This is a genomic window from Pseudomonas sp. NFX98 (assembly GCF_047784845.1).
Taxonomy (GTDB): domain Bacteria; phylum Pseudomonadota; class Gammaproteobacteria; order Pseudomonadales; family Pseudomonadaceae; genus Aquipseudomonas.
Window position 1 is genome coordinate 1 of record NZ_JBLNNF010000029.1, and the last position, 54597, is coordinate 54597.

A 54597-nucleotide genomic window follows, 5' to 3' on the forward strand; every position below is an offset into this window, starting at 1 on the left:
GTCACAGGCAAAAAGCCTAAGGAGCTGCACGGCTTCCAGATCCCTCCCTCGATGATCAGTCGAGAACTATCGCTCCTGATGGAGCGATAGTCGAGATACAAGGAGCTGCCGCAGGCTGCGATCTTTTGATCTTGTTTTTTTAGATCAAGATCAAGAGATCGCAGCCTGCGGCAGCTCCTACAGGGGATCAGTGGTTACAGGCCAAGATCCGACAAGCCCGGATGATCATCAGGACGACGGCCCAGCGGCCAGTGGAATTTGCGGTCGCTTTCCTTGATCGGCATGTCGTTAATGCAGGCAAACCGATTGGCCATCAAACCGTTCTCGTCGAACTCCCAATTCTCGTTGCCGTAGGAGCGGAACCAGTTGCCCGAATCGTCGTGCCATTCATAGGCGTATCGCACGGCTATGCGGTTGCCGGTAAATGCCCAGATCTCCTTGATCAGGCGATAGTCCAGTTCCTTGGCCCACTTGCGCGTCAGGAAGCCCTTGGCTTCTTCGCGGTTGTAGGCGAACTCGGCGCGGTTACGCCACTTGGTGTCCAGGGTGTAGGCCAGCGACACACGTTCCGGGTCGCGGGAGTTCCAGCCATCTTCGGCCAGGCGAATTTTTTCGATGGCCGATTCACGGGTGAACGGCGGCAATGGCGGACGAACTTCAGCGTTGGACATTTCAGATCTCCGAATCAATTTAAAGTTGTAGACACGTTGTCGAGCTTGATTAAGTTGCTACAGGTCCAATAATTTCCGTGCCATGCATTGCGCATTATCGGCGGCACTGTGATCACCCATTACAAGCGCCACGGTAATGGCACCATCGATCAGGATCAGCAGCTGTTTGGCCAACAGCTGTGGGTCCTCGGCACCATGTTCGGTACACAGCTCGCACACGTAGTCGAGCAGCTTCTGTTTGTGGTCCTTGGCGACCAGGCGAACCGGGTCTTGCGGGTCGCCGGTTTCGCCGCTGGTATTGATGAACGCGCAGCCGCGAAAGCCTTCTGAAGCGAACCATGACTTGAGCACGGTAAACAGGTTGAGCAAGCGCTCGGCCGGGGTTTCGGCCTGTCCGACTTCGCTTCTGTACCAGTGCATCCAGCGTTGGTCGCGGCGTTGCAGGGCCGCGATGGTCAGCTCCTCCTTGTTGGCGAAGTAGCGGTAGATGCTTTTTCTGGAGACGCCGGCGGTCTTCACCAGAAGATCCATGCCAGTGGCGGCGATGCCACTTTTGTAGATCAACTTTTCGGTGACATCCAGAATGATGTCGCGTGTGTCGTAGTTAGTGATTTCGTTCATGTGGCAAACAGTAGAACGATCGTTCTCCATGGTCAAGTGTATATTTTTGTTATCTGTGGAAATGCCATCGCGAGCTGGCTCGCTCCTGCAAGGGAATGCATTCCAGATGGGGGAACCAGCCTGCTGGCGATGGGGCCATTACAGACAGTAACAAGACCCGAACCGATCCATGGTGTAAGCTCTCAAGCTCTCTGGATTCGACCCATTGCGAGCCCTATGCCGTCGCTTTTCAAACGCTCCCTGCTGCCCAAACTGCGCAGTTTTCCACTGACCGCCGATGCCGTCACCATCCTCTCCGGCGCTGCCGAGTTCCGTCGTTGCCTGCTGGAAAAAATCGCCAGCGCCACCCAGCGCATCTATATCGTCGCGCTGTACCTGCAACAGGACGAGGCCGGCCAGGAAATTCTCGATGCCTTGCACGCGGCCAAACTGGCGCGTCCACAACTGGACGTGGCGGTGGTCGTTGACTGGCTGCGCGCCCAGCGCGGTTTGATCGGTGCCGGCAAGCAGCCGGGCAACTCGGCCTGGTATCAGGAGATGACCCGCACCCACGAAAGTGAAGTGCCGGTGTATGGCGTGCCGGTGCAAACCCGCGAACTGTTTGGCGTATTGCATTTGAAGGGTTTTGTCATCGATGACTGCGTGATCTACAGCGGCGCGAGCCTGAACAACGTTTACCTGCACAAGTTCGACAGGTACCGCTACGACCGTTATCACCTGCTGAACAACCGTGCGCTGGCCGATTCCATGCATCACTTGGTTCAGCACGGTCTGGTGGCTTCCAAAGCGGTGCATCGCCTCGATTTGCCGAACCTGCCGACCACTCGCAGCCTGCGCAACGACATCGGCGATCTGCGCAGCCGTCTCAAGCATGCCGCGTATGACACCACCCAGGGTTCAACGGACAAGAGCGGTCTATCGGTCAGCCCATTGCTGGGCGTCGGCAAGAACAACCCGTTGAGCCGGGTGATTGGCGAACTGATTGGCAGCGCCCAGCATCAACTGATCATCTGCACGCCGTACTTCAACCTGCCGTTGGCCGTGACCCGGGAAATCAACCGTGCGCTGGCGCGGGGCGTGAAGATCGATATCGTCGTCGGCGACAAGACCGCCAATGACTTCTACATCCCGCCGAGCGAACCGTTCAAGGTGATTTCGGCGCTGCCGTACCTCTACGAAATCAGCCTGCGCCGTTTCGCCAAGCGCCATCAGCGCAACATCGACAGCGGCCAGTTGAACCTGCACCTGTGGAAGGACGGCGACCACACCTATCACCTCAAGGGCATGTGGGTCGATCAGCGCTACACCTTGCTGACCGGCAACAACCTCAACCCGCGCGCGTTTCGCCTCGACCTGGAAAACGCCTTGTTGATCGATGACCCGAAAGGCGAATTGCTGGGGCCACGCCGCACGGAACTGGCGGAGATTTTCCAGCACACGCGGCGTATCGAGCGTTATCAGGATCTGGACACCTTGCCGGAGTATCCGGCGGGTGTGGCCAAGTTTCTCAAGCGTGTCAGTCGTGTGCGCATTGAGCGGTTGCTTTACCGGATTCTTTAATAACGGTAGCGTGGCCGCTGGCGCAATCGCGGGCAAGCCCGCTCCCACAGGGTTTTGGGTCGATCACGAAATTGGGATTCAACTCAAAACTTGTGGGAGCGGGCTTGCCCGCGATAGGGGTCTAGTAGACGCTACAAAACTCAGTTCAAACCCAGCTTCCCACGCAACGTCGACAAATCCTCAGCCAAGGTATTCACCGGGCCGACCAGCGCCTTGCGGTCGTTTTCCTTCACTTTGTCGTAGGTCTCGAAACCGCCGTCCCTGGTTTTGTACTTGGCCAGAATGGTGTTCACCGTGGCGAAGTTCTTGTCGACTTTGGCAACGAATGCCGCGTCCTGTTTCTCGATTTGCGGACGGAACAGGTCGACGATTTTCTTCGCACCGTCGATGTTGCCCTGGAAGTCGTAAAGGTCGGTGTGACTGTAACGATCTTCCTCGCCGGAAATCTTGGTCGCCGCTACTTCTTCCAGCAGTGCAGCAGCGCCGCCAACGACTTTTTCCGGCGGGAAGGTCAGGCCGGCGACGCGGGTTTGCAGGTCTTTGACGTCTTTGTTCAGGCCGTCGGCCAGTTCGCCCAGACCCTTGGTGCTGTTTTCCGAAAACAACGAGTATTCGATGCGATGGAAACCGGTGAAGTCTTCGGCTTTCACGCCTTTTTCGTGGTCATCGACGCGGGAGTCGATGGAGGCATCGAGGTCACTGAACAGCTCGGCAATAGGCTCGATCGACTCGTAGTAAACCCGGGTCGGCGCGTAGAGTTTTTTCGCGGTGGCCAAGTCACCTTTTTTCACCGCGTCGGTGAACTGCTGAGTGTGGCTGGCCAGTTCGTCCAGTTGCTCGGTGACGTAGATTTTGTAGTCGGAAATCGGCTGCACCAACTCCAGCGGTGCCGTCGCCGCGAAAGCGGCAAGCGGGGTGTTGAGCAAGCCTAGGGTCAGCATTAACGCCAGTGGCGACTTTTTCATGGGACGGCTCCGTGTTGGGTATTTATGCGGTTTTTGTGGGTTGTGTGGCAGCAAGCAGCGAACGACCGATGAAATCCTGGTCGCCGGTAACGCCGGGCAGGGTGAAGAAGTAACCGCCGCCAACGGGCTTGAGGTATTCCTCCAGCGGCTCGCCATTGAGGCGGGTTTGCACGGCGATAAAGCCCTTTTCCAGATCCGCTTGGTAGCAGATGAACAGCAGGCCCATGTCGAGCTGACCGTTCTTGTTCACGCCGTTGGAGTAGTTGAACGGCCGGCGCAGGATCAGGTTGGCCTGGGTCGCGGCGGTGCGCGGGTTGGCCAGGCGAATGTGCGCGTCGAGTTTGGTCAGCTTGCCTTCGGGGTCCTTGGCGTAATCCGGCACTTGCGTTTCATGGGATCCGCCCATGGGTGCACCCGTGCTTTTGATCCGGCCGAGGATGCTTTCCTGTTCCTGTAGTGGCGTGCGGTCCCAGCGCTCGACGAAGTTGCGGATGATCCGCACTGCCTGATAGCTGCCACCCGCCGCCCAGACGGGTTCATCGCTGCCGGACCGGACCCAGACGATGCTGTCCATGGCCTTGGCATCGTTGGAATCGGGGTTGGCCGAGCCATCACGAAACCCGAGAAAGTTGCGCGCGCTCTGCGCCGGTACACCGGGTTTCGCCGGGGCCTGGGGCGGCACGCTGCCTTCCTGCTTCCAGCGCACCAATAGCAAATCCGGAAGGTTTTTTACGATGTCGCGCAGGGCGTGGATATTGGTGTCGGTGGTGTTGGCGCAGAACTGCAAGCTCAAGTCGCCGTGGCAGCAATCGGACTCCAAGGCATCATTGGGGAAGCCGACCATACGGATCAAACGTTTGGGCTTGGCGTCGGCCAGTCCGAAACGCTCGTCGAACAGCGATTCGCCGACCGACACAGTGATGGTCAGATTGTCCGGGGTGACGACCGGGCCGAGAATCCCCGAATCCACCGGTGGCAATTTCGGGTCGACCTGAGTGACCGGGCCGCCCTTCATCAGGAACGCGATGCGCTCATTGAGGGTGCGGAACAGACGCTCCAGATCTTCGCGGTTGCTGGCCAGCACATCAAACGACACCAGCATGCCGGACGCCGGGCGCGGGGTGACGATGCCGCTCTGGTGTTTGCCGTGGAAGTCGTGACGATCTTCGGTGCGGTCGCTGCTCGGTGCTTCGGTCACCTGCGCCGGGCTGGCGGCCATCGCCGGGCAGCTCAATGCGGCGCCTGCAAGGGCGACACCGGCAGCGCCCATGCCCATCAATACCCGGCGACGCTGAAGGTTGAATTGCTCTGAATCGTTCATCTGAAAGTGGTCTTCTGCTTACAGGCCGGAAAGGCCAAGGGCGGGATCGATTCCGTCGAGCGCATCGGCCAGGGCCTTGGCCTTGTCGGCGATCTGTTTGCGCTGTTCGGCGCTGACGCTGTCGTAGCTGGCGTAACCGTCGTTGACCTTGAAGCCATTGAGCTCGGTATCGAAAGCATTGATTGCCGTGTCGATTGTCGGCAGTAGCTCGGCGGCGGATTTGGTCAGCAACGGGCGCAGCAAATCGACGACTTTGCGTGCGGGGTCGAGATTGCCGGCAAAACCGTTGAGGTCGCTGTGGCTGTAGCGTTCCTCTTCACCGCTGGCGGCACGCACGTCGGCGAGGGTGTTGAGGTTGCGCACGACGATGCTCACCAGTTGCTCCGGTGGCAGCGTCTGGGCCAACAACTGATGCTTGAGGGTGGTGACATCGGCGAGCAGGCGCTGGGCGACCGGCGCCAGTCCGTCCATGGTGCGCTGTTGGAACAACGCGTATTCGAGGCGATGGAAACCGCTGAAGTCCGGGTCCTGTTCGCGTTTCTCGAAATAGTCGGCGCGGGCGTTGATGGCGTTGTCCAGTTCAGCCAGGCGCTGAGCCGCCGGGGCCAATCGTTGATACGCAGCGCGGGCCGGCAGATACAAGGCTTGAGCCTGGCTCAAGTCGCCAGATGTAATGGCTTGATCAAGCGCGGTAACGGCTTTGATCAGCGCCGTGCTCTGGCTGCTCAGGTAGACGCGGAACTCCGACAACGGCCCGACAAACGCCACCATCGACGGCTTGGCTTTGGCTGCCGCATCAGACGCGGCAGTCGGCGTGACGTGCAGGGTGCCGCGCGGATTGCTCAGCAGTCCGCAGGTGATCGCGTAGTCGCCGGGCAGCAGGTTGGCGTTGATCACCTGGCTCAGGCCCGGTGCGATGTTCTCGCGTTCTTCGACCACCAGTACGCCGTCGAGAATTTCCCACTCAACGGCACGATCGGAGCGGTTGACGATGCGGAAACTGGCGCGGCCGGCCGGTACCGTCAGGGCACCCGGTTCGCAGCTGTGCGAGTGAATCGTCACCAGCACTTCGTTGTGGTTGGCCTGGCGCTTGGCGGCGGCCATTTTCGAGGCGTAGTAGAACAGGCCACCGGCGGCGATCATCACGATCACCGAACCGGCCACCGCCCAGCGCAAGGCGCGGGGAGGGGAAGCCTGGGGAGGGGCTGGATTTGGCATGGTTGCCCTTACTGACTGGAAACGGAGGAAGACTGTTTGACTGGCGCCGGGGCCGGGAGAAAAAACATCACCAGCGCCACCGCGAGATAAATCAGGTAAGCGCCGAGGGTGCTGACGGTTGGTGCGTCCTGATAGCCGAACATGCCGGCCAGCACCGAGCCCAACGGGCCGTCCATCGGTAGCGTCGCGCTGATGTCGAAGAGCACGGTTTGCAGGTGGTTCCACACGCCGGCTTCATGCAGTGCCTGCACGGAATTGGCGAGGATTCCGGCGGCCACCACGAGGATGAACAGGCCGGTCCAGCGAAAGAACGCGCCGAGGTTCAGGCGCATGCTGCCGCTGTAGATCAGGAAGCCGACGATGATCGCCAGGATCAGGCCGAGCAGGGCGCCGATCGGTGCCGCCGGGCCTTCGCTTTGCTGGAATACCGCGAGCAGGAAAAACACTGTTTCCAGGCCCTCCCGAGCCACGGCGAAAAACACCATGGCGATCAATGCGGTCACTTGATGTCTGGAGCCAGTCAGCGCCTGATCGAGGGATACATGCAGAGAATGCTTGATCGAACGCGCCACTTTGCGCATCCAGAACACCATCGAACTCAAGATGCCCACGGCCACCAGGCCGACCACGCCTTCAAACAGTTCCTGTTGTTTCTGCGGGAACTCAGCGCTGACCAGTTCCAGGCCGCCACCCACCAGCAGGGCGAGGGCGGCGGCAAGAAATACGCCGATCCATACGGCGGGCATCCATTGGCCGCGGCCCGTTTGTTTCAGGTAGCTGGCGATGATGCCAACGATCAACGCGGCCTCGATGCCTTCGCGCAGCATGATCAGAAAAGGAACGAGCATTCAGCAGCGTCTCGGATTTAGATAGGGTGCTAATTTGTAACATAATGACACTCATTCCCATATGGGATTCATTGACAATTACCTGAACGTAAGCTGAACAATCTTAAGAACACCGCAAGCCCCTGTAGGAGCGAACCTGCTCGCGATGACGCAATCACAGCCGACATCAATGTTGATTGATCTACCGCAATCGCGAGCAGGCTCACTCCTACAGGGGTGACGGCTGCGCTAATATGCCCACCACTCAAACAAGAACAGGGCTTGCTGCGCTCAATGTCGGAAAAAGACACCATCTCCATTCAACTGGTGCGTGAAGCGCTGTTGCAGAGTTGCGCCCCGGGCGTCGCCACCGACGAGGTGTTGAACAAGGTCGGTATTGATCCGTTGCTGTTGAACAGCTCCAACGCTCGCGTTCCGGCGACGGCATACGCGCGGCTTTGGCGCTTGCTGGCCCGGCGTGGGGATGATGAGTTCTTCGGCATGGACCCACGCAAGCTCAAATCCGGCAGTTTCGAGTTTCTGTGTCGCTGCGCGATGATCCAGCCGAACGTGGTGACGGGACTCACCAGCGGCCTGAATTTCCTGTCGTTGATGTTTGAGCGCATGCCCGCCGAACTGGTGCGTCAGCAAAGCCTGGCGGAAATCGTGCTGCTGGAGGACGACCACGATCCGCGCCGCGCCTTCACGTATTTCACTTACTGGATGATCGTGCACGGTGTGGCGTGCTGGTTGGCGGGGCGGCGGATTCCGATCCTGGCCATCGAATTGCGCTGCCCGCAGCCGGATTTTTGCGACGATTATCAGGTGATGTTTTCCGAAAACCTGCGCTTCGACCGGCCACGCACGCGGATGATTTTCTCCGCCGATTGCCTGGACCTGCCGATCAAGCGCACGGCGGAAGAACTCAAGCGTTTCCTGGCTCATGCGCCGGCGAACATTCTGGTCAAGTACCGCGACCCGCAGAGCCTGGCGAGCCGCATCAAGCATGACCTGCGGCAATTACCCGCCGAGCAATGGCCGGAAACCGAAGCCCTGGCGCAACGCCTGTGCATGTCGGCCTCGACCCTGCGCCGCCGACTGGCCGAAGAAGGCCAGACCTACCAAGGGCTCAAGGACAGCGTGCGCAAGGAACTGGCGATTGTCTGGCTGGCCGAACCCAGCATCAGCTTCGCCGACATCGCCACGCGGCTGGGGTTTGCCGATGCGAGTTCGTTCTACAAGGCGTTTCGCAAGTGGTCGGGGTCCAATCCGGGGCATTATCGGAGTTTGATTCTTAACGAATCCAACTGATCCGAGCTGTGCGTTCAGGCCGCTGACGCCATCGCGGGCAAGCCTTGCTCCTACAGGTCATGCGGCAATCCTGGAAATACATCAATCCTGTAGGAGCAAGGCTTGCCCGCGATGGCGCCCTGACGGGCACAGCATCCTTTGAATCTTGGCCAAACCAGTCAGACAACTTGATAACTTTGACCATTGCCCGACGCCCCGCGCGGGGCGAGTATTTCCCTGTTGTTTACGGTTCCCCCAACCAATAAAAAACACAGAGGGATTCTGGCAATGCGCGATTACTTGTCTGCTGTTTCACAGTTCAATTATCAGCACACCGTCGACGCCGCACTCGCGGGCGATCTGACTGCCCTCAACGCCTGCGTCGAGTGTTGCGACCGGCATGCGTTACCCGGCCGGATCGCTTTGTTCTGGGAAGGTCGCGATGGCTCCAGCGCCACGTACACCTTCACCGACCTGCAAGACAAAGCCGCGCGCTTTGCCAATTTCCTCCTGGCCCAAGGCGTGAGAAAAGGCGACAAGGTCGCCGGCCTGTTGCCACGTAACATCGAATTGCTCATCACCGTGTTCGCCACCTGGCGCATTGGCGCGGTCTATCAACCTCTGTTTACCGCTTTCGGCCCTAAAGCCATCGAGCACCGTCTCGGCTGCTCCGGCGCCAAAGTGGTGGTCACCGACGCGGTCAACCGCTCGAAACTCGCCGAAGTCGCCGATTGCCCGACCACCGTCACCGTCGGTGGCCCGAAAGGGCAAGGCATCGTTCAGGGCGATTTCAGTTTCTGGGCCGAACTGGCCAATTATTCCGACAACTGCGAACCGGTGATGCTGACCGGTGAAGACCCGTTCCTGCTGATGTTCACCTCGGGCACCACTGGCCCGTCGAAAGCGTTGTCGGTGCCACTCAAGGCCATCGTTGCGTTCCAGAGCTACACCCGCGACGCCGTGGACCTGCGCCCGGAAGACGCGTTCTGGAACGTCGCCGATCCGGGTTGGGCCTACGGCATCTATTTCGGTGTGACCGGGCCGATGTCGATGGGGCACCCGGTCACGTTCTACGATGGCCCGTTCACCCTCGAAAGCACCTGCCGGGTGATCAACAAGTACGGCATCACCAATCTCACGGGTTCGCCGACCGCTTATCGTCTGTTGATTGCTGGCGGCGATGAGTTCGCCAAGTCGATCAAGGGCAAGCTGCGCATTGTCAGCAGCGCCGGCGAGCCGCTGAACCCGGAAGTGATCCGCTGGTTTGCCGATCAACTCGGCGTGGTCATTCACGACCATTACGGCCAGACCGAGCTGGGCATGGTGCTGTGCAACCACCATGGTCTGGAGCATCCCATCCACATGGGCGCCGCCGGTTTTACCTCGCCGGGCCACCGCATCGTGGTGCTGGACGACGAATACAAGGAACTGGGCGTCGGTCAGCCTGGCATTCTGGCCATCGACCGCACCCAGTCGCCGATGTGCTGGTTCGCCGGTTACGAAGGCGCACCGACCAAAGCCTTCGTCGGCGACTATTACCTGAGCGGCGACACCGTCGAGTGGAACCCGGACGGCAGCATCAGCTTTGTCGGGCGCAGCGATGATGTGATCACCACCTCCGGCTACCGCGTCGGCCCGTTCGACGTGGAAAGTGCGCTGATCGAGCACCCGGCAGTGGTGGAAGCCGCCGTCGTCGGCAAGCCCGATCCGGAGCGCACCGAACTGGTCAAAGCCTTCGTCGTGCTTAGCGCGCAATACCGCGCATCGCCGGAGTTGGCCGAAGAGTTGCGCCAACACGTGCGCAAGCGTCTGGCGGCGCATTCTTACCCCCGTGAAATCGAATTTGTCAGCGAGTTGCCGAAAACCCCAAGCGGCAAATTGCAGCGCTTTATCTTGCGTAATCAGGAAATCGCCAAAGCCCAAGAGGCGGCGGCAAAGAACGTCTCAGCTTGAATCCAAGGACACAATGATGCAGATCGAAAACAAGGTTTTTCTCGTCACCGGCGGCGCTTCCGGCCTCGGTGCGGCCACCGCTGAAATGCTGGTCGCGGCCGGCGCCAAAGTGATGCTGGTGGACATGAACGCCGAAGCCGTGGCAGCTCAGGCCCAGCGCCTGGGCGCGCAAAGCGTGGTGGCGGACATCAGCAACGAAGCGGCGGCCGAAGCGGCAGTGCAAGCGACGGTCAAAGCCTTTGGCGGCCTCAACGGCCTGGTCAATTGCGCCGGCATCGTGCGTGGCGAGAAGATCCTCGGCAAGAACGGTCCGCATGCGCTGTCCAGCTTCAGCCAGGTGATCAACGTCAACCTGATCGGCAGCTTCAACATGCTGCGCCTGGCCTCGGCGGCGATTGCCGAAACCGAAGCGGACGCCGATGGCGAGCGCGGCGTGATCATCAACACCGCGTCCGCTGCGGCTTATGACGGCCAGATCGGTCAAGCGGCGTACGCGGCATCCAAAGGCGCCATCGTCAGCCTGACCTTGCCCGCCGCCCGTGAACTGGCGCGCTTCGGCATCCGCGTGATGACCATCGCCCCGGGCATTTTCGAAACGCCGATGATGGCTGGCATGACCCAGGAAGTCCGCGACTCCCTGGCGGCTGGCGTACCGTTCCCGCCGCGTCTGGGCAAACCTGCCGAGTACGCGTCGCTGGTACGGCATATCATTGAAAACAGCATGCTCAATGGCGAGGTGATCCGTCTCGACGGTGCCTTGCGCATGGCCGCGAAATAAAGAGGATTTGTCATGAGCCTTTCCAACGATCCAATTGTCATTGTCAGCGCCGTCCGCACCCCGATGGGTGGTTTTCAGGGCGAACTGAAAAGCCTGACCGCACCGCAACTCGGTGCTGCCGCGATCAAAGCCGCAGTCGAGCGCGCCGGTGTCGCTAGCGACGCCGTCGATGAAGTGCTGTTCGGTTGCGTGTTGCCTGCCGGTCTCGGCCAGGCCCCGGCCCGCCAGGCTGCGCTGGGCGCCGGGCTGGATAAATCCACCCGTTGCACCACCCTCAACAAAATGTGCGGCTCGGGCATGGAAGCGACCATCCTGGCCCACGACATGCTGGTCGCCGGTAGCGCTGAAGTGGTCATCGCCGGGGGCATGGAAAGCATGTCCAACGCGCCATACCTGCTGGACCGCGCCCGCAGCGGCTACCGCATGGGCCACGGCAAGATACAGGATTCGATGTTCCTCGACGGCCTGGAAGACGCCTACGACAAGGGCCGCCTGATGGGCACCTTTGCCGAAGACTGCGCCGAAACCAACGGCTTCAGCCGCGAAGCCCAGGACGCATTTGCCATCGCCTCGACCACCCGCGCTCAGCAAGCGATCAAGGACGGCAGCTTCAGGGACGAGATCGTTCCGCTGACCGTAACCGTCGGCAAAGAGCAGGTGACGATCAGCAACGACGAGCAACCGCCGAAGGCCAAGCTGGACAAGATCGCCTCGCTGAAACCGGCGTTTCGCGACGGTGGTACGGTGACGGCGGCGAACTCCAGTTCGATCTCCGATGGCGCGGCGGCATTGGTGCTGATGCGCCGTTCCGAAGCGGAAAAGCGTGGCTTGAAACCACTGGCCGTGATCCATGGCCATGCGGCATTTGCCGATACGCCGGGCCTGTTTCCGGTGGCACCGATTGGCGCCATCAAGAAGTTGATGAAAAAAACCGGCTGGTCGCTCAATGAAGTCGATCTGGTGGAAGTCAACGAAGCCTTCGCCGTGGTCGGCATGGCCGCGATGACGCATCTGGAAATCCCCCACGAGAAACTCAACGTGCACGGCGGCGCTTGCGCCTTGGGCCACCCGATTGGTGCGTCTGGCGCGCGGATTTTGGTGACCTTGCTCTCGGCCCTGCGCCAGAAAGGTTTGAAGCGTGGCGTTGCGGCGATCTGCATCGGTGGCGGCGAAGCGACGGCGATGGCCGTGGAATGCCTCTACTAAAGCCACCGCCAATCCCTGTAGGAGCTGTCGAGTGCAATGAGGCTGCGATCTTTTGATGGTTAAAAAAAGCAAGATCAAAAGATCGCAGCCTGCGGCAGCTCCTACAGGGGACAGTTACATATTAAGGAATTGCCATGATCCCCAATGACGACCAACAACAAATCCGCGACATGGCCCGGCAGTTCGCCGAGGAACGGCTGAAACCGTTCGCCGCCGAGTGGGACCGTGAGCATCGTTTCCCCAAGGAAGCCATCGGCGAGATGGCCGAGCTGGGCTTCTTCGGCATGCTGGTGCCGGAGCAGTGGGGCGGTTGCGACACCGGTTACCTGGCCTACGCCATGGCCCTGGAAGAAATCGCCGCGGGCGATGGCGCCTGCTCGACCATCATGAGCGTGCACAACTCGGTGGGCTGCGTGCCGATCCTGCATTACGGCAACGATGAGCAGAAAGAACGCTTCCTCAAGCCGTTGGCCAGCGGCGCAATGCTTGGCGCTTTTGCGCTGACCGAACCGCAGGCTGGTTCCGACGCCAGCGGCCTGAAAACCCGCGCGAAGCTGAACGGCGATCACTATGTGCTCAACGGCTGCAAACAGTTCATCACCTCCGGGCAGAACGCCGGGATCGTGATCGTGTTTGCGGTGACCGACCCGACGGCAGGCAAGCGCGGCATCAGTGCGTTCATCGTGCCTACCGACTCGCCGGGCTACAAAGTCGCGCGGGTCGAAGACAAGCTAGGCCAGCACGCCTCCGACACCTGCCAGATCCTTTTCGAAGACGTCAAAGTCCCGGTGGCCAACCGCTTGGGTGAAGAGGGCGAAGGCTACAGGATTGCCCTGGCCAACCTCGAAGGCGGACGTGTCGGCATCGCTTCGCAATCAGTGGGCATGGCCCGTGCTGCGTTCGAAGCGGCGCGTGATTACGCCCGTGAGCGCGAGAGCTTCGGCAAGCCGATCATCGAACATCAGGCCGTGGCGTTCCGCCTGGCGGACATGGCGACCCAGATCGCCGTGGCCCGGCAAATGGTGCATTACGCCGCCGCCCTGCGTGACAGTGGTAAACCGGCGCTGGTCGAAGCATCGATGGCCAAGCTGTTCGCCTCGGAAATGGCCGAAAAGGTCTGTTCTTCGGCCTTGCAAACCCTCGGCGGTTACGGTTATTTGAACGACTTCCCGCTGGAGCGGATATACCGCGACGTGCGGGTCTGCCAGATCTACGAAGGCACCAGCGACATTCAGCGCATGGTCATTTCGCGCAATCTTTGAAAGAAGGAACCATTACGTGAACTACGAAACGATTTTGCTGGAAACCCACGGCCGCGTTGGCCTGATCACTCTCAATCGCCCGCAGGCGCTGAACGCCTTGAATGCGCAGATCGTCAGCGAGCTGAACCACGCCCTCGATGGTCTGGAAGCCGATTCGAACATCGGTTGCATCGTGCTGACCGGCTCGAAAAAAGCCTTCGCCGCTGGTGCCGACATCAAGGAAATGGCTGAGCTGACCTATCCGCAAATCTATCTGGACGACCTGTTCAGCGACAGCGACCGCGTGGCCAACCGCCGCAAGCCGATCATCGCGGCGGTCAATGGTTTTGCCTTGGGTGGCGGCTGTGAACTGGCGCTGATGTGCGACTTCATTTTGGCAGGCGACAACGCCAAATTCGGCCAACCGGAAATCAACCTCGGCGTGCTACCGGGCATGGGCGGCACCCAGCGCCTGACCCGCGCCGTGGGCAAGGCCAAGGCTATGGAAATGTGCCTGAGCGGGCGCCTGATCGATGCGGTGGAAGCAGAGCGTTGCGGGATCGTGGCGCGGATCGTGCCGAGCGATGAGCTGTTGGATGAGGCGTTGAAAGTTGCCGCGTTGATCGCCAAGAAGTCCTTGCCGATTGCGATGATGGTCAAGGAAAGCGTCAACCGCGCCTTTGAAGTGAGCCTGTCCGAAGGCGTGCGCTTTGAGCGTCGGGTGTTCCACGCGGCGTTTGCGACGCAGGATCAGAAGGAAGGGATGGCGGCGTTTGTTGCCAAACGTGAAGCGGAGTTCAAAGGCAAGTAATTCGGTTAGATCAAAAGATCGCAGCCTTCGGCAGCTCCTACAGGTACACGCATAACCCTGTAGGAGCTGCCGAAGGCTGCGATCTTTTGCTTTTACACCAGGTAGTTCTTCAGTTCGCGGGCAATCACCATCCGCTGAATCTCGCTCGACCCTTCGTAGATCTGGGTGATCCGCGCATCCCGGTAATACTTTTCTACCGGGTAATCCTCCAGATACCCGTACCCGCCATGAATCTGAATCGCTGACGAGCAAACCTTCTCGGCCATTTCCGAGGCGAACAGCTTGGCTTGCGAAGCCTCCGACAGGCATGGTTTGCCGGCCGTGCGCAGGCGCGCCGCATGCAGGATCATCAACCGCGCCGCATTAAGCTGCATGTGCATATCAGCCAACAGGTTGGCGATGCTTTGGTGCTCGATGATCGGTTTGTCGAACTGCACACGATCACGGGAGTAAGCCAGCGCCGCTTCGAACGCCGCACGGGCGATGCCCAGTGCCTGCGCGGCGATGCCGATGCGGCCGCCTTCGAGGTTGGACAGGGCGATGGCCAGGCCTTTACCGCGTTCACCCAGCAAGTTGGCTTCGGGAATGGTGCAGTTGTTGAGCGTCACGGCACAGGTGTCGGACGCGCGAATGCCCATCTTGTGTTCGGTGCGGTCGACGATGAAACCGGCGGTGTCGGTCGGCACCAGGAACGCCGAAATACCGCGCTTGCCGAGGTCCGGATCGGTCACGGCAAACACGATGGCCAGTTTCGCCCGTTTGCCGTTGCTGACAAATTGTTTGGCGCCGTTGATCACCCACTGACCGTCACGCAGTTCGGCGCGGGTGCGCAGGTTGTGCGCTTCGGAACCGGCCTGGGGTTCGGTCAGGCAGAAGCAGCCGATGGTCTGGCCGCTTGCCAGATCAGCCAGCCAGGTCTGTTTCTGCTCTTCAGTGCCGTAATTGAGCACCGGCCCGCAACCCACCGAGTTGTGGATGCTCATGAACGCGCCGGTAGCGCCGTCGCCGGCCGAGATTTCTTCCACTGCCAACGCATAGGCAACGTAGTCGACGTAGGTACCGCCCCATTCCTCAGGCACCACCATGCCTAACAGGCCCAATTCCCCCATCTTCGCCACCAGACCGTCGTCGATCCAGCCGGCCTTTTCCCAGGCCTGGGCGTGAGGCGCGATTTCACCGCGGGCAAAGTCCCGGGCCATGTCGCGGATCATTACTTGTTCTTCAGTCAATTCGAGATCGTGCATGGCTCAGCTCCCGCTCTCATCAAAACCGTTGAAGAAACTCGCCACGTGTTCGGCGTCCAGCGCCTGCAAGGTGGGCGGGTTCCAGCGCGGATTCTTGTCTTTGTCGATCAGCAGGGCGCGCACGCCTTCGATCAGGTCGCCACGCTCGAACCACTGGCGGTCCAGGTGCAGCTCAAGGGCAAAGCATTGTTCAAGGCTCAGGCGCCGACCGCGACGCAGCATTTCCAGGGTCACGCCCATGGCCAGTGGTGAACGCGTCTCCAACAGGTCGGCGGTGTTTTTCGCCCATTCGTGGCTGTCGGCGACCGTTACTTCGCGCATTTGCTCAACCATACTCGGCACGTCAGGCAACGCGAAGAAGTGGTCGATGGCCGGGCGCAAAGTCGCCAATGGCGCATCCGGCAACTGTTGCACGGCGAGCTTCGCCAGCAGGCTTTGCAGGTCCTTCAGCGGTGTGTCGCGCCACTCCAGTTGATCGAGTTTTTCGTCCAGCGTGGCCAGTTTGCTGCTGTCCAGATACCAGTCGGCCAAGCCGCAATACAGCGCATCGGCGGCGCGGATCTGCACGCCGCTGACGCCCAGATAAATCCCCAGTTCACCGGGAATGCGTGGCAGGAAGTAGCTGCCGCCGACGTCCGGAAAATAACCGATGCCCACTTCCGGCATCGCCAGACGGCTTTTCTCGGTGACCACCCGCAGATCGGCGCCTTGCACCAGACCCATGCCGCCGCCGAGGACGAATCCGTCCATCAGTGCCAGCACGGGTTTGCGGTAGTGGTGAATCGCGATGTCGAGCGCGTATTCCTCGACGAAGAAATCTTCGTGCAGCGTGTCGCCGCTTTTGAAGCTGTCGTAGAGCGAGCGGATATCGCCACCGGCACAAAATGCCTTTTCGCCGGCACCGCGCAAAACCACAGCATGCACCTGCGAATCGTGAGCCCAGGCGTCGAGCTGGCGATGCAGGTTGCGCACCATGTTGAGGGTGATGGCGTTGAGGCCGGCGGGGCGGTTGAGGGTCAGGTGACCGATGTGGTTGCGTACTTCGGCCAGCACTTCGTTTTGTGTGGCATCCATGGACCAGCTCGCCTTCGATGAAACCTGAGCAGTCATCACTAACTCCCTGCTTTTATTGTTCTTTATAGAGAAGCTCGCGCGCGAGCGATGCTGGATCGTACCAGTGCAAATTTGTGATGTACAACCGGGATATGTGCAGCGTCTATTTGCGTTTTTGCCTTATGGCAAAGAAAAAAAATCGCAGCCTTCGGCAGCTCCTACAGGAGAATGCATTCCAATGTAGGAGCTGCCGAAGGCTGCGATCTTTTGATCTTTAATGCGTACGCGACAACACTTCCCCAATACTGCGCCGCTTGGCATGCAGTTCGCTGGTATGGATCAGCTGTTCGAGGTCTTCGGGGGTGACGTCGAAGAAGGCTTCCATTTCAGCCAGGGCCAGTTTCAGGTCTTGCGCGGTGATCGCCTGGGATTCCACCGGAGGATGGTCGGCCGGGACCACGGCGACGGGTTCGCTGGCGCGCTTGGGGTAACGGATGCGAGTCAGGTTGTTATAGGCCAGGGCGCTGAACAGCATGGTCGATGCAGCGAGCATCACCGGGCCAAGCTCTTTCCAGTCCAGGGCAATGGTCGCCGGGTCGGCCAGGACCAGCAACAATGCCAGTGCTCCAGCCGGCGGGTGCAGGCAACGCAGCCAGCACATCAGGATCACCGCCATGCCGGCTGCGAGGCAAGCGCTGCCGAGGGTTCGTCCGAGCACGTGGGCGACCAGCAAAGAGACGACCCCGGCACTCAAATAACCGCCGAGTATCGACCAGGGTTGTGCGAGTGCTCCAGAAGACACCGCGAACAACAACACCGCCGAGGCACCCAGCGGACCGACCAGATGCTGCGCCACTTCCATGCCGAAAACCTGAGCACAGACCCAGACGCTGAGCATCGTTCCCAGTGCCATACCGATGGCAGCGCGGCTCCATTCAGTCGGGCGGGTGTTGATAGCGGCGGGCAACCAGCGAGCGAGCATGATTAAGATCAATCCGTAGACAAAACCTGAGGAAAAAAAAAGGCTTATCTGGGATACCCAGAAAGCCCTTGAAGGTTGTTCCAACTATTGGGGGAGGAACGAGCACAGTGTGCCGTTACTTGCTGATGCTGACAAATTCATATTAATGAGGCTTCAGTTCACTAATTCTGATGTAAGGCCACTCGACGCCCACTCATAAAACACAGGAAACCGCCCATCGCCGTGAGTGCGCTCAACGCGTAGAACATGGTCGGTGCCGGGGTATGCATCAACAGGAACCCGCAGATCACCGGGCTCAGCGCGCCGCCGAGGGCCGCCAGGTTCTGGGCACCGTAGTAACTGCCGCGCAGTTCTTCCGGCGCCAGCGTATCAACGAAGAGGAACTCCGCTGGGTAAATGATCATTTCCCCGAGGGTGAAAATGAACATCGCCACGCACCAGCTGAGCATGCTGTCGGCCAGGCTGAAGCCGATCAACCCCAGAATGAACAGGCTGGTGCCGCCGGCAATCCAGAAGCGCAGCTTTTCCCGATTGAGGAAGCGGCCGATCTGGTACTGCAACAGAATCACGCTGATGGCGTTGCAGGCGAGCAGGGCGGCCATGATTTCCAGCGCGCGTTTGGAATCGTGGGTTACCAGCAGGTATTGCGACAGGTACAGGGTGAAGCGTCCGTGCACGACGGTGCTGAGCAGGCAGCCGCAGGTGAACATGATCAGCGTGCGGTCGTTTTTCAGGGTGATCAAGGTCTTGAGGAAACTCTGCGGTTGGCCAATCGCTGGCGCCTGCGCCGAATCCTTCGGGATGCCGATCATCAGGAAGATGCTGAAAAACGCGATGGCGCCGGCAATCAGGAACGGCGCAATCGGATACACGCCAGCGATCACCACGCCGAGCATCGGGCCGGTGGCATAGCCGATGTTGGTCAGGGTGTAGCGCAGGGAAAACGCCTTGGCGCGTTGTCCCATGGGCAGGTTTTCGCTGAGGATCGCTTTGGAGCCAATCAGGAACAACGCCGACGCGGTCTCGGTGATCACCAGGGTGGCCGTGGTCAGGTAGAGGTTTTCGGCGAAGGTCAGCAGCACGAAGCCGATGGCGCTGGAGAGCATCGCCAGAATCAGCAACCGGCGTTTTTCCAGGCGGTCGATGATGTAGCCGCCGTACAGGGCGAGCAGGGTGGCGATGAACACCGCGATGCCCAGCAGCAAGCCAACGTCCTGTTGGTTGAGCCCGAGCTTGTTGCTCAGGAACAGCGTGAGCAATGGGCTGGTGATGGCGCGGCTGACGACGATGGTCAGCGAAACGATCATCAACCGCCGAATAACGAGCGAGTAAGTGGCCACGGTGAGTGCAAATGTCCTTATTCAGATTTCGTAGTGTCTGGCGCGATACCGAGTTGCTGCCATCGCGGGCAAGCCTTGCTCCTACAAAGCCCACACAATCCTGTAGGAGCAAGGCTTGCCCGCGATGAGGCCGGAACAGCCAACGCCATGTTCAAGCCAGCCACCGTTCCAGCGCGCACACCGATTCCATTTCTTCAATCCGCCACAACTGCCCCAACAATTCTTCAGCCTGCCGCTGTGGAATCACCCGCTCAGCCAAACTGAAAAACTTCTCTTCCAGCGCCGCATCACTCAGCGGATTACCCGGTGCGCCCAGCGGCACTTCAACGCACAGGCTCGCCTGCCGACCGTCCACGGTCCGCACTGTCACCACGGGCTCGCCATCCTCGGACAGTTGCAGGTCTACTTCAAGGCGAATGCGCGACATCCACTGGGCAATGCGCGGATCACGGCGTTGCTCATCGTCATAGGCCTGCAACCGGCAATGACCGTGCACCAGCCGCGACGCCAGCGCATACGGCAAGCTCATCTGCGCGGCCGCGAGGCTGCTGACATCCTGACCACCGCACATGTCATGCAGAAACCCGCACAGCGAAACCTGCACGTCCTCGACCTGATCGACCGGCACCTTCAGTTGATCGAGCAACAGGCCCAACGCATCGATAGCCGAATGGGTTCCCCGGCATGACGCGTACGGCTTGATCGAACAGCGGGCGAGTTTCCACACTTCGCCGAGACCGGCATCCAGCGCCTCGGCAGTCGAAGTGGCCGGAGCGAGGGTTTTCAGAAAACCGCCCCAGACATCGTCAAATAATTGCGTCGGCCCGCTGATGCCCTGCTGGGCAAACCGCGCCGCCAGAAATCCACCCTCGGCGGCACGACCGCTGTGCAGTTTTTTGCTTTGCGAGCCGTCGTGGATAAAGGCCCACAATCCACCGCTGAAACTCCCGGCGATGCCCAGTGCCGACAAGGTTTGCCCGGCGTCCAGCCCGAGAATCCGCGCACTGGCCGCCGCTGCACCGAACACGCCGCAAGTTGCCGTGGAGTGCCAGCCGGCGCCGTTGTGGGCCGAATAGCCGCCGCAGGCTTCCAGTACGCGACGACCGATTTCGTAGCCGATGACCACGGCGGTGATGAACTCGCGGCCATTCACCGGTTTTGCGCTCATCGACACAGCCGCCATCACTGCCGGCAATACCACCGCGCCGGAATGGTCGCAGCCACCGGTGTCGTCCAGTTCCAGGGCGTGGGCGGCGATGCCGTTGAGCATGGCAGCCTGTGCCGCGCCGACCCGTAATTCAGTACCCCAAACCAGGCTGATGCCCGTTTCACCTTCGAACACCTGTCGCGCGGTTTTCGCCACATCGCTGCCAGCCCCGGCCAGTGTCGCGCCGAAGGTGTCGAGGATGTGCCGTTTGGCTCGCTCGACCAGCACCGGTGGCAGGTCTTCAAACCGCGTGTCGACGCAAAACTGCGCCAGCCGTTGCATGCGTTCGGTCATAGCAGGTAATCCCGGTAATGCCGTTCATACACTGAAGCGGGATGATCCTCGGTCACGGGCGCCGCGGATTCGGCCCACCATTGGGCGACTTCGGCGCCAGTGGCGATCCACACGTCCTGGTGCCGCAAAATCCCTTCCAGCAATTCGCGCAACACGCCGATCCGTCCCGGCGTGGCAATGATTTCCGGGTGCAGGCGCAGCACGTAACACAGGCCAAAACGGTGGAACCCGGCGAAATCCATTTGCAGGTTGCCGAGGGTGTGGCTGTAGGAGGCGATGCGCGATTGTGCCGGTGGCACGGCGGGGCTGAGGTTGAAGGCGAAGTAGGGTTCGTCCTCCAGTTCATAGTGCAATGGCAGCTCGACCACCTCGGGCGCGGTCGGGTGAGCGAACGGCAGATCATCGCCGCGCCATGACGACGACCAGCGAATGCCCTGATCGCGCAACGCTTCGATGAAACCCGGCGCACCGTTGCCGGCGGGGATGCGAAAACCGGTTGGGCGCTGGCCCGTCAGCGCAGTCAACGCGTCGCAACCTTTGGCGATGTCGGCGCTCTGGGTGGCGAGGTCGAGGCTGTCGTAGTCCTGATGGCGATACCCGGCGCAGGCGATTTCATGGCCGCCGGCCTGGATCGCGCGGATGTGCTCAGGGTTTTCCTCGGCGACGATGCCGGGGACAAACCAGCTGCTCGCCACCCCGAGCTCCTTGAACAGGCCGAGCAAACGCTCGACGCCGCGCTGGGTGCCGTAGCGCCACACCGACAGGGTCTTGTCGCGCCCGGCGACTTCCGGGGCCTGGGTGAGAATGCCGTGGATGTCGTTGTAGTCAACAGTCACGACCACGGCGCAGCGATAGCCTTTGGGCCAGTGAGCGGAATCAGCCATGGTGATGCTCCTTCAGCCACCAGTGGGCGACATCGCGGCAGGTGGCGAACCACACGTCGTCGCGTTGGCGCATGTGTTCGAAGAGTTTTTCCAGCAACAGGATGCGTCCCGGTTTGCCGGTGATCTTGGGGTGGAACAGGGTGGTCAGGCACAAGCCTTCGTTCATCGCGCCGTCGTATTCGCGGCACCAGTTGTCGAGGGTCAGCTCGTAGCTCGCGGTGCGGTCCAGCCCTGAAGGGAAGTTCGGCGCACGGGTGTAGGCGAGGGAGGCGTAATCGTCCATTTCCCAGCGCCCGGGGATTTCCACCAGTGGCGTGGCGTGGCCGGGTACGTTGACCAGATAGGGGCGATCATCGCCGCGCATGCTGCTGGAGTAGGTCACACCGGCGTCAACCAGCATCGCCGGAGTTTCTGCCCGCCAATCTCCGGACGGTGTGCGAAAGCCTTCGGCGCGGATGTGCAGGTGCTTCCAGAACACCTCGCGGGACAACTTCATCACGTCCTTTTGCTGTTCCAGCGTCAGGGCGTAAAAGGATTCGTGTTTATAGCCGTGATACGCCACCTCATGCCCGCGCTCGACAATCGCCTGGCACTGTTTCGGCCAGTTTTCCACGACCCAGGCCGGGACGAAAAATGTCGTCGGGATCTTGAACTCATCGAGCAGATCGAGAATCCGTGGCAATGCCCGATAAGGACCGTAACCACCGAAACCGAAGTACTCGGGCTTGCGCCAGATCGAGCCGTTGAGCATGGCATCGCCGGTCGGGCCATCGAGGTCGAAGGCCAGGGCCAGACAGGCCTTGTGCTGGTCGGGCCAGGTGGGTTGGGGTGAGGAGGACATCTGTGGTGCTCCAGTTATCTTCAAGTAAACACCCGATCCCTGTGGGAGCGGGCTTGCCCGCGATGAGGCCAGTACATTCAACATCTTCATCGACTGATACGCCGCCATCGCGAGCAAGCTCGCTCCCACAGGGAGTTGGGTCGCCTGCGCGATTACTTCCCGGCGTTAACCGTCACAGTCTTGATCGCGCCCAGTTCCAGGTCCCACTTCTTCAGGATCGCCTGGTAGCTGCCGTCGTCGATCATGCTTTGCAGCGCAACCTTCACCGCTTCGCTCAGCTCAGGCTTTTTCTTGCTCACGCCAAGGCCGGTGAACTGCTCGGAGATCGGCAGGCCCACGGTCTTGTACATGTCTTTTTCCTGGGTCTTGAGGTAGGACAGGGTTTCGCTGCCCTGCATCGCCGCGTCGATGCGGCTCTGGCGCAGTTGCGCCCGGGCGTCGGCCGAGCCTTCGGTGCCGATCACGTTGATCGCAGGCTTGCCGGCGGCTTCGCAGTTGGCCTTGCTCCACTCGGCGATTTCCGCCGGGAACGTGGTGCGACGGCTGGTGCCGACTTTCTTGCCGCACAGGTCGACGATCTCGTTGGTGTCCTTGTTTTTCTGCAAGGTGTAGAACTGCGGGCCGCTGGTGAAGTAGTCGACGAAAGTTACGCTGGCCTGACGCTCGGCGGTGTCGGTCATGCCCGACAGCACCATGTCCACCCGGTCGGTGGTCAGCGCATTGATCATTTGCTCGAAGCCGGTTTCCTGCCATTTGATCTTCACACCCAGACGCTCAGCCAGGGCATTGCCCAGGTCATAGTCGAGGCCGGTGAGGGTGTTTGTGGCCGGGTCCTTGAAATCCATCGGCGGGTAGTTCGGCATGATCGCGACGACGATCTCGCCCTTTTCCTTGATGCTGGCCGGCAATTCGGCGGCGAAACTGAAGCCGGAGGCCATGACGCCTGCGAGTACTGCTGGGATAACGAAGTTCTTCATGGTCGTTCTCTTATGAGTGTTGTGAGCGTCAACGGACGCTTAGGTTCGAACGGCAGAAATGAAGCTTTGGGTGCGTGGGTTTTGCGGACTTATTAGAATTTCTTCGGGGCTTCCAGCCTCCACGATCTGCCCGCCGTCCATGAACACCATGCGGTTGGAAACCTCGCGAGCGAAGCCCAGTTCATGGGTGACGACGATCATGGTCATGCCGGTCTGCGCCAGATCGCGCATCACCGACAGCACCTCACCGACCAGTTCCGGGTCGAGTGCCGAAGTGGGTTCATCGAACAGCATCAGCTTGGGACGCATGGCCAAGGCACGAGCAATGGCCACGCGCTGTTGCTGACCACCCGAAAGCTCGATCGGGTAGCTGTTGCGTTTGTCGGCCAGGCCGACGCGGGCAAGCAGTTCCAGGGCTTCTTCGTGCGCTTCTTTGGGCGAACGCTTGAGCACCTGGCACGGGCCTTCGATGATGTTTTGCAGCACAGTCATGTGCGGGAACAGGTTGAAGCGCTGGAACACCATGCCGGTGGACAGGCGCTGGCGGGCGATCTGCGACTCGTTGAGTTCGTGCAGTTTGTTGCCGACGACGCGGTAACCCACCAGTTCGCCGTCGACCCACAGGCCACCCTTGTCGATCTTTTCCAGCTGGTTGACGCAGCGCAGCAAGGTGCTCTTGCCGGAGCCGGACGGGCCGATGATGCACAGCACTTCGCCTTGCTCGACTTCGATGTTGACGTCCTTGAGCGCGTGGAACTGGTCGTAATACTTGTTCAGGCTCACGGCCTTGACGATGCTTCTCATGTCGGGTTCCTCAAGAACGCTTGCCGGCGCCACGAGCGAAACGACGCTCCAGACGACTTTGACCGAAAGACAGGACGGTGACGGTGGCCAGGTACCAGATACCGGCGACGATCAGCAGCTCCATCACGCGGGCATTGGCGTAGTAGATGTTCTGCGCGTTGTAGAGCAGCTCCGAGTACTGGATGACACTCGCCAGCGAGGTCATTTTCACCATGCCGATGAACTCGTTGCCGACCGGCGGAATGATGACCCGCATGGCCTGCGGCAAGATGACCCGGCGCAACGCTTGCAAGCGTGGCATGCCGATCGACTTGGCGGCTTCGTACTGACCGGTGTCCACCGAGAGCAGGCCGGCGCGCACCACTTCGGCGGTGTAGGCACCCTGGTTGATGCTCAAGCCGAGCAGAGCAGCCACGAACGGCGTCATCAGGCTCACGGTGTCGACTTCGATCAGGCCGGGGATGCCGATGGTGGGGAAGATCAGCGCCAGGTTGAACCACAACAGCAGTTGCAAAATCAGCGGCGTACCGCGGAACAGCCATGTGTAGGTCACCGCCACATAGCGCAGGATCGGGTTGGCCGACATGCGCATGATCGCGGTGATCACCCCGAACACGATGCCCAGGGCCATCGCCAGCACGGCCATGACGATGGTGTTGAGCAAACCCCACATGATCGCCTGGGAGGTGAGGAACTGGCCGATGTACGACCATTCGATCTTGCCTTCGGCGAAGGCGCGCACCAGGCCCAAAATGGCGATGACGATGACCGTGGCGAAGAAAATCCGCCCGTAATAGCGCCGCGGCACGTGTTGGTATTGGGTAATGTCGAACTGGTTTTCCGCCAGTTTGCGCTCCGCCTGGAGTCGTTCTGCCTGTGTCTGGCTCATGTTGGTTCTCCGAACTGTTCTTTCAAATCCACCACGGTTCCTGTAGGAGCAAAGCTTGCTCGCGATAGCGGTGTATGGGACGACATCAATGTTGGATGTGACGCCGCCATCGCGAGCAAGCTTTGCTCCTACAGGAGTTGCATCGCCTATCAGAGGCGGAAGCCCTGGTAGTTTTCGGTCCACGCGTGTTGCGCGGCGAGGGCGGTTTTCAGGCGGCCGATCTGTTCGCGCACCTGTTGCGGCGCGGTGCCGCCCCAGCCGCTGCGGGCAGCGATGGCGGCTTCCAGGGTCAGGCTGTCGCGTACTTCCGGGGTCAGGCGTGGATCGATCTCGGCCAGCAAGGCCGGCGAGGCTTCCCACAATTCGATGTCGTGTTTTTCACAGGCCTTCACCAGTGCGCCGGTGATTTCATGGGCTTCCTTGAACGGCACGCCGCGCAGCGCCAGCCAGTCGGCGACTTCGGTGGCGAGGGTGAAGCCCAGGGGCGCCTGGCGTCGCAGTTCTTCAACGTTGACGGTCATGGTTGCGACCATCCCGGCCATGGCCGGCAGCACCAGCAGCAGGGTGTCGACGCTGTCGAGCACGCCGTTCTTGTCTTCGCTCAAGTCGCGGTTGTACGACAGCGGCAGGGATTTCAAAGTGGACAGCAGGCCGGTCAGGTTGCCGATCAGGCGTCCGGCCTTGCCCCGCGCCAGTTCAGCGATGTCCGGGTTTTTCTTCTGCGGCATGATCGAGCTGCCGGTGGCGTAGGCGTCGTCCAGTGCGACCCAGCGGAACTGCCGCGACGACCACAGGCAAAACTCTTCAGCCAGGCGCGAGATGTTGATGCCGAGCATGCTGGCAATGAACAGGAATTCGGCGACGTGATCGCGGCTGGCCACGGCGTCGATGGAGTTTTCGCACACTCCGCTGTAACCCATTTCTTTCGCCGATTGCTGCGGCAGGCGAGCGATGGCCGAACCGGCCATGGCCGCCGCGCCCAGCGGCGACAGCGAGGTGCGTGCGTCCCAGTCCACCAGGCGCTGCACGTCACGCAGCATCGATTGCGAATGGGCCAGCAAGTGATGGGCGAAGACAATCGGCTGCGCTTGCTGCAAATGGGTGAAGCCGGGGCAAATGCTCTCGATGTGTTGCTCGGCCTGATCCACCAGCGCTTGCTGCAAGGCCAGCACCTCGACGGCCAGGGTGCGGACGTGATCACGCAGGAACAGGCGCAGGTCGTTGGCGGTCTGGTCGTTGCGTGAACGGCCGGCGCGCAGCTTGCCGCCCAGCGCACCGAGGCGTTCGGTCAGCAGGCGTTCGATGAAGGTGTGAACGTCTTCGTCGTCCAGGGTCGGGGCAATGCTGCCGGCGCGGAAGTCAGTGCCGATGCGTTCCAGTGCGTCGAGCATGGTCAGGGTTTCTTGCTCGCTCAAAAGCCCGGCGCGTTGCAGCTCCCGGGCGTGAGCCTTGGAGCCGGCGAGGTCGTACGGGGTCAGGCGGAAATAGCGCTCGGGGCAACGGGAGAGAGCGGCCAGGGCTTCGGACGGACCGCTTTTGAAGCGAGCACCCCAGAGACGGTCGGTAGCTTGAGACATTGTTGTTTTCCTCGTCGGTAACGGCGTCAGATCAAAGTGGCATTTTTCATGTAGGAGCTGCCGAAGGCTGCGATCTTTTGACTTTTCAAAAACAAGATCAAAAGATCGCAGCCTTCGGCAGCTCCTACGTCGAAGTGTCAGCTTTTAATGTTTCGAGATCAGTGAGTTGGCACTGATGTTCGGGATTTTTTGGCGGTTGCCAAGCCTGGTTTTCTGTGTTCATTATTATTAGGCCAGCTATGTTTTTGTTGTTGGGCACAGAGTGTTGAACGCGGCGCCAGAGGTAAATAAGCATTATGGAAACCCCACTTTCCAATTCCGGAAACCCGCCGCCGAAAACGCTGCAACGGGCACCGCTGGCCCTGAGCGGGCTGGATTTCAAATTGCTCAAGGTGTTCAAGGCCGTGGTCGAGGCGGGCGGTTTCAGTGCGGCGCAAAACGAGCTGAATGTGGGGCTGGCCGCCATCAGCAAACAGATCTCCGACCTGGAAATCCGCATCGGCATGCGCTTGTGCACCCGTGGTCGCGAGGGGTTTCACCTGACCGAAGAAGGGCGCCTGGTGTATCAGGCGTCGATTGATCTGTTTGCCTCGGTCGACAACTTTCGTGACCGGCTTAGTTCAGCGCAGAACGAACTTATTGGTGATTTGGGTGTGGGGGTTATCGATAACACGATATCCGACGTTAATTCACCGTTAGTTACAGCGCTTAGAAGGATTAACGAGCAATCACCGAAGGTCAGGTTTCAACTTCAGGCCACACAGTTGGATGAAGTGGAAAGAGGCGTGGTAGAGGGTCGGTTAGTAGCTGGAATCGTGCCGGTTTATCAGAAGCGTGAAGAGTTTGATTACTACGCCTTATATGAGGAGCGCTCGGAGGTCTATTGCGCGGTCGGCCACCCGTTGTTCACCATGGCCGACACGGAAATGGGCAGCAATGTGCTCAAGGATCACGAGTGCATCAATCACCGTTACGCGATTCATCGCGACAAACTCAACTTTGCCCACTACGACAGTTTTTCCGCCTCGGCGACCCAAGTGGAAGCCGTGGCCCTACTGATCAAGACTGGCCGTTTCGTGGGTTTCCTGCCGCAGCATTACGCGGCGCCGATGGTAGAGCGGGGAGAGTTTCGCGCAATACGCCCGGACCTGATCAATATCGTCACGCCGTTCAATCTGATCCTTCGGCACAACACCGTGCGTAGTCCGTTGGTGAAAGCATTTGCGCTGGCGTTGGGGGTTGATTTGAAGGCGTTGGTTTAATCGTTTTCAAATACCTGCGAGCAATTAACAGAAAACCACCACCCCTGTAGGAGCTGCCGCAGGCTGCGATTTTTTGATCTTCAGCAACCCTATGTCTAGTAAAGAACAAGATCAAAAGATCGCAGCCTGCGGCAGCTCCTACAAAAGGCGGGTAGTTGTTATGCCACCACCTGAGCAGCAGGCCATTGCTGATATGGAATCGGCAACTTGCGCGACTCACCCCGGCCCATCGGGAAGTACATGAAACCATTGCGCGCCAGGCGTTCGGCGTCGTACAGGTTGCGGCCGTCGAAGATCACCGGTGCATTGAGCCGTTGGCGAATAAGCTCGAAATCCGGGGCCTTGAATTGTTGCCACTCGGTGCAAATGATCAGCGCGTCGGCGCCGTTCAACACCGATTCGGGTGTGCCCATCAGCATCAGCTTCGCTTCCTCGGGATACAGGTTCTGGGTTTCCTGCATGGCTTCCGGGTCGAATGCGCGCACATTGGCGCCAGCGGCCCACAGCGCTTCGAGCAGCACGCGGCTCGGTGCATCGCGCATGTCGTCAGTGTTCGGTTTGAACGCCAGACCCCACACGGCAAAGGTCTTGCCGCGTAAATCGCCCTTGTAGAACGCCTTGATGCGTTCGAACAGTTTGTGTTTCTGCCGTTGGTTGATGGCTTCCACCGCTTGCAGCAGGTCGCTGGAGCAGTGCGCCTCTTCGGCGCTGTGGATCAGGGCGCGCATGTCCTTGGGAAAACACGAACCGCCATAACCGCAACCGGGGTAGATGAAGTGGTAGCCGATGCGCGAATCGGCGCCGATGCCCAGGCGTACCGATTCGATGTCGGCGCCCAGGTGTTCGGCCAGTTCGGCGATCTGGTTGATGAAGCTGATCTTGGTCGCCAGCATGCAGTTGGCGGCGTACTTGGTCAGCTCGGCGCTGCGCAGGTCCATGAACATGATGCGCTCATGATTGCGGTTGAACGGCGAGTACAGATCGCGCATCACGTCGCGCACTTCTTCGCGTTCGCAGCCGATGACGATGCGGTCCGGGCGCCGGCAATCGGCCACGGCCGAGCCTTCTTTCAGAAATTCGGGATTGGAGACGATATCGAATTGCAGCAAACGGCCGACCTTGATCAGGCACTTGTCGATGTGCGCACGCAAGGTGTCGCCGGTGCCCACCGGCACCGTGGATTTCTCCACCAGGATCACCGGTTGTTCACGATGCCGCGCCACCGCGTCACCCACCGACAGCACGTAACGCAAGTCCGCCGAGCCATCCTCACGGGACGGCGTGCCGACTGCGATGAACAACACCTGGCCGTGTTGCACGGCGAACTTTTCGTCGGTGGTGAACTGCAACCGTTTGGCGTCCAGGCTTTCGCGCACCAGGCTGGCCAGCCCCGGTTCGAAAATGCTCACGTGGCCCTGTTGCAATAACTCGACTTTTTTCTCGTCAATGTCCATGCACACCACGTCATGGCCGACTTCAGCCAGGACGGCGGCTTGCACCAGGCCAACGTAACCGCTACCAAATACACTGATTTTCATGGCTTGCTCCTGCCGCGATCGACTGCGTTCGAGGATTGCATCACCATGTTTCAATTCATCTATCAGCAGAGCGGTGGCCCCTGTCGGCGACATTTGACTTTATCGGCCATGACCGGCAGCGTAACGACCCTCTTTGTCTACACACCGTTTGTTGCTACTTCTTTTTCAAGGCCGTTTCGTTTGATTGACCTACCCGATGTTGATTCAAGTACCCCCAAGACCAACCCGCTGACCGTGTACCTGGCGCGATTGGCATCGTCCAGCCAATTGACCATGCGTTATGTGTTGCAGGACGCCGCCGACCGCCTGGGCTTCGAAGAATTGAACATCGAGGAGATTCCCTGGCACGAGTTGCAGCCCGAGGACGTGATTGCGCTGGTGGCAACGTTGCGCACGGATGGCTATGCGCCGAATACCTCGTCGCTGTACGTCAACGCAGTGCGCGGGGTGATGAATGAAGCGTGGCGCATGAGCCTGATCAGCCAGGAACACTTGCTGAAAATGCGCTCGGTCAAGGGCATCGCCGGCACGCGTTTGTCCCAAGGGCGCAATCTGCGACGTACATTGATTCAGGAGTTGATGGAGGTCTGCGCCGCCGATCCACGGCCGCAGGGCCTGCGCGACGCGGCCATCATCGGGATTCTGTACGGTTCGGGGATGCGCAAGTCGGAATCGGTGAACCTGGACCTGAACCAGGTGGATTTCACCGAACGCAGCCTGCGGGTCACGGCCAAGGGCAACAAGCAGTTGATCAAGTACGCCCCGGCCTGGGCTTTCGCCAAACTCAATGCCTGGCTGGAGTTGCGCCGTTCACAACTCAAGGAAGGCGAAGCGGACGATACGTTCCTGTTCAATCGCATTCGCCGGGGCAGCCACATCACCCGCGAGCGCATCACCAAGCATGCGATCTACTACATCGCCCGGCAGCGCGGGGCGCAGGTGGGGGTGAAAATCATGCCCCATGATTTCCGCCGTTCGTTCATTACCCGGGTGATCGAGGAACACGACCTGTCGATCGCACAGAAACTGGCCCACCACAGCAACATCCAGACCACCGCCAATTACGACGTGCGCGATGACAACGAGCGGCGCCGTGCGGTGGATCGTTTCGATCTTTGATTGGCAAGCTGCATCCTCCTGTAGGAGCTGTCGAGTGCAACGAGGCTGCGATCTTTTGATTTTTAAAGACAAGATCAAAAGATCGCAGCCTGCGGCAGCTCCTACAGGAACCTACGTCAAGGCTCGCTGAGCACATGTGCATGACCAATGGTCGAGACATGCACGGCGCTGCCGGCCGGTGGCGCGTACATGCCCGAACTGCGCACCAGCAGTGAACGTCCGGTGTCTTCGCCGGGGGCCAAGGCCTGCAATTCCACGGTCAGGGTGCAGGTGTTGCCGCTGAAGTCGCGGTCGGTCACCACCGCACGGCAACCGGCGACTTCCGCGCTATTGGGCAGGACGCTGGCGACCTGCAATTGCTCGGGCCGCAGCATGATTTGCGCCGCGCTGTTATTGCGGTGGTTGTTGACGGGTATCCGGCCCAGATCGCAATGGGCCCAACCGGCTTCGATGCGGGCGGGCATCACCACCGCATCACCGAGAAACAGCGCAGTCTGGACATCGTCGGGATAACGGTAAAGGTCCAGCGGATGCCCCGACTGCACCAGTCGACCGTGGCGCATCACCGCCAGTTGATCGGCGAAGGACAGCGCTTCGCTCTGGTCGTGGGTGACCAGGATGGTGGTGACCCCGGCTTCCGCCAGCAAACGCGCGACCAGTTTGCGCATGCTCGCGCGCAGGCCGGTATCGAGCGCGGAGAACGGTTCGTCCAGCAGCATCAGCCGTGGCTGTTGGGCCAGCGCTCGCGCCAGCGCCACCCGTTGCTGCTGGCCGCCGGACAGTTCGTGGGGCCAGCGCTCGGCCATGTTCGAATCCAGGGCCACGCTGTCCATCAGCTCCTCGACGCGGTGCTGCTTTTCGCTGCCCTTGGTCGCCAGGCCGAAACCGATATTGGCAGCCACCGTCATGTGCGGGAACAGCGCGCCGTCCTGCGGCACATAACCAATCAGGCGTTGATGCGCCGGCACTTCATGGGTGCTGTCGACCAGTGTCTGGCCATTGAGTGACAGACGCCCGGAGTCCGGGAATTCGAAGCCGGCGATCATCCGCAGCAAGGTGGTTTTGCCCGACCCGGAAGGGCCGACGATCACCGTGCGGCTGCCGCTGGGCACGGACAGGCTGACATCGTCCAGCGCTCGGTGGGCGCCGTAGGATTTGTTCAGCGAATGCAGTTCTAGAGCGTTCATCGGCCAGCCGTTTTTTTGGATTGGTGATAAAGGATTCCGGTCAACGGAAGCGACAGCACAATCATCAACAGCGCGTAGGGCGCCGCGGCGGCGTAGTCGATTTCGCTGGTCAGCGCCCAGAACCCGGTGGCCAGCGTGCGCGTACCGTTGGGGGCGAGCAGCAGGGTGGCGGTCAGTTCGTTGGTGATCGCCAGGAACACCAGCGCAGCGCCGGCAGCGGCGCCCGGTGCGGCCAGCCGCAGGGTAATCAGCCACAATGCCCGGACCGGCGAACGGCCAAGGCTGCGGGCGATGTTTTCCAGTTCCACCGGCGCCTGGGCGATGCCGGCGCGCAGGCTCACCAGCGCGCGCGGCAGAAACATCAGCAGATACGCCAGCAGCACGGTGATGGTGGTCTGGTAGATCGGCCGGGCAAAATGGATGGTCACGGTGACCAGGGCCAACGCGACGACGATTCCCGGCAACGAACTGGTGATGTAGTTGCAGCTTTCCAGAACCCGTTGCAGTCGGCCCGGATAGCGAATCGACAGCCAGGCAATCGGGATCGCCGCGCAGGTGGTCAGGGCTGCACCGGCCACGCCGAATAACAGCGTCTGTTCCAGGGCCGGCAACAGTTCGCTCAAATCCCAGACCTGCAAGCCTCCGGCGATCAGCCACTGGCCCAGGGTGATCAACGGCACGCCCAGCGCGAGGGCGCAGGTGATGACCTGTAACACAAGCCCGAGTGCGGTCGATGGGGTGCGCAGGATTACGATTCGCTGTTCACGGGCGCTGCCCGAGCCGACGCGGGCATAGCGCGCCGTGCCACGCGCGGCCGATTCAGCGGTCAGCATGGCCAGGCAGCATAGGGCGAGCACGCTGGCCAACATGTGCGCGGCCGCGCCGTTGAAGGTGGATTTGAACTGATCGAAGATCGCCGTGGTGAAGGTGTCGAAGCGAATCATCGCGTACAGGCCGTATTCGGCCAGTAGATGCAGGCCCACCAGCAGTGCGCCGCCGCAGATCGCCAGGCGCAGTTGCGGCAGCACCACCCGGAAAAACACCGCCCAGGGCTTGAGCCCGAGCGATTCGGCAACGTCTTCGATGGCCGGGTCCAGTCGGCGCAACGTGGCGGCAACCGGCAGGTACAAAAACGGAAAATAGGCGATGACCGAGACCAGTACCCCGGCAAACAACCCGTGAATCGGCGGCACCAGGCTGACCCAGGCGTAACTGTGCACGAACGCCGGCACCGCCAGTGGCGCCGTCGCCAGCAACGACCACCAGCGCCGTCCCGGCAGGTCGGTGCGTTCGGTCAGCCAGGCCAGCGTCACCCCGAGGGCGATGCACAGGGGCACGGTGATGAGCACCAGCAACACGGTGTTGACCAGCAACTCGCCGACCCGTGGCCGGAACACCAGCGTGACCACCGTCGACCAGCCCGTCTGCAACGACACGCCGATCACATAGGCAATCGGCAGCAGCGCCAATAACGAAACCAGCACCGACAAACCGACCACCCACGCGCCGCCACGGCTCGCGAACATGCCGCGTGATCGTCGGCGCAGGTTGGCGGGTAGTGCGTCTGTGACACCCGCCGGCAGGATTTCAGGCATCAATTAAAGCAGTCCGGCCTGAGTCATCAGCTCCACGGCTTTTTTGCTGTCGAGTTTCGAAGCATCGACGGTTGGCGCGTCGAGCTGCTGCAAAGGCACCAGTTTGGGATTGGATTGAGCGTTCTTGCCCACGGCGTACTCAAACGATTTGCCGTCCTTGAGGATGGCCTGGCCGTCCTTGCCGGTAATCCATTTCAGGAACGCCTGGGCTTGTTCCTTGTGTTTGCTGGACGCCAGAACGCCGCCACCGGAAATGCTGACGAACGCACCCGGGTCCTTGTGCTTGAAGTAGTGCAGGGCGGTGTTCTTGCTGTTCTCGCCGGTCTTGGACTGATCGACGAAGCTGTAATAGTGATAGATCACGCCGCTGTCGATCTGCCCGGCGTTGACCGCTTTGAGCACCGAGCTGTTGCCGCGATAGGCGGTGAAGTTGGTTTTCATGGCTTTCAACCAGTCAAGCGTCGCGGCCTCGCCTTTCTGTTCGAGGATGGCAGCGACGATGGCCTGGAAGTCGGCACCGCCCGGCGATGCGCCCCAGCGACCTTTCCAGCTCGGGTCGGCCAGGTCCATGATCGATTTCGGCAGCTGCGCTTCCGGCAGTTTGCTCGGGTTGTAGACGAACACCGTGGAGCGTGCGGCGATGCCCACCCACTTGCCGTGGGCCGGACGGTAGGCGGACTCGACTTGCTCCAGGGTGGTTTTATCGACCGACGCAAACAGCCCCGCGTTGTCGACCAGCACCATGGCCGGGGAGTTTTCGGTCAGGAACACATCGGCCGGCGAGGCGGCGCCTTCCTGGACGATCTGGTTGCCCATTTCGGTGTCATCGCCGTTGCGCATGGTGACCGGAATCCCGGTTTCCTGAGTGAAACCTTCAACCCAGGCCTTGGTCAGGCCTTCGTGCTGCGCGTTGTAGACCACTATGCCGACGCCATCGGCTGCGTATACATGGCCGGCGCTCACCAACGCGGTGGCCAGCAGGGCTTTTTTCAGGAAGGACGGGATACGGGAAATCATGCTGTGGCAGCTCCTGGCTTTTTAATCGAGCAAGCAGATTTGACGGGGAAGACGTCGATTATTGTAGATCAATAGGAATCATTTGCATGTTTGCGGCGCGGCAAATGTAAAGGGCCAAATGAGAAAAAAACGTCAAATCATTGGGTCGATGGACAACCTTTTTGCGAGCCACTCGCTGCCTGGCTGATCACCGCGGCCAGACGCTTGACGTTGTTCTGCTGGGCCGCCACCAGTTCATCGATGGACGGCCCTGAAGGTGTCTGCAATGTACTGCGACAGGTCATCAGGGTGTTTTCATCGCCATTGGCGCCGCGCAAGCGCCATTTGACGTCGATCAAGCCGTATTGCCCGGGAATCGAATCGAAGCGCTGCACCTCCAGTCGTACCGAAACCCGACGTTGCGGATTACTGTTGATCATCTGGTCGAGCAGGGCACTGCGCAACTCATCCACAAGACTGGCGCCCCACCATTGGGTTTCGAGAATCGCCATGCCGGTGTTGCCCTCACGCACCACAATCTGCGGCCGGTCGACCTGCGGGGGGACGGTCAGGCCTTCGATCTGGATATCCGTCGTGGGTCTGCCGTTGCTGCTCAATTGGGCCGGTGTCAGGGTGTGGAATTGAATCGGGTCGCTGCGGCAAGCGGCGAGCAGCAACACTGCGGTCATCACGGTCAGCTTGTGCGAAAAAGCCATGGGTGTTGCTCCTGTGGTCAATTGCGCGGTGGCGCTTGCAGGTCCATCGGTGCGGCATTGTTGGGCCGACCGCGAATCAGCGATTCCGGATGCCGCCCGAGGTAGTCCGAAAGGTCACGCAAGGACCGCGACGTGCGTCCCAACTCGTCCAGCGTCTGCCCCAGTTTTTCCCGCTGAGGCGAATCTTCGGCCAGGGTCGAATTGGCCGATTGCAACGTGGTATTGGCCGATTCCAGGGTCTTGCTCACGCTCGACAGGGTGTTTTGTACCCCTGGCAGCGTCTTGCCATTGAACTGGCTCAGGGTTTTCCGCATTTCGACGAGGTTGCCGTCAAGATTGCCGGCAATGCGTTCAACCGGCAGTTTGTTGATCTTGTCGACCATGGCTTCGAGTTTTTCCTGCAATTGCTCCAGGCTACCCGGAACGGTCGGAATCATGACCGGACGCGCCGTGGCATCGAAGGCGACTTTTTCGGCTTTCGGGTAGAAATCCAGCGCGACGTACAACTGGCCGGTCAACAGGTTGCCGGTGCGGGCCTGGGCGCGCAGGCCGTTCTCGATGAAGGTGCCGATCAGGCGTACGCTAGCGGCTTCGTCATTGGGATCATGATTGAGCACAGCGAGCATTTTCGTGTGGGCCTGCCCCAAACGTTGTGGGTAGATCACGATGCCGACGTTGAGCGGGAAGCTGCGTTTCTTCGCATCGAAATCCAGATTGATCGACACCACTCGGCCGATTTCCATGCCGAGGAATTCCACCGGCGCATCGACCTTGAGCCCGCGCAGTGCCTGATCGAAGCGCAAGGCCAGATATTGTGGTTTGCCATTGGGGGGGGCGAGGGCGGTTTGCTGGTCGTCGAACAGTTCGTAGGCGTATTCCTCAGGCGCCGGTTTGTCGTTGGGGCTGTATTCAGGCGCGCGGAACGCGATGCCGCCCACCAGGATCGAGGACAAGGACTCGGTCTTGACCGCGAAACCGTTGGCCCCGACGTTGACGTCAATACCGCTGGCGTTCCAGAACCGGGTGTTTTCAGTGACGTATTGATCGTTGGGCGCGTGGATGAACAATTCGATGTTCACGCCTTTGCCGTCCGGGTCCAGCTCGTAGGCCACGACCTGGCCGACCGGGATCTTGCGGAAGTAAACCGGCGAACCAATATCCAGCGAACCCAGATCCTGGGTATGCAGAGTGAAGCGCTTGCCCGGTTCGCCATAAGTGATTGGTGGCGGGTTTTCCAGGCCCTTGAAATTCTTCGCGCGGCCATTGGCTTGGCCGATGTCGGCGCCGATGTAGTCGCCGGACAGCAGCGTGTCGATGCCGGACACTCCGCCCGCACCGATACGTGGACGCACCACCCAGTACTGCGAGTCTTCGCGGGTAAAGCTTTCCGCCTGCTTGGCCAGTTTGATGGTGGCGTTGACGCTCTTCTGGTCGTTACTCAGTTCCACATCCGTGACATGACCGATCACCACGTTGCGGTACTTGACCTCGGTCTTGTTGGCGGTCAGGCCGTCACCAGTCTTGAACGTGACCGTGATGGTTGGCCCTTCCTTCAAGATACTGTTGACCACCAGCGAAATCCCCACGAGTACCGCGACAATCGGCACGATCCATACCAATGAAACGCCGAAACGGCGGGTCTTGATCGGGGCCTGACCGGGGGCCTGTGGCCCGTCAGTGGCTTGAGACTGCATCCTTGACCTCCTCGTTTGGTTTATCCCGCTCTGCCTCTTTATCCCAGATCAGGCGCGGATCGAAACTCATGGCCGACAGCATGGTGAACACCACCACCAGCCCAAAAAACAGAATGCCCGGACGCGGTTCGATGTCGGCCAGGGCTTGAAACTTCACCAGTGAGGCCACCAGCGCGACCACGATCACATCGAGCATCGACCAGTAGCCGATCACCTCGACGAAGCGGTACAGCTTCGAGCGCTCCTTGCGCGCCCACTCGCTGTCGCGTTGCACAGTGACCAGCAGCAACGTGATCGCCACGAACTTGATGCCCGGCACCGCGATACTGGCGATGAAAATGATCAGGGCGATGTCCCAGGCGCCAGCCTCCCAGAACTCCAGCACGCCGCTGATGATCGTGCTATCGGCACCGTTGCCGACCATTTTGGTGTTCATCACCGGCAGCAGATTGGCCGGAACATAGAACACCAGGGCGGTGATCATGTAGGCCCAGGTCCGCGTCAGCGAATTGGTCTTTCGTCGATGCAGCGGTGCACCGCAGCGCTCACATTCGTGAGGCTGGCTGGTCATGTCACAGGCCAGGCCGCAGCTATGGCACAGGCACAGATTGAGGTCGTCGGCGACCGGTGGCGTATTCATGGGATGTCCCACAGATCACGGATGTCGCGGCCGGCGATACGGATCATCATCAGGCTGAGAACGGCCAGCGCGAACAAGCCGATGCCGGGCAGCACATCGAGCAAACCGGCAAGCTTGATCACCGCGACCATTGCCCCCAGCAGGCAGACTTCCAGCATGCTCCAGGGCCTCAACGTTTCCAGCCAGCGCATGCAGAACTTGAAGCCCGGAGAGCGACGATGGGCGAGGGCGTAGACCAAGACCCAGATCAGCAGCGACAACTGGATAATCGGCGCGATGATCATGGCGATGGCGGCCACCATAGCGATAAAGGTGATCGGCCCGAGGCTCAAGGCCAGCACCGAATCCCAAAGTGTTGCGCTGTTTTTCAGGCCTTTGAGGCTGATGCTCATGACCGGATAGAAATTGGCGAAGATCCACAGCATCAATGCGGTGAAGGTCAGCGCCAGGCGCTGCTCCACCGTCAGGCCGTTATAGCGCTGAAGCACACCGCCGCAGCGCGTACACAGGGTTTTCTGATGTTTGGCGAGCGTCGCTTTTTCGTACACGCAGTCGCAGTGCTCGCAGATGATCAGTTGGGCATTCGTCGCCATGGGCCAGGCTCGACAGGAGGCAGGAATTGATGAGCACCCCCTCAATATAGAAGTGACTCGCAATTGAGCAAATCGAAAGGCTGAACGAGATAGATGGGGCTGCGAATGTACGCGGTCAATGTAGGAGCTGCCGCAGGCTGCGATCTTTTGATCTGAAAAGATCAGGATCAAGAGATCGCAGCCTGCGGCAGCTCCTACAGGGACGGGTGTTTTAGCCGAGAACTTCGCGCATCCGATACCACAACATGCCAAGGGCCAGCAGTGGCGAGCGCAGGACGCGGCCGCCGGGGAAGGTCATGTGCGGCACGGCGCTGAACACGTCGAAACCTTTGCTGTGGCCAGCATGGATCGCCTCGCCCAGCAGCTTGGCGCACCAGTGGGTCACGTTCAGGCCATGACCGGAATAGCCTTGGGCGTAAAACACGTTCGGGTGCTGGCTCAAGCGCCCGACCTGCGGGAAACGATTGGCAGTGATGCCGATTTTGCCGCCCCATTGATAGTCGATGCGCACGTTGGCCAGTTGCGGGAAGACCTTGAGCATCTGCGGGCGCATGTATGCGGTGATGTCCCGAGGATCACGCCCGGAGTAATGGCAGGCGCCACCAAACAACAGGCGGCGGTCCGCCGAGAGCCGGTAGTAATCCAGGCCGACTTTCTGGTCGCACAGCGCCACGTTGTTCGGGATCAACTCTGCTGCAAGCTCAGGCGACAACGGTTCGGTGGCGATGATGTAGCTACCGGCCGGCAGCACCTTGCCGCTGAGTTTTGGTTCGAGTTCTTCCAGATGCGCGTTGCAGCCCAGCACCAGACTGCCGGCGCGTACTGTGCCACCGGCACATCGCACCTGCACTGTGTTGCCATGGATCAACTCCAGTACCGGGCTCTGTTCGAAGATCTTCACGCCAAGGGATTGCGCAAGCTGCGCTTCGCCCAGGACCAGATTCAACGGGTGTAAATGGCCCGAACCCATGTCGATCAGGCCACCGGCATACACGCCGGAATTCACCACTTGCTGACGAATCTGCTCAGGTGCGACCAAGCGGGTTTCGTGGGCGTAACCGGATTCCTTGAGTTCTGCGTATTCAGCCTTCAAACCGGCGAACTGCGCCGGGGTGTTGGCCAATTCGCAAAAGCCCCAGCGCAGGTCGCAATCGATCGCGTTTTCGCGGATGCGATTGCCCACCACTTGCACCGACTCCGTCCCAGCGTGCTCCAGATAGCGCACGCCTTCGGCACCGATGTGTTTGGCAAAACCGCTGACATCGTGGCCGATCCCGCGTATCAGTTGCCCGCCATTGCGCCCGCTGGCGCCCCAGCCAATTCGCCGCGCCTCCAGCAGGATCACTGAGAGCCCGCGCTGGGCCAGTTCAATGGCGGTATTGACCCCGGTAAAACCGCCGCCGATCACGCAGACATCGGCCACCAGGTCTTCGCCCAGCGTCGGCCAGGGCCCGATGCCATTGGCCGACGCCGCGTAGTAGGAGTGGGTATGTTCCTGGGTGTACTGGTTCATTTGTTGGACTTCACTTTGCTCCACGAACGGGTCATCAGTCGCATGATCGACTGTGGCGGCGTGGTCGAGATGTAGAGCTTGTCGAGGACTTCCTGGGACGGGTAAACCTCGGGATTGTTGACCAGTTCAGGGTCCATGTATTGCTTGGCGGCCGGGTTCGGGTTGGCGTAACCGACCGAGGCGCTGACCTTGGCGATCACCTGCGGGTCGAGCAGGTAATTGATGAAGGCGTGGGCTTCTTTCGGGTTGCTGGCGTCGGCGGGAATGGCCAGCAGGTCGAACCACAAGTTCGCGCCTTCCTTGGGAATCGCATAAGCGATGTTCACGCCATTTCCGGCTTCCTTGGCGCGGTTGGCGGCCTGGAACACATCACCCGAATAACCGAAGGCGACGCAGATATCGCCATTGGCCAGGTCGGAGACGTACTTGGAAGAGTGGAAATAGGTGATGTACGGACGAATGCTCAGCAGCTTGGCTTCGGCTTTCTTGAAGTCCTCGGGGTTCTCACTGCGCGGGTCCATGCCCATGTAGTTGAGGACCGCCGGGAACACTTCATCCGCCGAGTCCATCATCGACACGCCGCACGCGCTGAGCTTCTTGATGTTCTCCGGTTCGAACAGCACGGCCCAGGAATCGATGTGGTCGATGCCCAGCACTTGCTTGACCTTGTCGACGTTGTAACCGATGCCGTTGGTGCCCCACAGGTACGGCACCGAGTGCTCGTTGCCCGGATCGTTTTTCTCCAGCAACGTCAGCAATTTCGGATCGAGATTCTTGAAATTCGGTAGTTGTTCGCGATCCAGTTTGAGGAACGCGCCAGCTTTCACCTGACGGGCGAGGAAGTGGTTGGACGGCACCACCACGTCATACCCGGTGCGCCCCGCGAGCAGTTTGCCTTCCAGGGTTTCGTTGGAATCGAAGACGTCGTAGATCACCTTGATCCCGGTCTTGGCCTGGAAGTCGGCGAGGGTGGTTTCGCCGATATAGTCGGTCCAGTTGTAGACGCTGACCTGCGGCTGGGCCTGGGCAACGGCGCTGAACAGAACGGCCAGTGCGACCGGGACCACGGATTTCAATAGACGCATATCGATACCTTCTTGGAATTATTGGGATCTATGGGTAATCACCACACCCTGTGGGAGCTGGCTTGCCAGCGATGGCGGGCTGTCAGTCGACAACGTTGTTGAATGTGCCGCCCTCATCGCGGGCAAGCCCGCTCCCACAGTGAATGCGTGATGTTCAGACGCTGAGCATCAGGAACTCACGCTCCCACGAACTGATCACCCGCTTGAAGTTTTCGTGCTCGGCACGCTTGACCGCGACGTAACCGCGCACGAACTTGTCGCCCAGATAACGGCCAATGGTTTCGCTTTCTTCCATCTGGGTCAGGGCGTCTTCGATGGTGATCGGCAGGCGCAGGTTGCGGCGTTCATAGGCGCGGCCCTGTACAGCGGCGCTCGGTTCAATGCGCTCGACCATGCCGAGGTAGCCGCACAACAGACTGGCGGCGATGGCCAGGTACGGGTTGGCGTCGGCACCCGGCAAGCGGTTTTCCACGCGCATGGCGTCCGGGCTGGAGGTCGGTACGCGCAGGCCGACGGTGCGGTTTTCTTCGCCCCATTCGACGTTCACCGGCGCCGAGGTGTCCGGCAGGAAGCGGCGGAACGAGTTGACGTTCGGCGCGAACATCGGCAGCACCTTCGGGATGTACTTCTGCAAGCCACCGATGTGGTGCAGGAACAGCTCGCTCATGTTGCCATTGGCGTCGGCGAAGATCGGCTGGCCGGTGGCGATATCCACCACGCTCTGGTGAATGTGCATGGCGCTGCCTGGCTCGTCGCCGACCGGTTTGGCCATGAAGGTCGCCGCCACGTTGTGCTTGAGCGCCGCCTCACGCATGGTGCGTTTGAACACGGTGATCTGGTCGGCCAGGTCCAGCGCGTTGCCGTGACGGAAGTTGATTTCCATCTGTGCCGGGCCGTCTTCGTGGATCAGCGTGTCGAGGTCCAGGCCTTGCAATTCGCACCAGTCATAGACGTCTTCGAACAGCGGATCGAATTCGTTCGCCGCGTCGATGGAGAACGACTGACGACCGCTTTCGGCGCGACCGGAACGGCCCATCGGCGCCTTGAGCGGCAGGTCCGGGTCTTCGCAGCGCTGGGTCAGATAGAACTCCATTTCCGGCGCGACAATCGGCCGCCAGCCTTTGTCGGTGTACAGCTGCAGGACTTTCTTCAGCACGTTGCGCGGCGACAATTCAATCGGGTTGCCGAACTTGTCGAAGGTGTCGTGGATCACGATGGCGGTCGGCTCAATGGCCCATGGCACCACGTAGACCGCATCGGCGTCCGGCTTGCAGACCATGTCGATATCGGCGGGGTCGAGCAGGTCGTAGTAGATGTCGTCGTCGACAAAGTCCCCGGTTACCGTTTGCAGAAGGACACTTTCCGGCAGGCGCATGCCTCGCTCATGCAGGAACTTGTTGGTCGGTGCAATTTTGCCGCGTGCAATGCCGGTCAGATCGCTGACGACGCACTCGACTTCGGTAATCTTGTGATCTTTCAGCCAAGTGAACAGCTGATCGAAAGGGACATTCATAAAGACCTCGTTATTGGTTTTATTAACGCCAGGAGAGGCCAGTTTCATCCGCCGGACACTTCCCCTGTAGCGCGTTGACGTCTATCTTGGGCGAGCCTTGCGGTTCCATCTATCCACTTTAAGCAGCACAAAGCGCACCAAAAGAGTGCGCAAGGTCACCCATGACAAACGGCAATTCACTACAGGTTCAAGCGTTCAGTACCGCTGATGTCGCCGAGCAAATCCGCGCCACGCCGGGCTGGACCCAGCATTACCAACAGATGTCGCCGGGGCATTTCGCAGGTCTGGTGCGCTATCTGGATTTACAGGGCGTGGAGATTTATGAGGAACACATGAACACCCGGGTCGAGCAGAATTTCAGCGCGCCCCAGGGTTCGCTGGCGTTCTGTTTCGATCGCAGCGACAACGCGCTGTACGTGTTGAATGGCGAGAGCCGCAACATCTGGATCACCCCGGAGAACTATCAGGAAATCGCCGTGGTGTTCGGGCCGGAATTCGTCCAGCGCAACAGCCTGGACGTGGCTCGGCTGGAAGGGTTGTTCATGGCGCCGCTCAACTCGCAGCAGAACGCTTTGTTCTGTCGCTGGCTCAGCGGCACGCTGACGCGTCTGTCCCAGACTTTCGATCCGCCGACCCGGGAAGCGCTCACTCAGCAATTGCTGGAGGATTGCCTGTTCATCCTCGATAACGCCTGTGTCTGTCTCGATCAAGGCGCGTTGCAGCGCCGGGCCGGGGAACGGGCGATCATGAAGCGGGTAGGGGAATGGGCGGCGGACACCCCGGAAGAACATCTCAACCTGCTGGAGTTGTCCCAGGTTGCCGGGGTTTCACTGCGCCAGTTGCAGCATGCATTCAAGACCTACACCGGCATGGCGCCGACCCAATGGCTGCGCCTGCGCCGACTCAACAGCGCCCGCCGCGAACTGCTTAGCCGCACGCCAACGCAAACCACCGTCGCCGAAGTGGCGATGCATTGGTCGTTCTGGCATCTGGGTCGGTTTTCCAGCAGCTACCGGGCGCTGTTCAAGGAGTTGCCGAGCGACACGTTGAAGCGTGCGGGGAACACTGCGCTGGTGGGTCGGCGGCGTTAAAACGTTGGAGGGGTGATCACCCAGATCACCACCGCATCGACATCGCCGGGATTGCCGTAACGGTGCGGCTCCTGGCTGGAGAAACTGAAGCTGTCGCCTTCGCTGAGCTGAAAATGACGCTCACCCACCCACAACTCGAAACTGCCGGAAAGTAGATATCCGGCTTCTTCGCCTTCGTGGCTGTAGCTTTGCTGGCTGTAGGTGCCGGGCGGAAAACGCGAGTGGAGCATTTCCAGTTGTTGATTGGGTTGCGGGGTCAGCAACTGGTCGACGATGCCGTCTTCGTAATGCACGCTCAAGCGGCTGTTCTTGCGCACCACGACGCCATCATCTTCAGGGGCGGTGTTGGCTTCGCTGGCGAAAAACCACTGAATGGTTACACCGAGACTGCGGGCGATGTTGAACAGTGCCGGAATCGACGGGTAGGCGAGGTTGCGTTCCAGTTGGCTGATGTAGCCGGCGGTCAATTCGCTTTGCTGCGCCAATTCCGCCAGGGTCATGCCCCGGCGTTTGCGCAGGCCGCGAATCCGCGTGCCGAGGAAGTGTGGCTCGGCGGCGCCGGTTGCGGGCTGTGACTTGCTGTTGTTGCTCATGGAAAATTCCGAACCGGGGGCTGAGCTGCGCCCCTGTAGGAGCTGCCGCAGGCTGCGATCTTTTGATTTTGCTTTTCAGAAACAAGATCAAAAGATCGCAGCCTGCGGCAGCTCCTACAGAGAGTGATCAATTGCATTTAAAGCCCCGGAGTATAAACAGCCTCAGAGCTCCCACGCGACTTTCAAGCCTTCGTAAATCGCTTCTTCAGCCGTACGCGGCGCCAGGCAGTCGCCGATGCGGCGGAATTCCACCAGGCCTTGCAGCTCGGCGCCCAGCGTATCCACCGGTTGATGCCCCTGACACAGCACCAGCGTATCGATGTTTTCCATCAACATCGGCTCACCGCTGGCGGTGTGTTGCAGGTACACGGTGTTGTCGTCGCAACCGTACAGGCGTGCGTATGGCGTGATGGGGATCCCGAGTTTGTGCAACTCGCCGGCCAGTTGATCGCGCACGTACAGCGGCAGGTTTTCCCCGCAATGGGTGCCGTTGACTGCCAATTGCACCTGATGCCCGGCGCGGGTCAGGCGCTCGGCGATGCCCGGGCCGATCCAGTCGCAGCGCCAGTCGACCACCACCACGGAACGGCCGATCTGCACCTCCTCACGCAAGACCTGCCAGGCGTCCACCACCTGCAATTCGCCACCGCGTTCGAATGCTGGCCAATAGGGTTCGGCGCCGGTGGCGATGATCACCATCTCCGGTTTTTCCTGTTCCACCAAGGCACGGTCGACGCGGGTATTGCGCACCACGCGCACACCGGCCAATTCCATCTCCCGTTGCAGATTGGTGCTGGCGCCGCCGAACTCGCTGCGCCGTGGCAGCAATTGCGCGAGCAACACCTGGCCACCGAGTTGCGAACTGGCTTCGTACAGCGTCACCTCATGCCCACGCTGAGCGGCGACGGCGGCCGCTTTCATCCCTCCGGGGCCACCGCCGGCAATCATGATGCGTTTGCGATGTTTGGTAGGTTGGCGTTCGCCAAAAATCAGCTCGCGACCGGTTTCCGGGTGCTGGATGCAGGAAATCGGCAGGCCTTTGTGGAAGTGGCCGATGCACGCCTGATTGCAGGCAATGCAGGCGCGCACGTCTTCAGCGCGGCCGGTGTCGGTCTTGTTGGGCATCTGCGGGTCGCAGATCAGCGCGCGGGTCATGCCGCAGACATCGGCTTGCCCACGGGCCAGAATCAACTCGGCTTCCTGGGGTTGGTTGATGCGCCCGGTGACGAACAATGGAATGTCCAGACTCGCCTTGAACGTCCCGGCTTCCTTGGCCAGGTACGCTGCCTCGATCGCCATCGGCGGCACGATGTGCACCGCGCCGCCCAACGAGGCCGAAGTGCCGGCGACGATGTGCACGTAATCGAGTTGTGCTTGCAGCGATTGCACGGCGGCCAGGGATTCGTCTTCGGTCAGGCCTTCGGGGTCGCGTTCATCGGCGGAGATGCGCAGGCCGATGATGAACTGCTCGTCGGTCGCCGCACGCACGGCGGCGATCACTTCGCGCAGGAAACGCAAACGCTGTTCCAGCTCACCGTTGTAGCCATCGGTGCGGCGGTTGACCCGCGGGTTGATGAATTGCGCCGGCAGATAACCATGGCTGGCCACCACTTCGACGCCGTCGATGCCAGCCTGATGCAGGCGCCCGGCGGCAGCGGCATAACCGGCGACGATCTCGTCGATCATCGCCTGATCCAGCGCCCGCGGCATCACCCGAAACCGCTCGTTGGGCACGTTCGATGCCGAATAAGCCACGGCCAGCAGGCCATCGCTGGACTCCATGATTTCCCGTCCCGGATGGAACACCTGCGACAGCACCACGGTGCCATGGGCATGGCAGGTTTGCGCCAGTTTGCGATAACCCTCGATGCATTCATCGTCGGTGGCCATCAGCACATGGGAGGTGTACCGCGCGCTGTCATGCACCCCAGCCACTTGCAGCACGATCAGCCCGACACCGCCTTCGGCACGCGCACGGTGGTAGGCAATCAGTTGCTCGTTGACCAGATTGTCAGTGGGCATCGACGTGTCGTGACCGCTGGACATGATGCGGTTTTTCAGGCGCTTGCCACGGATCTGCAAGGGTTCGAACAGGTGTGCAAAAGTTGGGGTCGTGGTCGGCATGGTGCGGATACTCCAGACAGTCTGACCTGTAGGAGCGAGCCTGCTCGCGATGAACTTGAGGGCGACGCGTTCATCCAGACAACACGCGTCATCGTTAACGTCCATCGCGAGCACGCTCGCGCCTACAGAGGCATCAGGTTTCGGTTGTTATTATTGGTCTATAGAAATTTACCTGTAGTAAAAAATCAACTTGTTTTTTTACTGCGGCTTGCAGTAATTTCGTTTCGAGCCCGCTCCTGGGGCGAACCTCACAACAATAAAAAAGGGCTACACCGGCCTGTGACCGGGTGGCACCTGCAAGAGGAACCACTGATGAAATCGCAAACGCTCAAGCACGGTTTTTATCCTTTGGTGTTGACCCTGGCGATGGGGCTGGGCAGCGCTCAAGCCGCATCGGACATGGTGGTGGTCGGTTACGGCGGCGCGGGACAAAAAGCCCAGGACGTGGCGTTCTTCCAGCCTTTCGCCGCAGTGGATCAAAGCAAAGTGATCCAGAGCGAATACAACGGCGAAATGGCCAGGATCAAAGTGATGGTCGACACCGGCAACGTCGATTGGGACGTGGTGCAGATCGAGGGCCCGGACTTGATGCGTGGGTGCGAGGAGGGCATGTACGAGCGACTCGACTGGACGCGCCTGGGCCACGCTGACCAGTTGATCCCGGACGCGGCGCAGGAATGTGGTTCCGCTGCGCTGGTGTGGAGCGTGGCGATTGCCTACGACACTGACAAACTGGCCCAGGCACCCACGTCGTGGGCAGATTTCTGGGACGTCAAGAAAACCCCCGGCAAACGTGGGCTGCGCAAGCGTGCGGTGTACAACCTGGAATTCGCCTTGCTGGCGGACGGGGTAAAAGTCGAGGACGTGTACAAGGTGCTTGGCACCCCGCAGGGCGTAGACCGCGCGTTCGCCAAGTTGACTGAACTCAAGCCGTATATCCAGTGGTGGGAGGCAGGCGCGCAACCGCCGCAATGGCTGACCGCCGGTGACGTGGTGATGACGTCGACCTACAGCGGTCGTATCGCCGACGCGGCGCAAAAAGGCAGCCACCTCGGTCTGGTCTGGCCGGGCAGCCTGTATGGCATGGACTATTGGGCGATCATCAAGGGTTCCAAACACGTTGATCAGGCCCAGCGCTTCATTGCCTTCGCCAACCAGCCGGATGCGCAGGTCAAATACGTCGAGCAGATTCCCTACGGCCCGACCAACACCCAGGCCGCCGCGCGACTGGATGACAAACTGGCGCAATGGGTGCCGACGGCGCCGCAAAATCTCAAGGGTGCCTTGTCGATGAACGTCGGTTTCTGGGTCGACCATGGTGAAGAACTGGAAGAGCGCTTCAACGCCTGGGCCAGCAAATAAATAGCGATGGTGGCTGGACGTGTTGAAGCGTCCAGTCTTACTGTCTGCCCAGCCGAACAGCCTGGAGAGCCCGAACAATGAACAAAATTGCCATTGCGCTGACCGCCCCCGAGCGCAGCGTCACCGAACAGCGTCTGCGTGAAGAACTGGCGGCCTGTTATCGCTTGATTGCACATTTCCGCATGACCGACCTGATCTTCACCCACATCTCGGTGCGCATTCCGGGGCCGGAACATCACTTCTTGATCAACCCTTACGGGCTGATGTTCGATGAGATCACCGCCTCGAATCTGGTGAAAATCGACCTCAATGGCCACGCCGTCGAGCCTTCACCGTACCCGGTGAACCCGGCCGGTTTCGTGATTCACAGCGCCATTCATGGCGCCCGGGAAGACGCGCAATGTGTGCTGCACACCCACACCAAATCCGGTTGCGCCGTGGCGGCGTTGAAGTGCGGGTTACTGCCGGTGAACCAGATTTCCATGGAGTTTTACGGCCGGGTCGCTTACCACGACTACGAAGGCGTGGCGCTGGACATGAGCGAGCAGCAGCGACTGGTGCAGGACCTCGGCGACAAATCGGTGCTGATGTTGCGCAACCATGGTTTGTTGACCGTCGGCGAGACCGTGAGCCAGGCGTTTTTGCGTATGTATTACCTGGAAAAGGCCTGTGAAATTCAGTTGGCTGCGCAGGCGGCGGGGGAGATCGTTTTGCCACCGGCTGAGGTTTGTGCGCATACCGAGCGGCAGTTCAATGATCCAGGGCGGCCGTTGGATGAAGGCGAGTTGAGCGATCCGGATGCGATGCAACTGGCTTGGGCGGCGTTGTTGCGGTTGTTGGATCGGGTGGCTCCGGGGTATCGGGATTGATCCGGATTTACTGGTGAATGGGCTGGCCTCATCGCGGGCAAGCCATGCTCCTACAAGGGCGCGTTCGCATGACGGCCCACTCAATCGTAGGAGCAAAGCTTGCTCGCGATGCAGGCGACGCGGTTTACCAGACTGACTGGAGATTCTGCCTGCTCTTGCTGTACAGTCGTTCAGCTCGTCGCTTGCCAGCGCGGGCCCTAATGATTGAATCCAGGAGCAGTCGCCATGAATCAGGAAGCCCGTTTTTCCCGCATGGAACCGGAGTTGCGCAAGGCCAATCTGATCGAGGCAACGCTGGTGTGCCTCAAGCGTCATGGTTTCCAGGGTGCGTCGATTCGCAAGATTTCCGCCGAGGCGGGCGTTTCGGTGGGGCTGATCAGCCATCACTATTCCGGCAAGGATGAGTTGGTCGCCGAGGCTTACATGGCGATCACCGGACGCGTCATGACGCTGTTGCGCGACGCCATGGAGCAGGCCGCACCCAACGCGCGCGAGCGTTTGTCGGCGTTTTTCCGTGGTTCGTTTTCCGCAGAATTGCTCGACCCGCAGCTGATCGACGCCTGGCTGGCGTTCTGGGGCGCGGTGAAAACCGCCGAGGCGATCAACCAGGCTCACGATCATTCCTATGGCGAGTACCGCGCCATCCTGCGCAAGGTGTTGATGGAACTGGCGCAGGAAGAAGGCTGGGAAAACTTCGACGCCGATCTCGCCGCGATCAGCCTCAGTGCCTTGCTCGATGGCCTCTGGCTGGAGTTGGGACTGAACCCTGGGACTTTCACCCCGGAGCAGGGCATGCAGATTTGCGAGGCCTGGGTGGACGGTTTGCAGGCTGGTGGCCGGCAGCGCTTTTGTGGGCAGACGAGTAGCTGTTGATCACCTGTTCAACAGTGGCTACTCTCTGGCGCTGAAGCAACAAAACACTCTAATAAGAAATACGCCTTCGGGCCTGTGCGGGACACCCAGCAATGACTCCTCGGGTACTGATCGTCGACGACGATCCGCTGATTCGCGAACTGTTGCACGCCTACCTGTCCCAGGAAGGCTACGACGTACATTGCGCCGCCACGGCGGAGCTGGCCGAGGCCTTTCTGGCCAGCCAGGCCGTTGACCTGGTCATGCTCGATATCCGCTTGCCGGGCAAGGATGGACTGACCCTGACCCGCGAACTGCGGGTGCGTTCCGAAGTTGGCATCATCCTGATCACCGGGCGCAACGATGAAATCGACCGCATCGTCGGCCTCGAATGCGGCGCCGATGACTACGTGATCAAACCCCTCAATCCACGTGAACTGGTGTCGCGGGCGAAAAACCTGATTCGCCGGGTTCGTCATGCGCAAATTCCACAACCGGTCGCGGCAGTTTCGAAACCCGTCAAACAGTTCGCCGATTGGGCGCTGGACACCGACCGTCGACGCCTGATCGATCCTTCAGGCAGTGAAACCCTGCTGACCCACGGCGAATTCCAGTTGCTCAGCGTGTTCCTGCGCAACAGCGGCCACACCCTCAGCCGCGACCAGCTGATGGACCAGATCCGCAACCGCGAATGGGTGCCCAACGACCGCTCCATCGACGTACTGGTCGGCCGTTTGCGCCGCAAGTTGCACGACGACCCAGCCGAACCGCAACTGATCATCACCATCCACGGCGCCGGTTACCTGTTCACTGCCAGCCTGGCGGCGTGATTGCCTTGAGGCGATTGCTCTTGTTGATGTTGGTGTTGGCGGGCACTGCGCAGGCGGCGGAGAAGGTCCGTTACTGCGATTACCCGGTGTACCCGCCGATCTCCTGGAGCGACGGCAAACAGGTCCGTGGCCTGGCGCCGAGCGTGGTGAAAAAACTGTTCGGCCAACTCGGCTACGAGGTCGAGATCGTGGTGCTGGGCAACTGGAAGCGCTGCTTGCTTGACGCCGCCGAGGGCCGGGTCGACGTGGTGCTGGCCTACAGCACCGCACAACGGGAACAAAGCATGTTGTTTTCCACGGTGCCGGTGTTGCGCGAAGAAGTGGCGTTGTTCGTCAACCGGCAGCACCCGGTGAAATTCGAGCGGCTGGAAGATCTGTCCCGTTACCGTGGCGGCCTGCTGTTCGGTGAAAGCTATGGCGTGGAATTCGATCGCATGGTCGCGCAAAACAACAACATCGAATGGGTCTCCGACAGCCGCCAGAACTTCGGCAAGCTGATTCGCGGGCGCATCGATTTCATCACCCAGGAGCGCCGCACCGGTGAGCTCTACGTGCAGAACTTGCCCGGTGCCCAAGACATTGTGGCCTTGCCCAAGGCCTTGAGCGTGGATTACCTGCGGGTCGCGGTTTCCCGCCGTTCGCCGCTGGCCGCGAGCATGCCGCAGATCAATGAACAATTGCAGCGCATGGTCGATGCCGGTGACATCGAACGCCTGCTCAATGAAAGCGAAGTGACCTACCGCGACATGATCAACCTGCCGGCGAACGCGCAATGATCCGCGCCCGACCCGGTGGACTATTGCGACGCCTATTGCTGTTCATTTTGCTGTTCAGCCTGTGCTTCACCGTACTCGCCAGCAGCGTGCAGCTGTACATCGAATACCGTCGGGAAATGCGCGATATCGACGCGCGCATGGAGCTGATCCGCGCCGGATACCTGGCGAGCCTGGAACGAAGCCTGTGGGATTTGAACCAGGAGCAGTTGAACGTGCAGTTGCGCGGTCTGGTGGATTTTTCCGATGTGGCGCGGGTACACCTGAGCAGCCCCGATTTCGATTTGCTGCACGGCAATCCTGAACCGATCGGTCCACTGCGTAACGAGCGATTTGCCCTGGATTATCAACCGCCATCCGGCCCGTTGCGTCACCTCGGCGAACTCGAAGTCAGCACCGATCTGGGCGCGGTTTATCAGCGCCTGTATGCCACCGGTTTGACCAGCCTGTTGTGGATGGCGGTATTTCTCTGTGGCCTGGCGGTGGCGCTGTCGGGGTTGTTTTATCGATTGGTGACCCGACACCTGAAAGTCATGGCTGAATTTGCTCGGCGTATTGCTGCCGGTGATTGGCACGAGCCGCTGCAACTGGACAAGCAGCGCATCGCACAAAAAGACGAGATCGATACCGTGGCTAACGCCCTGGACGATATGCGCCGGGCGATCCTCAATGACATCGATCGCCGCGAAAGCGATCGCCTGGCCTTGCAGGATAACCGCGATGAATTGCTGAAAATGGTCGAGCGGCGTACCGCCAGCCTGATGCGCGCCAAGGACGAAGCCGAAGCGGCCAACCTTGCCAAATCGCGTTTCCTGGCGACCATGAGTCACGAGCTACGCACGCCACTCAACGGCATCCTAGGCATGGCCGAATTGCTGCGCGGCGCGAGCCTGGATCAGCAGGACAGCAAACGCCTGGATGCCTTGCACAAGGCGGGCGAGGGTTTGCTGACCATCCTTAATGAAGTGCTGTTTTTCGCCAAACTGGAGGAGGGCGTGAGCCTGCCCGAGCCGGTGGACTTCTCGATTCGCCAGTTGCTCGACGAAGTTCTGACCCTGCTGGAACCCAAGGCGCTGAACAACGACACGATCCTGCATTGCCGGGTCGATCAGCGGGTGGCCGAACATCACCACGGTGCCGAGCAATTCTTGCGACAAGTCCTGAGCAACCTGTTGGCCAACGCCATCAAGTTCACTGAGGGCGGCGAGGTCAGTGTCGAAGTGGCGCTGCTCATGCAGCCCGAAGGGATTAGCGGCGATCACCTGCGGGTGAGTGTCACCGATAACGGCATTGGCATTGCGCCGCAGATGCAGGCGAAGATTTTCGAGCGCTTTACCCAGGCCAGCGAGGAAGTGGCGCAGCGCTTTGGCGGCACCGGGTTGGGACTGGCGATCTGCAAACACCTGGTCGAGCAAATGGGCGGCAATATCGGTGTCACCAGCGAAGTCGCGCGGGGCAGTTGTTTCTGGTTCGAGCTGACGTTGCAGCCTGCTGCCGGTGTGACGGCGCAGGTGCCGATGGCGGTTGCCGGGCCGGCATTGAAGGTGCTGGTGGTAGAGGACGTGGCGCTCAATCGCGAAGTGGTCAAGGGCCTGCTGCAACGGGATGGCCATCAGGTGTGGCTGGCCGAGGAGGGCGAACAGGCGTTGGTGCAGTGCGCCGCGCAAACATTCGATCTGATTCTGCTCGATGTGCATCTGCCGGGCATGAGCGGTGTGCAATTGTGCAAACAGATCCGCAGCCTCGACGGGCCGAACCGCACCGCACGTATTTTCGCCCTGACCGCCAGTGTGCAACCAGCGCTGGTCCGCGGCTATCTGGATGCCGGTATGGATGGCGTGCTGTCCAAACCGCTGAAGCTGGACAACCTGCGCAAGGTGCTGAGCGGGCAATTGGTGACGCCAAAACCGGTTCAAGATGACGTCGCCATCGACTGGCCGCTGCTGCAAACCCACCGCAACTTGCTCGGTGAGCAGAAGGTGCAAGGGCTGTTGGCGGTGCTGCGCGATTCGATCGTCCAGCATCGCGAGGCGTTGAGCGAAGCCATTGAAGCCGACGACTTCACTGAAATCGCGCACTTGGCCCACCGGTTGGCGGGAAGCTGCGACTCACTGGGTTTCCGTGCCTTGGCCGGCGTGCTGAGATCAGTGGAAGAAGCGGCGCTGATTAACGATCAATCGGCCATCGAGCAGTTGGCGCCTACGGTTCATGAGCACTGCAAGCACGCGCTACAGACGCTGGAACAGCTGTTGCAGAGCTGACGTACAAGTTTGTTACGACTTTTCACAACTTCGATCTTTACGTTCAACGCGACCTTACATGGCTTTCCAATAATCGACGCAACCGCCGCAGCGCGGTCTTCGAAGCTTATTGGAGATAATAATAATGAATTGCCGTAAAGCTGATCCTTCCCCGCGCCGTGACGTCCTGTCATGCGCTGTCCGCCTCACCGACTTGAGGCTGCGGACATGAGTGAAAACATCGATCGCAAAGGCATCCAGCTCACCCGCGCCCTGAAGAGCCGGCACATTTTCATGCTGTCGCTCGGTGGCGTGATCGGCACCGGCTTGTTCATGGGCTCCGGTGTGATCATCAATCAGGGCGGTCCGGTGGGCGCGATTCTGGCGTACCTGGTGGCCGGATTCCTGATGTACCTGGTGATGGTCTGCCTGGGAGAACTGTCGGTGCAGATGCCGGTGTCCGGTTCGTTCCAGACCCACGCCACCCAATACATCGGGCCAGCCACCGGTTTCATGATCGGCTGGGTCTACTGGATGAGCTGGGCCACTACCGTCGGCCTGGAGTTCACCGCTGCCGGCATGCTGATGACCCGCTGGTTTCCGGAGGTGCCGATCTGGTATTGGTCGGCGCTGTTCGTGGTGGTGCTGTTCGGCATCAATGCCATGGCGACCCGTGCGTTTGGCGAAGCGGAGTACTGGTTTTCCGGGATCAAGGTTGCGGCGATTCTCGGATTCATCGTCGTTGGCGTGCTGGTGATCTTCGGCGCGATACCGCTGAGCAGCGGGGCGCCCGCGCCGATGGCGACCAACCTGATTGGCGATTCGTTGTTCCCCAACGGTTTGTCCGCCGTGTTCGCAGTGATGATGACCGTGGTCTACGCCTTCCAGGGCTGCGAGATCATGGGCGTGGCCGCCGGTGAAACCGATCAGCCGGAAAAGAGCATTCCCCGTGCAGTGCGCAACGTGGTATTCCGCGTGCTGATCTTTTACGTGCTGGCGATCATCGTGCTGTCGGCCATCGTGCCGTGGCAGCAGGCGGGGCTGATGGAAAGTCCGTTCGTGCAAGTGTTCGACATGGTCGGCATTCCGTACGCCGCTGACCTGATGAATTTCGTGATCCTCACAGCGATCCTGTCTGTGGGCAACTCCGGGCTGTACGCCTCGACGCGCATTCTGTGGGCAATGTCGAAAACCGGCATGGCGCCGAAGAGCCTGTCACCGCTCAGCAAACGTGGCGTGCCGCTACGCGCCCTGAGCATCACCTTATGCTTTGCGCTGGTGTCGCTGATGACCAGTTTCGTCGCGGCCGACACTTTGTTCATGGTGTTGATGGCGGTGAGCGGCATGTCCGGCACCGTGACCTGGATTGTCATCGCGCTGGCCCAGTACAAGTTCCGCAAGGCCTGGCTGCGTGACGGCAACAAACTCAGCGACCTGAAATACCGCGCGCCGTGGTTCCCGGTGCTGCCGCTGATGTGCATCACGCTGTGCTGTTCGCTGTTCGTGTTCCTCGCATTGGATGAAACCCAGCGGCCATCGCTGTACTGGGGCTTCGGGTTTATTGCGCTGTGTTATGGCGCGTATTTCCTGGTTCATCGCAAGCGTCAGGGCGTGTTGACGCCGAGCTTGCCGACCGCGTAATTCCTTGAAATAAACACACATCCCCTGTGGGAGCGGGCTTGCTCGCGAAAGCGGCATCATGTTCAACATCTGCGTTGACTGATCCACCGCCATCGCGAGCAAGCTCGCTTGTATGCTAGGACTTGAAGGGAGGAGGAGGGACAAGGCTCGATTCTGACTGTTAGCGCAGTACAGATCCGTGGGAGATTTCGCCCCTCCTCCTTTCACCCAAGCGCCG

At 60.3% G+C, this 54597-nt stretch carries 47 protein-coding genes; 17 read left to right on the plus strand and 30 right to left on the minus strand.

What is annotated here, in order from left to right; all coding sequences use genetic code 11:
• Positions 1-194 precede the first annotated feature (194 nt).
• Both ACM110_RS28215 and ACM110_RS28220 read right to left on the minus strand, forming a co-directional pair.
• A complete protein-coding gene (locus ACM110_RS28215; RefSeq protein ID WP_416130355.1) occupies positions 195-671 on the minus strand; it encodes a DUF1348 family protein in 477 nt (158 codons plus the stop codon).
• A 57-nt stretch (positions 672-728) separates the two neighbouring features.
• Positions 729-1292, minus strand: coding sequence for a TetR/AcrR family transcriptional regulator (locus ACM110_RS28220; protein ID WP_416130356.1), 564 nt, complete (start codon positions 1290-1292; stop codon positions 729-731).
• A gap of 216 nt (positions 1293-1508) precedes the next feature.
• Between ACM110_RS28220 and pssA the strand changes: the two genes are divergently transcribed.
• A complete protein-coding gene (gene pssA / locus ACM110_RS28225) occupies positions 1509-2852 on the plus strand; it encodes a CDP-diacylglycerol--serine O-phosphatidyltransferase (protein WP_416130357.1) in 1344 nt (447 codons plus the stop codon).
• A 140-nt stretch (positions 2853-2992) separates the two neighbouring features.
• Here the strand turns inward: pssA and efeO (ACM110_RS28230) are convergent, their stop codons facing one another.
• From efeO (ACM110_RS28230) to efeU, 4 genes are read right to left on the minus strand one after another with little or no spacing between them, the layout of a single operon-like run.
• A complete protein-coding gene (efeO, locus tag ACM110_RS28230; protein ID WP_416130358.1) occupies positions 2993-3817 on the minus strand; it encodes an iron uptake system protein EfeO in 825 nt (274 codons plus the stop codon).
• Positions 3818-3839: 22 nt separating this feature from the next.
• On the minus strand, positions 3840-5138 hold the full coding sequence (efeB, locus tag ACM110_RS28235; protein ID WP_416130359.1) for an iron uptake transporter deferrochelatase/peroxidase subunit: 1299 nt from the start codon (positions 5136-5138) through the stop codon (positions 3840-3842).
• Positions 5139-5156: 18 nt separating this feature from the next.
• Positions 5157-6356 (minus strand): iron uptake system protein EfeO, encoded by a 1200-nt coding sequence (gene efeO / locus ACM110_RS28240; RefSeq protein WP_416130360.1) that lies wholly within the window; start codon positions 6354-6356, stop codon positions 5157-5159.
• A gap of 8 nt (positions 6357-6364) precedes the next feature.
• Positions 6365-7204 carry an iron uptake transporter permease EfeU gene (gene efeU, locus ACM110_RS28245; RefSeq protein ID WP_416130361.1) on the minus strand — a complete coding sequence of 280 codons (840 nt, stop codon included), beginning with the start codon at positions 7202-7204 and terminating at the stop codon, positions 6365-6367.
• A gap of 273 nt (positions 7205-7477) precedes the next feature.
• On the opposite strand from efeU, the gene ACM110_RS28250 reads away from it, so the two are divergent.
• The 6 genes from ACM110_RS28250 to ACM110_RS28275 all read left to right on the plus strand — a co-directional run bounded on the left by ACM110_RS28250 (position 7478) and on the right by ACM110_RS28275 (position 14462).
• Complete coding sequence (locus ACM110_RS28250; RefSeq protein ID WP_416130395.1) at positions 7478-8494, plus strand: AraC family transcriptional regulator; 1017 nt, start codon at positions 7478-7480, stop codon at positions 8492-8494.
• 267 nt (positions 8495-8761) lie between these two features.
• Positions 8762-10426, plus strand: coding sequence for an AMP-binding protein (locus tag ACM110_RS28255; protein WP_416130362.1), 1665 nt, complete (start codon positions 8762-8764; stop codon positions 10424-10426).
• Positions 10427-10442: 16 nt separating this feature from the next.
• Entirely contained in the window at positions 10443-11204 is a 762-nt protein-coding gene (locus ACM110_RS28260; RefSeq protein WP_150705301.1) for an SDR family NAD(P)-dependent oxidoreductase, read from the plus strand.
• A 12-nt stretch (positions 11205-11216) separates the two neighbouring features.
• Positions 11217-12410, plus strand: a complete 1194-nt coding sequence (locus ACM110_RS28265; RefSeq protein ID WP_416130363.1) for an acetyl-CoA C-acyltransferase — start codon at positions 11217-11219, stop codon at positions 12408-12410.
• A 134-nt stretch (positions 12411-12544) separates the two neighbouring features.
• A complete protein-coding gene (locus ACM110_RS28270; RefSeq protein ID WP_416130364.1) occupies positions 12545-13672 on the plus strand; it encodes an acyl-CoA dehydrogenase in 1128 nt (375 codons plus the stop codon).
• A gap of 16 nt (positions 13673-13688) precedes the next feature.
• Positions 13689-14462, plus strand: a complete 774-nt coding sequence (locus ACM110_RS28275) for an enoyl-CoA hydratase (protein WP_416130365.1) — start codon at positions 13689-13691, stop codon at positions 14460-14462.
• A gap of 92 nt (positions 14463-14554) precedes the next feature.
• Here ACM110_RS28275 and ACM110_RS28280 read toward each other — a convergent pair whose 3' ends face one another.
• The 11 genes from ACM110_RS28280 to argH form a co-directional block, all read right to left on the minus strand.
• The gene (locus ACM110_RS28280; protein WP_416130366.1) at positions 14555-15706 is read right to left on the minus strand and encodes an acyl-CoA dehydrogenase family protein; all 1152 of its coding nucleotides are present in this window, start codon (positions 15704-15706) and stop codon (positions 14555-14557) included.
• A 3-nt stretch (positions 15707-15709) separates the two neighbouring features.
• A complete protein-coding gene (locus ACM110_RS28285; RefSeq protein ID WP_416130367.1) occupies positions 15710-16816 on the minus strand; it encodes an enoyl-CoA hydratase/isomerase family protein in 1107 nt (368 codons plus the stop codon).
• A 217-nt stretch (positions 16817-17033) separates the two neighbouring features.
• On the minus strand, positions 17034-17741 hold the full coding sequence (locus ACM110_RS28290; RefSeq protein ID WP_416130368.1) for an HPP family protein: 708 nt from the start codon (positions 17739-17741) through the stop codon (positions 17034-17036).
• 161 nt (positions 17742-17902) lie between these two features.
• Positions 17903-19081, minus strand: a complete 1179-nt coding sequence (locus tag ACM110_RS28295; protein ID WP_416130369.1) for an MFS transporter — start codon at positions 19079-19081, stop codon at positions 17903-17905.
• Positions 19082-19232: 151 nt separating this feature from the next.
• Entirely contained in the window at positions 19233-20582 is a 1350-nt protein-coding gene (locus ACM110_RS28300; RefSeq protein ID WP_416130370.1) for an MmgE/PrpD family protein, read from the minus strand.
• Positions 20579-21466, minus strand: coding sequence for a polysaccharide deacetylase family protein (locus ACM110_RS28305; RefSeq protein ID WP_416130371.1), 888 nt, complete (start codon positions 21464-21466; stop codon positions 20579-20581). The genes ACM110_RS28300 and ACM110_RS28305 overlap by 4 nt, the downstream gene beginning before the upstream one ends.
• The gene (locus ACM110_RS28310) at positions 21459-22307 is read right to left on the minus strand and encodes a polysaccharide deacetylase family protein (RefSeq protein ID WP_416130372.1); all 849 of its coding nucleotides are present in this window, start codon (positions 22305-22307) and stop codon (positions 21459-21461) included. The genes ACM110_RS28305 and ACM110_RS28310 overlap by 8 nt, the downstream gene beginning before the upstream one ends.
• 152 nt (positions 22308-22459) lie before the next feature.
• Positions 22460-23284 (minus strand): ABC transporter substrate-binding protein, encoded by an 825-nt coding sequence (locus tag ACM110_RS28315; RefSeq protein ID WP_416130373.1) that lies wholly within the window; start codon positions 23282-23284, stop codon positions 22460-22462.
• A 39-nt stretch (positions 23285-23323) separates the two neighbouring features.
• Positions 23324-24088, minus strand: a complete 765-nt coding sequence (locus tag ACM110_RS28320; RefSeq protein ID WP_338581046.1) for an amino acid ABC transporter ATP-binding protein — start codon at positions 24086-24088, stop codon at positions 23324-23326.
• 10 nt (positions 24089-24098) lie between these two features.
• Positions 24099-24977, minus strand: a complete 879-nt coding sequence (locus ACM110_RS28325; RefSeq protein ID WP_416130374.1) for an amino acid ABC transporter permease — start codon at positions 24975-24977, stop codon at positions 24099-24101.
• Between the two features lie 149 nt (positions 24978-25126).
• Positions 25127-26554 carry an argininosuccinate lyase gene (argH, locus tag ACM110_RS28330; protein ID WP_416130375.1) on the minus strand — a complete coding sequence of 476 codons (1428 nt, stop codon included), beginning with the start codon at positions 26552-26554 and terminating at the stop codon, positions 25127-25129.
• A gap of 296 nt (positions 26555-26850) precedes the next feature.
• Here argH and ACM110_RS28335 point away from each other — a divergent pair, with 296 nt between their 5' ends.
• Positions 26851-27816, plus strand: coding sequence for a LysR family transcriptional regulator (locus ACM110_RS28335; RefSeq protein WP_416130376.1), 966 nt, complete (start codon positions 26851-26853; stop codon positions 27814-27816).
• Between the two features lie 158 nt (positions 27817-27974).
• Here the strand turns inward: ACM110_RS28335 and ACM110_RS28340 are convergent, their stop codons facing one another.
• Positions 27975-29354, minus strand: a complete 1380-nt coding sequence (locus tag ACM110_RS28340; RefSeq protein ID WP_416130377.1) for a UDP-glucose dehydrogenase family protein — start codon at positions 29352-29354, stop codon at positions 27975-27977.
• A 108-nt stretch (positions 29355-29462) separates the two neighbouring features.
• Between ACM110_RS28340 and xerC the strand changes: the two genes are divergently transcribed.
• Positions 29463-30473 (plus strand): site-specific integrase, encoded by a 1011-nt coding sequence (gene xerC, locus ACM110_RS28345; protein WP_416130396.1) that lies wholly within the window; start codon positions 29463-29465, stop codon positions 30471-30473.
• A gap of 116 nt (positions 30474-30589) precedes the next feature.
• Here xerC and ACM110_RS28350 read toward each other — a convergent pair whose 3' ends face one another.
• From ACM110_RS28350 to ACM110_RS28395, 10 genes are all read right to left on the minus strand, one after another.
• A complete protein-coding gene (locus ACM110_RS28350) occupies positions 30590-31660 on the minus strand; it encodes an ABC transporter ATP-binding protein (protein ID WP_416130378.1) in 1071 nt (356 codons plus the stop codon).
• The gene (locus ACM110_RS28355) at positions 31657-33255 is read right to left on the minus strand and encodes an ABC transporter permease (RefSeq protein ID WP_416130379.1); all 1599 of its coding nucleotides are present in this window, start codon (positions 33253-33255) and stop codon (positions 31657-31659) included. Before ACM110_RS28355 ends, ACM110_RS28350 begins: the two co-directional genes overlap by 4 nt.
• A gap of 3 nt (positions 33256-33258) precedes the next feature.
• On the minus strand, positions 33259-34272 hold the full coding sequence (locus tag ACM110_RS28360) for an iron ABC transporter substrate-binding protein (RefSeq protein ID WP_416130380.1): 1014 nt from the start codon (positions 34270-34272) through the stop codon (positions 33259-33261).
• Between the two features lie 137 nt (positions 34273-34409).
• Entirely contained in the window at positions 34410-34967 is a 558-nt protein-coding gene (locus ACM110_RS28365) for a membrane integrity-associated transporter subunit PqiC (protein ID WP_416130381.1), read from the minus strand.
• A gap of 17 nt (positions 34968-34984) precedes the next feature.
• Positions 34985-36661, minus strand: a complete 1677-nt coding sequence (locus ACM110_RS28370) for an intermembrane transport protein PqiB (protein ID WP_416130382.1) — start codon at positions 36659-36661, stop codon at positions 34985-34987.
• Positions 36642-37301, minus strand: a complete 660-nt coding sequence (locus tag ACM110_RS28375) for a paraquat-inducible protein A (RefSeq protein ID WP_416130383.1) — start codon at positions 37299-37301, stop codon at positions 36642-36644. The genes ACM110_RS28370 and ACM110_RS28375 overlap by 20 nt, the downstream gene beginning before the upstream one ends.
• Positions 37298-37894, minus strand: coding sequence for a paraquat-inducible protein A (locus tag ACM110_RS28380; RefSeq protein WP_416130384.1), 597 nt, complete (start codon positions 37892-37894; stop codon positions 37298-37300). The genes ACM110_RS28375 and ACM110_RS28380 overlap by 4 nt, the downstream gene beginning before the upstream one ends.
• 211 nt (positions 37895-38105) lie before the next feature.
• Entirely contained in the window at positions 38106-39407 is a 1302-nt protein-coding gene (locus tag ACM110_RS28385) for an NAD(P)/FAD-dependent oxidoreductase (RefSeq protein ID WP_416130385.1), read from the minus strand.
• The gene (locus tag ACM110_RS28390) at positions 39404-40492 is read right to left on the minus strand and encodes a polyamine ABC transporter substrate-binding protein (RefSeq protein ID WP_416130386.1); all 1089 of its coding nucleotides are present in this window, start codon (positions 40490-40492) and stop codon (positions 39404-39406) included. Before ACM110_RS28390 ends, ACM110_RS28385 begins: the two co-directional genes overlap by 4 nt.
• A gap of 154 nt (positions 40493-40646) precedes the next feature.
• Positions 40647-42005 carry a glutamine synthetase family protein gene (locus tag ACM110_RS28395; protein WP_338581029.1) on the minus strand — a complete coding sequence of 453 codons (1359 nt, stop codon included), beginning with the start codon at positions 42003-42005 and terminating at the stop codon, positions 40647-40649.
• A gap of 161 nt (positions 42006-42166) precedes the next feature.
• On the opposite strand from ACM110_RS28395, the gene ACM110_RS28400 reads away from it, so the two are divergent.
• Complete coding sequence (locus ACM110_RS28400) at positions 42167-43096, plus strand: helix-turn-helix domain-containing protein (RefSeq protein ID WP_416130387.1); 930 nt, start codon at positions 42167-42169, stop codon at positions 43094-43096.
• Here the strand turns inward: ACM110_RS28400 and ACM110_RS28405 are convergent.
• Entirely contained in the window at positions 43093-43689 is a 597-nt protein-coding gene (locus ACM110_RS28405) for a cupin domain-containing protein (protein WP_338581027.1), read from the minus strand. The genes ACM110_RS28400 and ACM110_RS28405 overlap by 4 nt on opposite strands.
• A 162-nt stretch (positions 43690-43851) precedes the next feature.
• Positions 43852-45813, minus strand: a complete 1962-nt coding sequence (locus ACM110_RS28410) for an FAD-dependent oxidoreductase (protein WP_416130388.1) — start codon at positions 45811-45813, stop codon at positions 43852-43854.
• A 312-nt stretch (positions 45814-46125) separates the two neighbouring features.
• On the opposite strand from ACM110_RS28410, the gene ACM110_RS28415 reads away from it, so the two are divergent.
• From ACM110_RS28415 to ACM110_RS28445, 7 genes are all read left to right on the plus strand, one after another.
• The gene (locus ACM110_RS28415; protein ID WP_416130389.1) at positions 46126-47175 is read left to right on the plus strand and encodes an ABC transporter substrate-binding protein; all 1050 of its coding nucleotides are present in this window, start codon (positions 46126-46128) and stop codon (positions 47173-47175) included.
• Positions 47176-47252: 77 nt separating this feature from the next.
• Positions 47253-48044 (plus strand): class II aldolase/adducin family protein, encoded by a 792-nt coding sequence (locus ACM110_RS28420; RefSeq protein WP_416130390.1) that lies wholly within the window; start codon positions 47253-47255, stop codon positions 48042-48044.
• Positions 48045-48269: 225 nt separating this feature from the next.
• Positions 48270-48917: a TetR family transcriptional regulator C-terminal domain-containing protein gene (locus ACM110_RS28425; protein ID WP_416130391.1), complete on the plus strand. Its 648-nt coding sequence runs from the start codon at positions 48270-48272 to the stop codon at positions 48915-48917.
• 92 nt (positions 48918-49009) lie between these two features.
• Positions 49010-49726, plus strand: coding sequence for a response regulator (locus tag ACM110_RS28430; RefSeq protein WP_416130392.1), 717 nt, complete (start codon positions 49010-49012; stop codon positions 49724-49726).
• A gap of 26 nt (positions 49727-49752) precedes the next feature.
• Positions 49753-50502: a substrate-binding periplasmic protein gene (locus ACM110_RS28435; protein WP_416130397.1), complete on the plus strand. Its 750-nt coding sequence runs from the start codon at positions 49753-49755 to the stop codon at positions 50500-50502.
• Positions 50499-52760 (plus strand): ATP-binding protein, encoded by a 2262-nt coding sequence (locus ACM110_RS28440; RefSeq protein WP_416130393.1) that lies wholly within the window; start codon positions 50499-50501, stop codon positions 52758-52760. Before ACM110_RS28435 ends, ACM110_RS28440 begins: the two co-directional genes overlap by 4 nt.
• Positions 52761-52967: 207 nt before the next feature.
• Entirely contained in the window at positions 52968-54380 is a 1413-nt protein-coding gene (locus ACM110_RS28445; protein WP_416130394.1) for an amino acid permease, read from the plus strand.
• Positions 54381-54597: the final 217 nt, after the last annotated feature.

Bases quoted from the DNA above. Each gene is read 5' to 3' on its own strand.
- ACM110_RS28215 (WP_416130355.1), bottom strand. From the start codon at position 671: ATGTCCAACGCTGAAGTTCGTCCGCCATTGCCGCCGTTCACCCGTGAA.
- ACM110_RS28220 (WP_416130356.1), bottom strand. From the start codon at position 1,292: ATGAACGAAATCACTAACTACGACACACGCGACATCATTCTGGATGTC.
- pssA (WP_416130357.1), top strand. From the start codon at position 1,509: ATGCCGTCGCTTTTCAAACGCTCCCTGCTGCCCAAACTGCGCAGTTTT.
- efeO (WP_416130358.1), bottom strand. From the start codon at position 3,817: ATGAAAAAGTCGCCACTGGCGTTAATGCTGACCCTAGGCTTGCTCAAC.
- efeB (WP_416130359.1), bottom strand. From the start codon at position 5,138: ATGAACGATTCAGAGCAATTCAACCTTCAGCGTCGCCGGGTATTGATG.
- efeO (WP_416130360.1), bottom strand. From the start codon at position 6,356: ATGCCAAATCCAGCCCCTCCCCAGGCTTCCCCTCCCCGCGCCTTGCGC.
- efeU (WP_416130361.1), bottom strand. From the start codon at position 7,204: ATGCTCGTTCCTTTTCTGATCATGCTGCGCGAAGGCATCGAGGCCGCG.
- ACM110_RS28250 (WP_416130395.1), top strand. From the start codon at position 7,478: ATGTCGGAAAAAGACACCATCTCCATTCAACTGGTGCGTGAAGCGCTG.
- ACM110_RS28255 (WP_416130362.1), top strand. From the start codon at position 8,762: ATGCGCGATTACTTGTCTGCTGTTTCACAGTTCAATTATCAGCACACC.
- ACM110_RS28260 (WP_150705301.1), top strand. From the start codon at position 10,443: ATGCAGATCGAAAACAAGGTTTTTCTCGTCACCGGCGGCGCTTCCGGC.
- ACM110_RS28265 (WP_416130363.1), top strand. From the start codon at position 11,217: ATGAGCCTTTCCAACGATCCAATTGTCATTGTCAGCGCCGTCCGCACC.
- ACM110_RS28270 (WP_416130364.1), top strand. From the start codon at position 12,545: ATGATCCCCAATGACGACCAACAACAAATCCGCGACATGGCCCGGCAG.
- ACM110_RS28280 (WP_416130366.1), bottom strand. From the start codon at position 15,706: ATGCACGATCTCGAATTGACTGAAGAACAAGTAATGATCCGCGACATG.
- ACM110_RS28285 (WP_416130367.1), bottom strand. From the start codon at position 16,816: ATGACTGCTCAGGTTTCATCGAAGGCGAGCTGGTCCATGGATGCCACA.
- ACM110_RS28290 (WP_416130368.1), bottom strand. From the start codon at position 17,741: ATGCTCGCTCGCTGGTTGCCCGCCGCTATCAACACCCGCCCGACTGAA.
- ACM110_RS28300 (WP_416130370.1), bottom strand. From the start codon at position 20,582: ATGACCGAACGCATGCAACGGCTGGCGCAGTTTTGCGTCGACACGCGG.
- ACM110_RS28305 (WP_416130371.1), bottom strand. From the start codon at position 21,466: ATGGCTGATTCCGCTCACTGGCCCAAAGGCTATCGCTGCGCCGTGGTC.
- ACM110_RS28310 (WP_416130372.1), bottom strand. From the start codon at position 22,307: ATGTCCTCCTCACCCCAACCCACCTGGCCCGACCAGCACAAGGCCTGT.
- ACM110_RS28315 (WP_416130373.1), bottom strand. From the start codon at position 23,284: ATGAAGAACTTCGTTATCCCAGCAGTACTCGCAGGCGTCATGGCCTCC.
- ACM110_RS28320 (WP_338581046.1), bottom strand. From the start codon at position 24,088: ATGAGAAGCATCGTCAAGGCCGTGAGCCTGAACAAGTATTACGACCAG.
- ACM110_RS28325 (WP_416130374.1), bottom strand. From the start codon at position 24,977: ATGAGCCAGACACAGGCAGAACGACTCCAGGCGGAGCGCAAACTGGCG.
- argH (WP_416130375.1), bottom strand. From the start codon at position 26,554: ATGTCTCAAGCTACCGACCGTCTCTGGGGTGCTCGCTTCAAAAGCGGT.
- ACM110_RS28335 (WP_416130376.1), top strand. From the start codon at position 26,851: ATGGAAACCCCACTTTCCAATTCCGGAAACCCGCCGCCGAAAACGCTG.
- ACM110_RS28340 (WP_416130377.1), bottom strand. From the start codon at position 29,354: ATGAAAATCAGTGTATTTGGTAGCGGTTACGTTGGCCTGGTGCAAGCC.
- xerC (WP_416130396.1), top strand. From the start codon at position 29,463: ATGACCGGCAGCGTAACGACCCTCTTTGTCTACACACCGTTTGTTGCT.
- ACM110_RS28350 (WP_416130378.1), bottom strand. From the start codon at position 31,660: ATGAACGCTCTAGAACTGCATTCGCTGAACAAATCCTACGGCGCCCAC.
- ACM110_RS28355 (WP_416130379.1), bottom strand. From the start codon at position 33,255: ATGCCTGAAATCCTGCCGGCGGGTGTCACAGACGCACTACCCGCCAAC.
- ACM110_RS28360 (WP_416130380.1), bottom strand. From the start codon at position 34,272: ATGATTTCCCGTATCCCGTCCTTCCTGAAAAAAGCCCTGCTGGCCACC.
- ACM110_RS28365 (WP_416130381.1), bottom strand. From the start codon at position 34,967: ATGGCTTTTTCGCACAAGCTGACCGTGATGACCGCAGTGTTGCTGCTC.
- ACM110_RS28370 (WP_416130382.1), bottom strand. From the start codon at position 36,661: ATGCAGTCTCAAGCCACTGACGGGCCACAGGCCCCCGGTCAGGCCCCG.
- ACM110_RS28375 (WP_416130383.1), bottom strand. From the start codon at position 37,301: ATGAATACGCCACCGGTCGCCGACGACCTCAATCTGTGCCTGTGCCAT.
- ACM110_RS28380 (WP_416130384.1), bottom strand. From the start codon at position 37,894: ATGGCGACGAATGCCCAACTGATCATCTGCGAGCACTGCGACTGCGTG.
- ACM110_RS28385 (WP_416130385.1), bottom strand. From the start codon at position 39,407: ATGAACCAGTACACCCAGGAACATACCCACTCCTACTACGCGGCGTCG.
- ACM110_RS28390 (WP_416130386.1), bottom strand. From the start codon at position 40,492: ATGCGTCTATTGAAATCCGTGGTCCCGGTCGCACTGGCCGTTCTGTTC.
- ACM110_RS28395 (WP_338581029.1), bottom strand. From the start codon at position 42,005: ATGAATGTCCCTTTCGATCAGCTGTTCACTTGGCTGAAAGATCACAAG.
- ACM110_RS28400 (WP_416130387.1), top strand. From the start codon at position 42,167: ATGACAAACGGCAATTCACTACAGGTTCAAGCGTTCAGTACCGCTGAT.
- ACM110_RS28405 (WP_338581027.1), bottom strand. From the start codon at position 43,689: ATGAGCAACAACAGCAAGTCACAGCCCGCAACCGGCGCCGCCGAGCCA.
- ACM110_RS28410 (WP_416130388.1), bottom strand. From the start codon at position 45,813: ATGCCGACCACGACCCCAACTTTTGCACACCTGTTCGAACCCTTGCAG.
- ACM110_RS28415 (WP_416130389.1), top strand. From the start codon at position 46,126: ATGAAATCGCAAACGCTCAAGCACGGTTTTTATCCTTTGGTGTTGACC.
- ACM110_RS28420 (WP_416130390.1), top strand. From the start codon at position 47,253: ATGAACAAAATTGCCATTGCGCTGACCGCCCCCGAGCGCAGCGTCACC.
- ACM110_RS28425 (WP_416130391.1), top strand. From the start codon at position 48,270: ATGAATCAGGAAGCCCGTTTTTCCCGCATGGAACCGGAGTTGCGCAAG.
- ACM110_RS28430 (WP_416130392.1), top strand. From the start codon at position 49,010: ATGACTCCTCGGGTACTGATCGTCGACGACGATCCGCTGATTCGCGAA.
- ACM110_RS28435 (WP_416130397.1), top strand. From the start codon at position 49,753: ATGTTGGTGTTGGCGGGCACTGCGCAGGCGGCGGAGAAGGTCCGTTAC.
- ACM110_RS28440 (WP_416130393.1), top strand. From the start codon at position 50,499: ATGATCCGCGCCCGACCCGGTGGACTATTGCGACGCCTATTGCTGTTC.
- ACM110_RS28445 (WP_416130394.1), top strand. From the start codon at position 52,968: ATGAGTGAAAACATCGATCGCAAAGGCATCCAGCTCACCCGCGCCCTG.